The organism is Mesobacillus selenatarsenatis SF-1 (assembly GCF_000813125.1).
Taxonomy (GTDB): Bacteria; Bacillota; Bacilli; order Bacillales; family Cytobacillaceae; genus Mesobacillus; species Mesobacillus selenatarsenatis.
Genome location: NZ_BASE01000043.1, coordinates 1 through 57,671, shown reverse-complemented (window position 1 = coordinate 57,671; position 57,671 = coordinate 1). Strand labels below are relative to the sequence as shown.

63 protein-coding genes, 1 pseudogene and 1 riboswitch (1 of these 65 running past the window's edge) are annotated in these 57,671 nt (G+C 42.1%); of the genes and pseudogenes, 56 read left to right on the top strand and 8 right to left on the bottom strand.

All coding sequences use genetic code 11. The features are described from left to right. Together TY49_RS09675 and TY49_RS09670 are read left to right on the top strand one after the other, a co-directional pair. Positions 1–37, top strand: the 3' portion of a protein-coding gene (locus tag TY49_RS09675; protein WP_041965706.1) for a peptidoglycan DD-metalloendopeptidase family protein. The gene continues 926 nt to the left of window position 1, outside the view; only the last 37 of its 963 coding nucleotides appear in the window; its start codon lies beyond the left edge, outside the window; its stop codon occupies positions 35–37. Positions 38–104: 67 nt separating this feature from the next. Beyond that, positions 105–917, top strand: coding sequence for a histidinol-phosphatase (locus tag TY49_RS09670; RefSeq protein ID WP_041965705.1), 813 nt, complete (start codon positions 105–107; stop codon positions 915–917). 37 nt (positions 918–954) lie between these two features. On the opposite strand, the gene serA is transcribed toward TY49_RS09670, so the two are convergent. Continuing rightward, entirely contained in the window at positions 955–2,529 is a 1,575-nt protein-coding gene (gene serA / locus TY49_RS09665) for a phosphoglycerate dehydrogenase (protein WP_041965704.1), read from the bottom strand. Between the two features lie 291 nt (positions 2,530–2,820). Continuing rightward, a riboswitch (FMN riboswitch) is annotated at positions 2,821–2,953 on the top strand. 162 nt (positions 2,954–3,115) lie between these two features. Here serA and TY49_RS09655 point away from each other — a divergent pair. Next, positions 3,116–3,697 carry an ECF transporter S component gene (locus tag TY49_RS09655; RefSeq protein WP_041965702.1) on the top strand — a complete coding sequence of 194 codons (582 nt, stop codon included), beginning with the start codon at positions 3,116–3,118 and terminating at the stop codon, positions 3,695–3,697. 380 nt (positions 3,698–4,077) lie between these two features. Here TY49_RS09655 and TY49_RS09650 read toward each other — a convergent pair whose 3' ends face one another. Beyond that, on the bottom strand, positions 4,078–4,326 hold the full coding sequence (locus TY49_RS09650; RefSeq protein ID WP_041965701.1) for a ferredoxin: 249 nt from the start codon (positions 4,324–4,326) through the stop codon (positions 4,078–4,080). Positions 4,327–4,634: 308 nt separating this feature from the next. Between TY49_RS09650 and TY49_RS09645 the strand changes: the two genes are divergently transcribed. From TY49_RS09645 to TY49_RS09625, 5 genes are all read left to right on the top strand, one after another. After that, positions 4,635–5,666 carry a YpbB family protein gene (locus TY49_RS09645; RefSeq protein WP_232310425.1) on the top strand — a complete coding sequence of 344 codons (1,032 nt, stop codon included), beginning with the start codon at positions 4,635–4,637 and terminating at the stop codon, positions 5,664–5,666. After that, on the top strand, positions 5,657–7,156 hold the full coding sequence (locus TY49_RS09640; RefSeq protein WP_041965699.1) for a RecQ family ATP-dependent DNA helicase: 1,500 nt from the start codon (positions 5,657–5,659) through the stop codon (positions 7,154–7,156). The genes TY49_RS09645 and TY49_RS09640 overlap by 10 nt, the downstream gene beginning before the upstream one ends. Further along, positions 7,156–7,758: a CPBP family intramembrane glutamic endopeptidase gene (locus TY49_RS09635; RefSeq protein ID WP_041965698.1), complete on the top strand. Its 603-nt coding sequence runs from the start codon at positions 7,156–7,158 to the stop codon at positions 7,756–7,758. The genes TY49_RS09640 and TY49_RS09635 overlap by 1 nt, the downstream gene beginning before the upstream one ends. Then, positions 7,751–8,476 carry a LysM peptidoglycan-binding domain-containing protein gene (locus TY49_RS09630; protein WP_041965697.1) on the top strand — a complete coding sequence of 242 codons (726 nt, stop codon included), beginning with the start codon at positions 7,751–7,753 and terminating at the stop codon, positions 8,474–8,476. Before TY49_RS09635 ends, TY49_RS09630 begins: the two co-directional genes overlap by 8 nt. A gap of 784 nt (positions 8,477–9,260) precedes the next feature. Next, positions 9,261–9,719, top strand: coding sequence for a YpbF family protein (locus TY49_RS09625; RefSeq protein ID WP_041965696.1), 459 nt, complete (start codon positions 9,261–9,263; stop codon positions 9,717–9,719). A 34-nt stretch (positions 9,720–9,753) separates the two neighbouring features. Here the strand turns inward: TY49_RS09625 and TY49_RS09620 are convergent, their stop codons facing one another. The 3 genes from TY49_RS09620 to TY49_RS09610 are packed head-to-tail and all read right to left on the bottom strand — an operon-like array spanning position 9,754 to position 10,837. After that, positions 9,754–10,323 (bottom strand): manganese catalase family protein, encoded by a 570-nt coding sequence (locus TY49_RS09620; RefSeq protein ID WP_041965695.1) that lies wholly within the window; start codon positions 10,321–10,323, stop codon positions 9,754–9,756. A 26-nt stretch (positions 10,324–10,349) separates the two neighbouring features. Beyond that, positions 10,350–10,610, bottom strand: coding sequence for a spore coat protein CotJB (locus TY49_RS09615; protein WP_041965694.1), 261 nt, complete (start codon positions 10,608–10,610; stop codon positions 10,350–10,352). Further along, on the bottom strand, positions 10,607–10,837 hold the full coding sequence (locus TY49_RS09610) for a spore coat associated protein CotJA (RefSeq protein ID WP_023627506.1): 231 nt from the start codon (positions 10,835–10,837) through the stop codon (positions 10,607–10,609). The genes TY49_RS09615 and TY49_RS09610 overlap by 4 nt, the downstream gene beginning before the upstream one ends. 142 nt (positions 10,838–10,979) lie before the next feature. Here TY49_RS09610 and TY49_RS09605 point away from each other — a divergent pair, with 142 nt between their 5' ends. From TY49_RS09605 to TY49_RS09575, 7 genes are all read left to right on the top strand, one after another. Further along, complete coding sequence (locus tag TY49_RS09605; protein ID WP_041965693.1) at positions 10,980–11,612, top strand: CBS domain-containing protein; 633 nt, start codon at positions 10,980–10,982, stop codon at positions 11,610–11,612. A 275-nt stretch (positions 11,613–11,887) separates the two neighbouring features. Further along, complete coding sequence (locus TY49_RS09600) at positions 11,888–12,274, top strand: hypothetical protein (protein ID WP_041965692.1); 387 nt, start codon at positions 11,888–11,890, stop codon at positions 12,272–12,274. Between the two features lie 29 nt (positions 12,275–12,303). Continuing rightward, a complete protein-coding gene (locus TY49_RS09595; RefSeq protein ID WP_041965712.1) occupies positions 12,304–13,086 on the top strand; it encodes a metallophosphoesterase in 783 nt (260 codons plus the stop codon). A gap of 64 nt (positions 13,087–13,150) precedes the next feature. After that, the gene (locus TY49_RS09590; protein ID WP_041965691.1) at positions 13,151–14,062 is read left to right on the top strand and encodes a MerR family transcriptional regulator; all 912 of its coding nucleotides are present in this window, start codon (positions 13,151–13,153) and stop codon (positions 14,060–14,062) included. Between the two features lie 65 nt (positions 14,063–14,127). After that, the gene (locus tag TY49_RS09585; RefSeq protein ID WP_041965690.1) at positions 14,128–14,712 is read left to right on the top strand and encodes a genetic competence negative regulator; all 585 of its coding nucleotides are present in this window, start codon (positions 14,128–14,130) and stop codon (positions 14,710–14,712) included. 352 nt (positions 14,713–15,064) lie between these two features. Then, positions 15,065–16,342 carry a Glu/Leu/Phe/Val family dehydrogenase gene (locus TY49_RS09580; protein ID WP_041965689.1) on the top strand — a complete coding sequence of 426 codons (1,278 nt, stop codon included), beginning with the start codon at positions 15,065–15,067 and terminating at the stop codon, positions 16,340–16,342. 118 nt (positions 16,343–16,460) lie between these two features. Continuing rightward, entirely contained in the window at positions 16,461–17,426 is a 966-nt protein-coding gene (locus TY49_RS09575; RefSeq protein ID WP_041965688.1) for a YpdA family putative bacillithiol disulfide reductase, read from the top strand. 350 nt (positions 17,427–17,776) lie between these two features. Here the strand turns inward: TY49_RS09575 and TY49_RS09570 are convergent, their stop codons facing one another. Next, positions 17,777–18,748, bottom strand: coding sequence for an asparaginase (locus TY49_RS09570; RefSeq protein ID WP_198135604.1), 972 nt, complete (start codon positions 18,746–18,748; stop codon positions 17,777–17,779). 102 nt (positions 18,749–18,850) lie between these two features. Between TY49_RS09570 and prsW the strand changes: the two genes are divergently transcribed. The 9 genes and pseudogenes from prsW (at position 18,851) to fni (ending at position 26,911) form a co-directional block, all read left to right on the top strand. After that, on the top strand, positions 18,851–19,522 hold the full coding sequence (gene prsW, locus TY49_RS09565) for a glutamic-type intramembrane protease PrsW (RefSeq protein ID WP_041965687.1): 672 nt from the start codon (positions 18,851–18,853) through the stop codon (positions 19,520–19,522). Positions 19,523–19,726: 204 nt separating this feature from the next. Beyond that, positions 19,727–20,416 (top strand): annotated as a pseudogene (gene sleB / locus TY49_RS09560) (spore cortex-lytic enzyme); the annotation flags it as partial. Between the two features lie 12 nt (positions 20,417–20,428). Further along, positions 20,429–21,778 (top strand): germination protein YpeB, encoded by a 1,350-nt coding sequence (ypeB, locus tag TY49_RS09555; RefSeq protein ID WP_041965685.1) that lies wholly within the window; start codon positions 20,429–20,431, stop codon positions 21,776–21,778. 197 nt (positions 21,779–21,975) lie between these two features. Next, the gene (locus tag TY49_RS09550; RefSeq protein WP_041965684.1) at positions 21,976–22,635 is read left to right on the top strand and encodes a flagellar brake protein; all 660 of its coding nucleotides are present in this window, start codon (positions 21,976–21,978) and stop codon (positions 22,633–22,635) included. Positions 22,636–22,697: 62 nt separating this feature from the next. Next, the gene (locus tag TY49_RS09545; protein ID WP_041965683.1) at positions 22,698–22,880 is read left to right on the top strand and encodes a YpfB family protein; all 183 of its coding nucleotides are present in this window, start codon (positions 22,698–22,700) and stop codon (positions 22,878–22,880) included. Positions 22,881–23,287: 407 nt separating this feature from the next. Then, complete coding sequence (gene cmk, locus TY49_RS09540) at positions 23,288–23,962, top strand: (d)CMP kinase (protein WP_041965682.1); 675 nt, start codon at positions 23,288–23,290, stop codon at positions 23,960–23,962. A gap of 2 nt (positions 23,963–23,964) precedes the next feature. Then, positions 23,965–24,546, top strand: a complete 582-nt coding sequence (locus TY49_RS09535) for a lysophospholipid acyltransferase family protein (RefSeq protein ID WP_041965710.1) — start codon at positions 23,965–23,967, stop codon at positions 24,544–24,546. 154 nt (positions 24,547–24,700) lie between these two features. Beyond that, positions 24,701–25,840 carry a 30S ribosomal protein S1 gene (rpsA, locus tag TY49_RS09530; RefSeq protein ID WP_041965681.1) on the top strand — a complete coding sequence of 380 codons (1,140 nt, stop codon included), beginning with the start codon at positions 24,701–24,703 and terminating at the stop codon, positions 25,838–25,840. A gap of 12 nt (positions 25,841–25,852) precedes the next feature. Further along, a complete protein-coding gene (gene fni / locus TY49_RS09525) occupies positions 25,853–26,911 on the top strand; it encodes a type 2 isopentenyl-diphosphate Delta-isomerase (RefSeq protein WP_041965680.1) in 1,059 nt (352 codons plus the stop codon). 113 nt (positions 26,912–27,024) lie between these two features. On the opposite strand, the gene TY49_RS24230 is transcribed toward fni, so the two are convergent. Next, complete coding sequence (locus tag TY49_RS24230) at positions 27,025–27,168, bottom strand: YpzI family protein (protein WP_084135440.1); 144 nt, start codon at positions 27,166–27,168, stop codon at positions 27,025–27,027. A gap of 211 nt (positions 27,169–27,379) precedes the next feature. On the opposite strand from TY49_RS24230, the gene TY49_RS09520 reads away from it, so the two are divergent. The 9 genes from TY49_RS09520 (at position 27,380) to hbs (ending at position 35,410) form a co-directional block, all read left to right on the top strand. After that, a complete protein-coding gene (locus tag TY49_RS09520) occupies positions 27,380–27,991 on the top strand; it encodes a YphA family membrane protein (protein ID WP_052442144.1) in 612 nt (203 codons plus the stop codon). Then, the gene (locus tag TY49_RS09515) at positions 27,988–28,881 is read left to right on the top strand and encodes a YIEGIA family protein (RefSeq protein ID WP_041965679.1); all 894 of its coding nucleotides are present in this window, start codon (positions 27,988–27,990) and stop codon (positions 28,879–28,881) included. Before TY49_RS09520 ends, TY49_RS09515 begins: the two co-directional genes overlap by 4 nt. Continuing rightward, a complete protein-coding gene (locus TY49_RS09510) occupies positions 28,878–29,063 on the top strand; it encodes a capping complex subunit for YIEGIA (RefSeq protein WP_041965678.1) in 186 nt (61 codons plus the stop codon). Before TY49_RS09515 ends, TY49_RS09510 begins: the two co-directional genes overlap by 4 nt. A 201-nt stretch (positions 29,064–29,264) precedes the next feature. Beyond that, on the top strand, positions 29,265–30,575 hold the full coding sequence (der, locus tag TY49_RS09505) for a ribosome biogenesis GTPase Der (RefSeq protein ID WP_041965677.1): 1,311 nt from the start codon (positions 29,265–29,267) through the stop codon (positions 30,573–30,575). A 19-nt stretch (positions 30,576–30,594) separates the two neighbouring features. Next, a complete protein-coding gene (locus TY49_RS09500; RefSeq protein ID WP_041965676.1) occupies positions 30,595–31,641 on the top strand; it encodes an NAD(P)H-dependent glycerol-3-phosphate dehydrogenase in 1,047 nt (348 codons plus the stop codon). A 254-nt stretch (positions 31,642–31,895) separates the two neighbouring features. Further along, entirely contained in the window at positions 31,896–32,096 is a 201-nt protein-coding gene (locus tag TY49_RS09495; RefSeq protein WP_023627530.1) for a DUF2768 domain-containing protein, read from the top strand. A 28-nt stretch (positions 32,097–32,124) separates the two neighbouring features. Further along, complete coding sequence (locus tag TY49_RS09490; protein ID WP_041965675.1) at positions 32,125–32,838, top strand: YphF family lipoprotein; 714 nt, start codon at positions 32,125–32,127, stop codon at positions 32,836–32,838. 304 nt (positions 32,839–33,142) lie between these two features. Then, a complete protein-coding gene (gene spoIVA / locus TY49_RS09485) occupies positions 33,143–34,621 on the top strand; it encodes a stage IV sporulation protein A (RefSeq protein ID WP_041965674.1) in 1,479 nt (492 codons plus the stop codon). A gap of 516 nt (positions 34,622–35,137) precedes the next feature. Continuing rightward, on the top strand, positions 35,138–35,410 hold the full coding sequence (gene hbs / locus TY49_RS09480) for a non-specific DNA-binding protein Hbs (protein WP_023627533.1): 273 nt from the start codon (positions 35,138–35,140) through the stop codon (positions 35,408–35,410). Positions 35,411–35,693: 283 nt separating this feature from the next. Here hbs and TY49_RS09475 read toward each other — a convergent pair whose 3' ends face one another. Next, positions 35,694–35,876, bottom strand: a complete 183-nt coding sequence (locus TY49_RS09475; RefSeq protein WP_041965673.1) for a hypothetical protein — start codon at positions 35,874–35,876, stop codon at positions 35,694–35,696. Positions 35,877–36,109: 233 nt separating this feature from the next. Between TY49_RS09475 and folE the strand changes: the two genes are divergently transcribed. The 23 genes from folE to TY49_RS09360 all read left to right on the top strand — a co-directional run bounded on the left by folE (position 36,110) and on the right by TY49_RS09360 (position 57,669). Beyond that, complete coding sequence (folE, locus tag TY49_RS09470) at positions 36,110–36,676, top strand: GTP cyclohydrolase I FolE (RefSeq protein ID WP_041965672.1); 567 nt, start codon at positions 36,110–36,112, stop codon at positions 36,674–36,676. A gap of 160 nt (positions 36,677–36,836) precedes the next feature. Beyond that, the gene (mtrB, locus tag TY49_RS09465; protein ID WP_041965671.1) at positions 36,837–37,070 is read left to right on the top strand and encodes a trp RNA-binding attenuation protein MtrB; all 234 of its coding nucleotides are present in this window, start codon (positions 36,837–36,839) and stop codon (positions 37,068–37,070) included. Positions 37,071–37,340: 270 nt separating this feature from the next. Continuing rightward, positions 37,341–38,177: a heptaprenyl diphosphate synthase component 1 gene (locus tag TY49_RS09460; protein ID WP_041965670.1), complete on the top strand. Its 837-nt coding sequence runs from the start codon at positions 37,341–37,343 to the stop codon at positions 38,175–38,177. Between the two features lie 4 nt (positions 38,178–38,181). After that, positions 38,182–38,883 carry a demethylmenaquinone methyltransferase gene (locus TY49_RS09455; protein ID WP_041965669.1) on the top strand — a complete coding sequence of 234 codons (702 nt, stop codon included), beginning with the start codon at positions 38,182–38,184 and terminating at the stop codon, positions 38,881–38,883. A gap of 355 nt (positions 38,884–39,238) precedes the next feature. Then, positions 39,239–40,201, top strand: a complete 963-nt coding sequence (gene hepT / locus TY49_RS09450) for a heptaprenyl diphosphate synthase component II (RefSeq protein ID WP_041965668.1) — start codon at positions 39,239–39,241, stop codon at positions 40,199–40,201. A gap of 91 nt (positions 40,202–40,292) precedes the next feature. Further along, positions 40,293–40,739, top strand: coding sequence for a nucleoside-diphosphate kinase (gene ndk / locus TY49_RS09445; protein ID WP_041965667.1), 447 nt, complete (start codon positions 40,293–40,295; stop codon positions 40,737–40,739). Between the two features lie 366 nt (positions 40,740–41,105). Then, positions 41,106–41,879 (top strand): CheR family methyltransferase, encoded by a 774-nt coding sequence (locus tag TY49_RS09440; protein ID WP_041965666.1) that lies wholly within the window; start codon positions 41,106–41,108, stop codon positions 41,877–41,879. 246 nt (positions 41,880–42,125) lie between these two features. Next, on the top strand, positions 42,126–43,298 hold the full coding sequence (aroC, locus tag TY49_RS09435) for a chorismate synthase (RefSeq protein ID WP_041965665.1): 1,173 nt from the start codon (positions 42,126–42,128) through the stop codon (positions 43,296–43,298). A 1-nt stretch (position 43,299) separates the two neighbouring features. Continuing rightward, on the top strand, positions 43,300–44,385 hold the full coding sequence (aroB, locus tag TY49_RS09430) for a 3-dehydroquinate synthase (RefSeq protein ID WP_041965664.1): 1,086 nt from the start codon (positions 43,300–43,302) through the stop codon (positions 44,383–44,385). Between the two features lies 1 nt (position 44,386). Continuing rightward, positions 44,387–44,743, top strand: a complete 357-nt coding sequence (aroH, locus tag TY49_RS09425; RefSeq protein WP_041965663.1) for a chorismate mutase — start codon at positions 44,387–44,389, stop codon at positions 44,741–44,743. Between the two features lie 104 nt (positions 44,744–44,847). After that, entirely contained in the window at positions 44,848–45,951 is a 1,104-nt protein-coding gene (hisC, locus tag TY49_RS09420) for a histidinol-phosphate transaminase (protein ID WP_041965662.1), read from the top strand. A gap of 13 nt (positions 45,952–45,964) precedes the next feature. After that, positions 45,965–47,071 carry a prephenate dehydrogenase gene (locus TY49_RS09415; RefSeq protein ID WP_041965661.1) on the top strand — a complete coding sequence of 369 codons (1,107 nt, stop codon included), beginning with the start codon at positions 45,965–45,967 and terminating at the stop codon, positions 47,069–47,071. A 17-nt stretch (positions 47,072–47,088) separates the two neighbouring features. Then, positions 47,089–48,381, top strand: a complete 1,293-nt coding sequence (aroA, locus tag TY49_RS09410) for a 3-phosphoshikimate 1-carboxyvinyltransferase (RefSeq protein WP_041965660.1) — start codon at positions 47,089–47,091, stop codon at positions 48,379–48,381. 338 nt (positions 48,382–48,719) lie between these two features. Next, the gene (locus TY49_RS09405; protein WP_041965659.1) at positions 48,720–49,625 is read left to right on the top strand and encodes a hypothetical protein; all 906 of its coding nucleotides are present in this window, start codon (positions 48,720–48,722) and stop codon (positions 49,623–49,625) included. Between the two features lie 84 nt (positions 49,626–49,709). After that, positions 49,710–50,975, top strand: a complete 1,266-nt coding sequence (locus TY49_RS09400; protein WP_041965658.1) for a tetratricopeptide repeat protein — start codon at positions 49,710–49,712, stop codon at positions 50,973–50,975. Positions 50,976–51,017: 42 nt separating this feature from the next. After that, positions 51,018–51,572: a ReoY family proteolytic degradation factor gene (locus tag TY49_RS09395; protein ID WP_041965657.1), complete on the top strand. Its 555-nt coding sequence runs from the start codon at positions 51,018–51,020 to the stop codon at positions 51,570–51,572. A gap of 779 nt (positions 51,573–52,351) precedes the next feature. Continuing rightward, positions 52,352–52,807 (top strand): YpiF family protein, encoded by a 456-nt coding sequence (locus TY49_RS09390; protein WP_041965656.1) that lies wholly within the window; start codon positions 52,352–52,354, stop codon positions 52,805–52,807. A 156-nt stretch (positions 52,808–52,963) separates the two neighbouring features. Further along, positions 52,964–53,470, top strand: coding sequence for a QcrA and Rieske domain-containing protein (locus TY49_RS09385; RefSeq protein ID WP_041965655.1), 507 nt, complete (start codon positions 52,964–52,966; stop codon positions 53,468–53,470). A 3-nt stretch (positions 53,471–53,473) separates the two neighbouring features. After that, positions 53,474–54,148, top strand: a complete 675-nt coding sequence (gene qcrB, locus TY49_RS09380) for a menaquinol-cytochrome c reductase cytochrome b subunit (RefSeq protein WP_023627553.1) — start codon at positions 53,474–53,476, stop codon at positions 54,146–54,148. 67 nt (positions 54,149–54,215) lie between these two features. After that, positions 54,216–54,974 carry a menaquinol-cytochrome c reductase cytochrome b/c subunit gene (locus tag TY49_RS09375; protein ID WP_041965654.1) on the top strand — a complete coding sequence of 253 codons (759 nt, stop codon included), beginning with the start codon at positions 54,216–54,218 and terminating at the stop codon, positions 54,972–54,974. Positions 54,975–55,454: 480 nt separating this feature from the next. Next, positions 55,455–56,060 carry a lipoprotein heptaprenylglyceryl N-acetyltransferase LhaT gene (gene lhaT / locus TY49_RS09370; protein WP_041965653.1) on the top strand — a complete coding sequence of 202 codons (606 nt, stop codon included), beginning with the start codon at positions 55,455–55,457 and terminating at the stop codon, positions 56,058–56,060. A 69-nt stretch (positions 56,061–56,129) separates the two neighbouring features. Beyond that, positions 56,130–56,927 carry a sporulation protein YpjB gene (ypjB, locus tag TY49_RS09365; protein WP_041965652.1) on the top strand — a complete coding sequence of 266 codons (798 nt, stop codon included), beginning with the start codon at positions 56,130–56,132 and terminating at the stop codon, positions 56,925–56,927. A 61-nt stretch (positions 56,928–56,988) separates the two neighbouring features. Then, complete coding sequence (locus tag TY49_RS09360) at positions 56,989–57,669, top strand: zinc metallopeptidase (protein WP_041965651.1); 681 nt, start codon at positions 56,989–56,991, stop codon at positions 57,667–57,669. Positions 57,670–57,671 lie beyond the last annotated feature (2 nt).

The following is a 57,671-nucleotide window of genomic DNA, read 5'->3' as shown; positions in this document are numbered from 1 at the left end:
CACAATAAGACCTCAGCAAATATTAATTACCCGATAATCTATCCTTGTACCGGTTATTATCTGAAAGTATAATAGGTAAAACGGTTACAAAGGGGATGGCTACTATGCTGACGGATTACCACAACCATCTGGAAAGAGGCACATTGACGCTGGATTATTTAAAACAGTTTACTGATACAGCCAATGAAAAGGGAATCCAGCATTTCGGGATTTCTGAGCATGCATATCACTTCTATCAGACTGCAGATATTTTACGCAACAGCTGGGTGGATGAACGAAGATACTATGATATGGCTGATTATGTCCATCTTTTTGAGGAAGCCTGGAGAAACGAAATTGACGTGAAAATGTCGATCGAGATGGACTACACTCCTGGCAAGCATAAGGAGATGGAACAGTTCATCAAAAGCTATGACTTTGATTATGTAATTGGATCGATCCATTGGATTGGTGATTTCGGCATCGACCTTGCCGAGTATCGCAAAGAATGGGACAGAAGAGATGTTTATGAAGTTTATCGAAGATATTTTGACCAGGTAGTAACACTGGCGCAATCAAATCTGTTTGATATAATCGGGCATATTGATCTTGTGAAGATTTTTAAATATGTCCCTGAGGATGAAAGTTTCCTATTGGAACAGTATGATAGGGCAACAACAGCATTGACACAATCCAAGACCTGTGTGGAAATAAGCACAGCAGGCTTGAGGAAGCCTACTCAGACATTATATCCCGATAAAAGGCTATTGCAGATGTGCTTTGATAAGCATATACCAATTGTCTTGTCATCGGATGCCCATGTACCTGAACATGTCGGTGCTGATTTTGATCAGGCTCTGACCCTTGCCAGGCAGGTGGGTTACGAAGAAATTATCACCTTCTCCAAAGGGGAACGAAAATCATATCCTTTGGGTTAAAAAAATAACAGGCCTCACTGTAAGGAGGCCTGTTTGTTTAGAGTATAATACTGTTGATTGTAACGATGTCCTGCAGCGATTTCAGCTTATCGACCATTTCATCTGGCAGTGGTCTGTCAAAAGAAAGGACCATGATGGCCTCGCCGCCAGCCTCTTTTCTGCCGACCTGCATTGTCGCGATGTTCACTTCGTGGTCACCCAGGACTTTTCCTACATGCCCGATTACACCGGGACGGTCCATATGCTGGATGTACAGAAGGTTCCCTGATGGATGGAAATCAATGTTAAAGCCGTCCAGGCTGACAATTCTTGGCCCGTAATGCTCAATGTAAGTTCCTCTTGCTGTAAAAGTTTCTCCGTCCCCGCTGGCTTTTACAGTAATGGTATTTGCGTAACCAAATGAATTCCCGGTCACTTTTTCCCCAACCATGATGCCGCGTTCTTTTGCAATGTGGATTGCATTCACTTCGTTTACTTTCACATCAATGCGGTTTTCGAAGAACCCTGCAAGCAGTGCCTTTGTTAAAAAGGACGTTTCAAGTTCCGCCGCAGTACCTGAATAGGTGGCGGTCAGCTCACTGATTCCTTTATTGTGACATTCTGAGACAATCTTGCCCATTTCTTTCGCAAGCTGGTGATAAGGCTGGATTTTTTCATAGATTTCTTTAGACATTGCTGGGAGATTGATTGAATTGGCAACGGGTTTATTTTCAAAGAAAGTACTGATTTCTCTGGCGACCTGGGTGGCAACATTCAATTGCGCTTCTTTTGTTGAGGCTCCTAGGTGTGGGGTGGTGATGACAGAATCAAGTTTCAGTAAAGGGTGGTCCCCTGGGGGTTCAACTTCAAATACATCCAGGGCAGCACCGGCGACATGGCCCTTTTCAATGTAATGGGCAAGAGCGATCTCATCAATTATTCCACCTCTCGCACAATTGAGGAGGTAAACTCCTTTTTTAGTTTGACTCAATGTCTTTTCATTAAGAAGTCCTTTCGTTTCTTTCGTCAAAGGTGTGTGGACCGAGATGATATCCGTTTCAGCGAGGACCTCGTCGAAAGAGGATAATTGGACGCCTAAAACCTCTGCTCGCTCCATCGTCAGGAACGGGTCGTACACCTTAACTGACATCCCAAAAGCCCTGGCCCTTTTTGCGAGCTCAGAACCAATCCTTCCCAAACCAACGATTCCTAATGTTTTTCCATATAGCTCATTACCAATATATTTATTTCTTTTCCATTCTCCATTTTTTACAGAGGCGTGCGCCTGGGGGATATTTCTCATTAATGCGGACATCATCGCAAAGGTATGTTCTGCGGTTGAAATGGTATTTCCATCTGGTGCATTGACGATGATAATTCCTCTTTTTGTCGCTTCAGCAATATCGATATTATCGACTCCGACTCCTGCCCGTCCGACGATCTTTAACGATGGCATTCTGTCGAGCAGTTCTGAGGTGACTTTTGTTGCGCTCCTGACGATAAGGGCATCGATTTTTTGTAGATCTATACTCGCAGAGTCAACACTCCCGATATGTACCTGGATACCATCCTGTTCTAATAATGGCTGTAAGCCTTCTTCCTTTATTGAATCTGCCGCTAGAACCTGGAACATCCATTCTCACTCCCTTTATTAAAGTATTAATTTTCTGATTATTTTACAAGACGAATATTCTTTTGTCAAACTGTATAATTGTTCACAAATAGAATGAAAGCGGTATCAAAATCTATTGATTAATACTAAATATATTCTGTTATTCCGAATTTAGCAGAAGTTTAATATTAAAATCATAAACGTGTCACGAACAGAATGGATTTAACTCATCTCTGTCAAAAAATCGTCACAAGCAGACACCTTCACAAAATATCTTTTTTTCAGTATAATAAACTTGTTAAATTAAATATGGTCTATCTTCGGGGCAGGGTGAAATTCCCGATCGGCGGTAATGAGATTTTTTCTCTAAGCCCGCGAGCCTGTAAGGGCAGGATTTGGTGCGATTCCAAAGCCGACAGTATAGTCTGGATGGGAGAAGATGGAGGTTCTGCAGACGTTCAAAAAATGCAGGTTTTGGACGTTTATTAAGCATGCCCTTCACAAAACTCCCTCAAGCATAGAACTTGAGGGTTTTATTTGTTACGGTATGTGATTGCTGAACCTTTCTTCTTTATGTGAGATGGATCTCTATAAGGAGAGAGGAAAAATGAAAAAATTTAGTGTCAAAGCAATGGTTTCAATTGGTATGCTGAGCAGTATCTCTTATGTATTGATGCTGCTGAATTTCCCACTGCCGCCGTTTCCAAAATTCTTAATGGTCGATTTCAGCGATATTCCTGCATTGATTGCTGCGTTGATCTTTGGTCCGGTAGCTGGTATTTTAGTAGAATTCTTGAAGAATACGCTTGATTATTTCATGACAGGCAGTGATACTGGTGTACCAGTAGGCCATGCTGCCAACTTTGTTGCAGGAGTTTTATTCATTCTGCCAACTTACTATATTTATCAACGGATGAAATCCAATAGGGGAATGACGTTTGCCTTAGTGGCTGGGACAGCAAGTATGGCTATCCTGATGAGTGTCCTTAACTATTACGTTTTCCTTCCTGCCTACACATTGTTCTTGAACATGCCAGCAATGTCTGGACCGGAAGCTCGGGCCATGATTGTTGCCGGGATTCTGCCATTCAATTTTGTTAAAGGCATACTGATGTCTGTTATATTCATGCTGATGTTCACAAGGATGAAAACTTGGATTGAGAGACAGCAAACATTTAAAAGTGCATAAACTCATATGAGATTTTATACAAAAGCAACGGCCTGCACCGTTGCTTTTTAATTTATGGCTGGTATCTCCTGAGTAAAACCTGACCAATCTACCCAATTGTTGTAGTTCGTGGCAGATAAAAAGCAAACATTTCGATAATCTTTAGCAAAGGCTGTTTTCGTAAAAAATGTTGTTAAAATCCTAAAGCCGATTTTAACGTAAGATAGAGCCATTTTGCAGGTCGTAATTAAGTTTGCATGCTATTTTCTCAAAAAAAGTCAACTTTGCGAAGAAACATAGGCCATTTAATCCTATTTGTTAGTCAATAGCAACAAAGTTTGAGAAAAGAGCCTAAACAAAACAAAAAAATTCCCGCTTATAAGCGGGAATTATGTATTTCTTTATTCGAACTTAGTAGCATCTCCGTTGAATGGCTCATCTGCAACTTTGATTGAGTCAGTTGGGCAGCCTTCGAATGCGTCCATCATGTCGTCAACTAATACATCAGGAATCTCAACGATACCTTCATTTTCATCAAGTGTTACGAATGCGATGCCTTCATCGTCGTAATCGTAGATATCTGGAGCAGCAGCACCGCAAGCTCCGCATGCAATACAAGTTTCTTTGTCAACAATTGTGTACTTAGCCATGATATAATTCCTCCCAAGTGTTTAACAATAATATGCTGTTTCCACCAAAATAGTGAAAACGTATTCCTCATATCTATTGTAAAACTGTATCGCCAACATTTCAATAAAAAAAGTATTGAGAATGCTTATCACACAAGGCGTTGAATGGTTTTTTCGTTGAAAATAAAACATTTCACTAGATATTTTCATGTTAAAATAATGTTATATTATTTTTCTGCTATAGTGGGCGCCGAATATTATCGTGCCCTTTGTTTAATTTTTCATTCAAAGGTGATGTTATGGGGATAACGTATTTGGAGACAGTTATTTTGTCAATATTGAAAAGAATCAATGGTGAAAGAACCATCTATTCGTTATTTCATCTTTTACAGGGAAAGCGTTCCTCTCAGACGATTCAGGACGCTCATTTATATAAGATCACCCCATATTTTCATACATATCCCTCAGTTACTCGAGAGGGACTAGAAAAAATGATTAACCGGTTGCAGCATAGAGGGCTGGTAGAGGAAATTGCAGATACGAAGGTAATATTAACAGGAAAGGGCGAAGCCACCCTGGAACAGAAGTTGTCTGAATACAGGCTTCCTGACTATCTAAATGGCTGGAAATATCACCAGGTGACTGATTCTTTTTGGGAGAGGCTAACGCTGCTTATTCAGGTGAGTTCAAATCTGATTAACCATGAGCGCTCCTTTATACCTGTCAGGAATAAGCGAGAAACCCTTACCTGGGTAAAACAATACATTAAGCAACAAAATGAAGACCGATGTAAGCTGGCAGAAAGGCTATATGGTGAGCTTACATCTGCACTGGATAATGAAAAGACGAAGCCCGAGCTTGTTGTTATAAGGTTGACAGGCTACAGGAAAATTGGATTGACGACTATGCAGGCTGCCGAATGGATTGGACTGGAACCTGCTCACTATCATTTCGAATTCCTGAATTGCTTGCATGCAATGTTTGATAAGGTTCTGGAGAATTCACATGCCTATCCATTACTTAATGGATTGATCAAGAAGGCAGAGCGTAACGTTCCTTTGACGATTTCGACAGATAAGACATATAAATTAATGCAGAAGGGTTATACCTTGGAAGAGATAGCCGCTGTCCGCAATCTAAAACAAAGCACTATTGAAGATCATGTTGTTGAAATTGCTCTTTCTATCAAGGAATTCAATATAGACCACTATGTTCCGCTGAATAAAAGGGAAAGCATTCTTCAGGCGGCACAGCGGAATTCCGCTAAAAAGTTAAAGCAAATCAAGGAACAAGTGACTGATGCTTCTTATTTTGAAATCAGGCTTGTTCTGGCTAAATATGGTGATGTGGAATGGAGTTAAAAAGATATTTAAAAAAGCATTTTAAGTTCGAGGAGTTCCGTCCAGGGCAGGAAGAAACGATTGAATCCGTTTTAAAGGGAAAACATACGATCTCTATGTTGCCAACTGGAACGGGAAAGTCCCTGTGCTACCAACTTCCAGGCTATCTAGTGGACGGGCCGGTCTTGATTGTTTCACCGCTGCTGTCACTAATGCAGGATCAGGTAGAGCAAATGATGGCAATGGGCGAAAAGAGAGTAATTGCCTTGAATTCCTTTTTGTCACCACAGCAAAAGGCTAAAGCCCTGGAAGAACTCGAAAGGTTTCGGTTTATTTTCATATCTCCAGAAATGCTGGGGATTGAATCAGTATTAAATCGGATCAGGAAAGTGTCTGTATCACTGTTTGTTGTAGATGAGGCACACTGTATCTCTCAATGGGGATACGATTTTAGGCCGGACTACCTCAAGCTTGGAGAATTCAGGGAGAAGCTTGGACAACCATTGACGCTTGCGCTAACAGCCACAGCGTCAAAGGAAGTTCGAAAGGATATTGCCGAAAAGCTCCATTTAGGAGATTGGAATGAGGTTGTCTATTCTGTAGACCGCCCTGCTATTTCACTAGCTTTGGAATTTGCTTCTACCTTTCAGGATAAGCTGGACCGGACAGTTGAGCTGGTGAAGTATTTAAAGGGGCCCGGGATCATCTATTTTTCCAGCAAAAAAGTCGCCGAGCAAACTGCAGTGCATATGAGAGAAAAAGGAATCAAGAATGCCATGGCATATCATGGGGGACTGGATTCAGAAAGCCGGGTCCTCATACAGCAGCAATTCATCAATGGTCAACTTGACGTCGTATGTGCTACTAGCGCTTTTGGAATGGGAATTAATAAAGAAAATGTCCGATATGTGATTCATTTCCACATGCCTATGCAAATTGAGTCCTACCTTCAGGAGATAGGACGAGCAGCAAGAGATGGCCGCGATTCAATTGCCATCCTGATATACTCGCCAGGGGACGAACAACTGGCCTATCAGCTCGCTGAAGGTGAGCTCCCTGATCAATATCAGATTGAGAGACTGTTTGCATTTATAATCGATAACCAAATTGTTTATAAAGATCTTGCCGACCGCGCCGAAGAGTTATCAATAATATGCGGCTTCACCGAGATTCAATGGAGGATTGTTGAAGATTACCTGTCTAATCTAGAAGCGTTGGATTATAAGATAGATAAACAAAGCCTCCTCCAATTAATTGAAAATCGCTTGGAGGTTAAAAATACGAAAATTAAGAAGATGCTTGGTTGGGTTCATACAAAGGAATGTAAGAGGAAAGTTATTTTGGAAATGTTCGGCGAAGAATTGCAGGAACGCCCACGGAATTGCTGCATCAGCTGTGGAATAGATATTGACCATTATAAAGAAACCGAACCATCCAGTGAACAATCGCTAGCTGCGGTGGACTGGAAGCAGGAATTGGCTTCAATCTTATTGATGAGAGAGCGGATATAATGAAAGATGAATATAGGGAAACAGTGGCAAGACTTACTGAAAAAGAACTGCTTTTCCACTTAGTTGCTACGCAAATTTTACTATTAACGATTTCGACTATATTAGGTATGATATTGTTTGATAGCTTGACTGAATTCCAAGGATTATTTATTTGGGCCGATTGGAACATTTTATCGATCGGGTTAGTTGCTGGCCTGACAGTCGTGGCTTTGGACTTCACCCTTATGAAATATCTGCCAAAGTCGTACTACGACGATGGCGGCTTGAACGAAAGAATATTCAGAAATAGAAGTGTATTGCAAATCATGCTTATTGCTGCGATGGTAGCAATAAGTGAGGAAATCCTTTTTAGGGGAGTCATTCAGACAAACACTGGGTTAATCATATCTAGCCTGATTTTCGCAGTTGTTCATTACCGCTATCTGTTTAATTGGTTTTTGTTTACTAATATTATTTTTTTGAGCTTCTTGATTGGCTATATTTATATGATGACAAATAATCTTGTTGTAACCATCGTGATGCATTTTATCATTGATTTTATTTTAGGTTTGATCATTAAATTCAGGACTCAAGCAACAATTGGGGGTACAGACAGTGAATAAGGAAAAACCTATCAGGGACCAGGCGGAGCGGCTGAGAAAAAGGGTAGAGCGCAAATCTGAGGATACTGTTGAAAAAAAGGAATCCCTTCCTCCAAGAAGTGAGATGCACAGGCAAAAACAGAAAAAAACCAAAGTCAAAGTAAAATACCCTGTCATCAGGTTGATGACGCTGTTTTTCATCTTGCTGCCTATTTCTTTTTTCAGCATTATCTCTTATTTGGATGGCACAAAGATGCCTTTGAATAAGTCGCTGGAACGTGCCGGAGTGGAAATGATCAATGTTGAAAGTCGGGATGATGGAAAAGTGGTGGACCAGGTAGAAGACCAAGAGGCACCATCCTACGAAGAAATTGCTGATCCAGAGGAAATCGATGTTGTGGCAGCCGGGCCTGCTCCATCAAGCAGCGGAGACAAAAACACTGCCGAAGCTCCGGGTGACAGTGAAGATAAAGAAAGCGGAAAAATCACAGTTCCAGCTTCTGCCGAGTCTGAGAATGAGCCAGCAGACACAGAAGGCAGCAAAGCTACAGGTGAAGGCGAATCCGCAACCAGTGAAAAGGTCCTTTATCATACAGTCAAACCGAATGAAACATTATTCAGAGTAGCGATGACATATTATAAATCCCAGGAAGGCATCCCAATCATCAAAAAAGCAAACAACATCCAGGGAAATGAAATTCAGGCAGGACAAGTACTAAAGATACCCATTAAAAATTAGCCTGAGAGAAAACGAGGCTTATTAATATTTACAGTTTCTGTAGATTTTAGAGGTCCTAACGAAAAAACCAGTTTGATTTCATTTACGGAATCATTCCGGTTTTTTTTCTTATCTTCAGCTTTTTTTACATCATTTTTCCTCAGCAATTTAGAGTTCTTTAAAGATAATCTTAAAATGCATCCATGCTCTAAATCTGAGAATGTAGCTTTAGTAGTACATATAGTTTTATGAACACTAGGTTGATTGGAACGGAAGGTGCGAGACTCCTCCGAAAATGCTACCGCATTTCCATCGTGCGTGGGATGGTTCGGGGAAGCCAATCAATGTCCTGCGGGATCAGCGGGACAGGTGAGACCCCGCAGGCGCTTTAGCGCTGAGGAGGCTCATCGCACGCCCCAAGGAAGAATTCGCTCTTTGAAAAAGCCGGCATTAGGGCTTTTTCATAATTCTTCCCGCGGAAAGCGAAGCATCCTGGAGTGGAAATCAACCGGCCATTTTAACAAAGGGCATCTTTTAAGTTCTTTTTCTTTTTTGAATCACAATATCATAACTCCATGGACAAGTTCATAAAAATATAAAAGGCTGTTTTCGTAAAGATTGTTGTAAAATCCTAAAGCCGATTTCAACGTGATAAAAAGCATTTGAAGTTCGGTATTAAGTCTGCAAGCTCTTTTCTCATAATAAGCTTTAATTTTTTGTGAAGAAACATAGGTCATCAATGCTATTTTGTTGTCAATAGCAACAAAGTTTGAGAAAAGAGCTTTATAAAAAGGGAGGGCTTGCCATGGAACTGGAAATCGAGAACCTGGATGATCGAACGGATCCAGCAACTAAAAGGATGCTTCAGAATGTAATTGACCGAAAGAAAAAGTTTGACAGGTATAAATCCCGGCATCTTATGTCGGTATGGGTGACGATTGGGTTGATATCTGTCTATTTCTACTATCTTTATATTACGGTGTTAAAGCCGTATTCATATTCTTTCGCTGAGATTTTTTCTGTGTATGTCCAGAATTCCGCGAATTTATATTTCCTCATCTTGACGGTCGGGACATATGGGTTGATGATCCTTTTTAAGGAGAAGCGTGAAAAGGCAGAGAAAGAATACCAGGCGCTTCGGTGTGAAATAGTAGACCGAAGTAAGGATTTATGGAAAAAAGAAGAAGAGTGGAAGAACCGCCATATAGTGTTTGATATGATGAAGAAAAAGTTTGATATCAACTTGTTTCACGAAAATAAATAGAAGCATCCAAAACGGATGCTTCAGTATACTTTAGTTAGAATACTCTCTTCTTCCCTTGTTCGTCTTTGAGAATCTCAACTGCTTCACGGAAGCGCTGGGAGTGGATGATTTCGCGTTCCCTGAGGTATCGTAATCCATCATTCAGGTCAGGGTCATCACTCATGTTGATGATCCATTGATAAGTGGCCCTTGCTTTTTCTTCCGCAGCGATATCTTCATATAAGTCTGCTATCGGGTCACCTTTAGCTGCGATATAGGATGCAGTCCATGGCACACCTGCGGCATTATGATAGAAAAGAGCACTATCATGGTTAGCGTAGTGCGCGTCAAGTCCTGCCTGCTTCATTTGCTCAGGTGTTGCGTCCTTAGTCAATTTGTATATCATTGTGGCGATCATTTCCAAATGAGCGAATTCTTCTGTCCCAATATCAGTCAATAACCCGATTACCTTATCAGGAATAGTATAACGCTGGTTTAAGTATCGCAGGGCTGCAGCAAGCTCCCCATCAGCTCCGCCATATTGCTCCACCAGGAATTTAGCGAGCATGGGGTTACAGGTGCTTACTTTTACGGGATACTGTAATTTTTTTTCATAAAGCCACATGTTCCTTACCCCCTCCTAATTGGAATTTAGATTTGCCATGGCCAGGGACCGTCATCCCAATTCCAGGGATAACCTGAATAGCTGTTGCCGAATTGCTGGAGAGGTCCATACATGCTTTCGACGACCTTTTTTAGCCGTCGTCTTTCTTTAGCAAACTGATTGAATTGGTTTATGGCATCATAATCCTCTGGATGTGTATCTAAGTACAGTGTGAGGTCAACGAGAACAAAATCTACAGCTTGGAGTTCTTCCATGGCAGCATAAAATTCCTTTGGCAACTGCTTCATGAGTGATCATCCTCCCTTGGAGCTTCGTATGGCGAATACCAAGGATCATAAAAAACCTTCCACAGTGTCCCTGTTCTTAATGCTTGCATTGGAGTGAACTGTTCTAGATTGGGCGGCTGAAAGCCCAGAAATAAATTTGGCGGTGTAGAGTACGTTTTTGCCTTAATAGGCGGACAAGGGTCGAAGGGACTGGCGTACGGATACCATACTCTTCTGTGTGTAGACAAACTAAGCCCTCCTCTGAATGAACTTCATTTCATTTTATGAGTAAAATTTCATTTCATGTTAAATTTATCTGGCAGGCAGGGATTTTTATAAATCTGTAGAATTATATATATATGGCAGTACTTTAAATTTGAGGTGAGTTGAATGTTTGTTAAAAGTATTATGATACCGAAGTACAAATGCATTACTGTACAACAGGATGAGACATTGCAAAGTGTGTTAGAAAAGTTGGATGGTAATGAGATTGATGGAGTTCCAGTATTGGATGGTGACAAGTATGTAGGTGTTGTCACGAGACATGGAATTTATCAGGAATTCTTCAATACCGGCGGACAGAAGGATGAATTTCTGCAAAGCAAATATGCGAAGGACATTTTGACTCTACAGGATCAAATCCTGCATGGCATTGAGGTTTTCGAAACAACATTAGTGAAATTGAAAGATATTCCGTTAATGGCGGTAATTGATGAGAATGGAAAATTCCAGGGAGCTGTAACCCGCTCAGATGCTCTGGACCAGTTCCAGAGTGCTTTTGGTGTCCATAGAGAGGGTGTAAGGATTGCGTTTACTTCTGTAGAAACGGAAGGCCGTATCGCAAGACTGGCTGATATTGCTCACCAGTTCCATGAACATATTATCTCGTTGGTTACTTTTGATGAGACAGACAAGCTCGTCCGAAGGATTGTCATGAAAATAGAAAAGAAAGACAACATTGACAAGTTTGTCAAGAAGCTGGAAGAGTCAGGATTCCGCATTCTTGATATTCATGAAGTTTGATTTTTTCAAAGATAGAAAGGATAATCTTGTACTTCGAGAAATGTCCAGCTCCAGCGCCTAGCCAGTTTTCTTCCCTGATTTTGCTGCTTCGAGTATCTTGCGATAAGCGTTAGCTTTGAGCAGCTCGAGATGTTTCGGTCCGCCCAATGAAGTCAAAGAGCGACTTCACTGGTCTGCCCTCCAACGCTTGTCGGGGCTGACCAAGGCGCTTCCGCTTTTCTAATACGGAAATAAAGACAAGGGCCTTTCATACATTGTGTATGGGAGGTTTTTGTATGCTTTGGAAAGTTTTAAGGATGGTCATTGGACTGCTTTGCGGTTACCTATTTGTCATTTCGCTCTCCGCTATAATTCCGTTCCACTCTGAGGAGGTCCTCAGTGAGTTTATTTTAAATCCAGTTGAGTTCCTTGCCGGAGCAGTGGCTCTTGTATTCGGAATGTATGCAATCGGAGGATTGATCAGGGATGGGGGAGTTGCTGTCATAAGTGCATATCAAGGAAATAAAAATCTAGTACCTGATATAATTTTAGCAATTACCTGTCTAGGCTCATTTTTTCTGCTATCACCCTTAGGAGCTTGGCAGACAGCAGTTTTTTTCGTTTTCTGCTTGCTTTATGGTATGATGTCATTTAGCTCGCCAGAGGACACAAATGAAAGCTAGATAAAGTATTGCGGGAGGCAGAAATGGATTTGATTTATTTTATACTTGGAATGCTGCTGATCGGCAGCTTCCTTCTACTATATATGTATCGCCAGGCCTTTACAGACAAAGTGCTGAATCAGGAAATCCGGTTGAAGGAATTTCCGGAGAGCTTTGGGTCTGTCAAAATCTTTTTTATATCAGATATCCATAAGCGGATTATTCAAGATGCAATAATCAACGAGGTGAAAGGAAAGGCCGACCTTGTGGTTATTGGAGGCGATCTCGCGGAAAAAGGCGTTCCTTTGGAGAGGGTGTCTGCCAATATAGAAAAATTAAAAACGATTGCCCCAGTATTCTTCGTCTGGGGAAACAATGATTATGAATTCAACTCACACGAACTAGACTCATTGCTTTACCACTTGGGTGTTAAAGTACTAGACAACACAGCAGTGAAATTTGAATCGAGTACTGGAGATGTATTGCATATTTTAGGCATTGATGATTTAAGTCTTGGAAAAAGCAGGCTGGACCTGGCAATGCGTGATGCGGATGAAGAAGGATTCCGGATTCTTGTAAGCCATAACCCCGCCATCGTCAACAGCCTCAAGCCAGAACACAATATTAGCCTCGTTTTAAGTGGGCATACACACGGGGGGCAGATCAGGATATTCGGGTTCGGTCCTTATGAATTAGGCGGTATTACAATGAAGAATGGCGCAACGGTACTTACCAGCAATGGATATGGCACAACGGGTGTGCCTCTTAGACTTGGAGCCAGAGCTGAGACCCATCTACTTACATTGGTTGCGGATTTCAAAACAGCAGATTGAGGTTTTACACAGGTGCAGCAGCACGGCTATAATCGGTAGTACAGGTAATAACGGAGGTTTTAGGATGGGGAACGGTGCAGGAAAATATAATATTAAAGCAGTATCCAAAATGCTTGGTATTCAGCCCGGGACGCTTAGGGCTTGGGAGAGAAGATATCAGATGATTGCCCCTGTCAGAAATGAATCCGGTCATCGATTGTATACCGAGGAGCATGTAGAAATTTTGCGGTGGTTAATCTCAAAAATAAATCAAGGTTTCACCATAAGCCAGGCTGTGTCTTTGCTTGAAAACTCAGCAGTGTCAATGGAAAAGGCTGAAGTGCCTAGAAGGGACATGGTTGATGAGATTGGAGACAAGCTGTTGAGTGCACTTCTTGAGTTCAATAGTTCCAAAGCTCATGAATTGATTAACCAGGCCTTCAGTTTGTTTACAATTGATAAAACTGTTATTGATTTATTAGGCCCGATTTTGATTAAGGTGGGCGATTTATGGGAAGAGGGAAGTATAACGACTGCACATGAGCATTTTGCTTCGTCATTTATACGTTCGAGAATTGAAGGATTATCAAATTCATTTCCGCACAATTCCTTCCTGCCAAAGGCAATTGCTGTATGCGGGCCTGGAGAAAGACATGAACTAGGTTTATTAATCTATACATTGTACCTAAGGCGAAAAGGATTTGAGGTAGTCTTCCTGGGAACTAGCCTTGCTGAGAATGATCTTGAGGTAGTGGTGGAGAAGGTGAAACCCAAGTTCCTCTTCTTGTCCTGCACTCTTGATGAAAATAGAGAGAGAACTTTGAGTCTTGCCGAGGAGATTAATAAAACTTATCCAGATCTTATTATTGGGCTAGGTGGTATAGCAATTGATTCCATGCCGTTAGAGCAGCAGGAAGAATATCAAGAGAACATTGTAGGCATGACAAGAGCGGAATGGGAAAAATGGTTGAAAAAGCGCATTGATCAATTTAAATAACTCACCAACCTGCGATATTTTCATAAACTAAAATAAGAGCTTTGTCGATGGCAGGGGGCATGAATATGCGCTTGGAACGATTAACCAACAATAAAATTAAGATATTCCTTACGATAGATGATTTATCCGACCGGGGATTGACCAAAGAGGATATATGGAAGGATTCGTTGAAGTGGCATCAGCTTTTTCACGATATGCTCGAGGAAGCCAGCGAAGAATTCGATTTGGATATCATCGGTTCAGTTGCAGTGGAAATTTTTTCATTGCATGCCCAGGGGATGGTCATGATCGTCACAATGATCGAGCAGGATGAAGATGAGGAGCAGTTTGATGATGGGATTATAGAAATGCAGGTAACGGTCGATGGAAGCGAAGACATTTTGTTTGAATTCGAAAATGTCGAGGACGTGATCCAGCTGGCAAAAAGACTCTTGGACGCCGGAATTGACGGAGGCAGCCTGCATTTTATGAATGACCATTATTATTTGCTCATGAATGGAATATTGCCTGATGAGACCAATAAGACAGTGTCATTAATGGCAGAATACGGAGTTCCATCAATATTGAGCATCCACAGACTGCTCGAATATGGGAACGAGATTATGGAAGAACGTGCAGTCGAAAGCCTTGTCCATTATTTTATGAAATAATGGATGGGCTTCGGCTTTTTTTATGGAAGATATTGTGTTGTACAGTGGCAATTGGAATTAGATCTTTTAGGCAAAAATATGCCTGCTTGCTAAGGTAGGATTTATAGAGAATTTTTATTAAGTTATCTTCGAATCTGAACCTTAAAATACAGTCTTGTCACCTAAGAATGTCTTATTATTCAGTCAATTTATTATCAAGTCAATAATAATAAGGGCTCGAATGGTAGCGTTTTCATCTAATAATCAAAAAATGCGGAAAACTGTTTTTTTCTTCTTGCATAAAATAACCAAAGGTGTATACTAATCCATGAAAGCAGACAACATCCGCAAAAGTGATTTAGGAGGTTTATCAATGGTAGCCGCAAACGGTAATGAAAATCCAAATAAAGAAGACAAACATGACGTCTTACGATCTACACAAACTGTTATTCACAAGGCTTTGGAAAAACTCGGATACCCAGATGAGGTTTTTGAGCTTTTAAAGGAGCCGCTCAGGATGATGACAGTGAAAATTCCTGTCAGAATGGATGACGGATCTGTTAAAGTCTTTACTGGCTACCGGGCGCAGCACAATGATGCAGTGGGTCCAACAAAGGGAGGAATACGTTTCCATCCAAACGTAACGGAGAAAGAGGTAAAAGCCTTATCAATCTGGATGAGCTTGAAATGTGGCATTGTCGATCTGCCGTACGGCGGCGGAAAAGGCGGGATTGTTTGTGATCCTCGCGACATGTCGTTCAGGGAACTGGAAAGATTAAGCCGAGGATATGTTCGTGCGATCAGCCAGATCGTAGGACCAACAAAAGACATCCCGGCACCTGATGTTTTCACGAACTCGCAGATTATGGCTTGGATGATGGATGAATATAGCCGTATAGATGAATTTAACTCTCCAGGATTCATTACAGGCAAGCCGCTGGTACTCGGTGGTTCACATGGTCGTGAATCAGCAACAGCAAAAGGGGTTACGATTTGTATCCGCGAAGCTGCAAAGAAAAAGGGAATCGAGCTTGAAGGCGCAAGAGTGGTTGTCCAAGGATTTGGAAATGCAGGAAGCTACTTGGCAAAATTCATGCATGATGCTGGTGCTAAAATTACCGGTATTTCAGATGCATACGGGGCACTTCATGATCCAGACGGATTAGATATCGATTACTTGCTTGACCGTCGTGACAGTTTTGGTACAGTAACCAAACTATTCAATAATACAATTACAAATAAAGAATTGTTGGAACTCGATTGTGATATTCTTGTTCCAGCTGCAATAGAAAATCAGATTACCGAAGAAAATGCCCACAATATCAGGGCTAGTATCGTCGTAGAGGCTGCTAATGGGCCAACGACTTTGGAAGCAACAGAAATTCTGACAGAACGTGGGATCCTGCTTGTACCGGATGTACTTGCATCCGCTGGCGGTGTAACTGTTTCGTACTTTGAGTGGGTGCAGAACAACCAGGGTTATTATTGGACTGAAGAAGAAGTCGAAGACAAGCTTGAAAAGGTCATGGTGAAATCCTTTGACAGCATCTATGATACAGCCCAGACACGCAGAGTAGACATGCGACTTGCTGCTTATATGGTCGGTGTCCGCAAAATGGCTGAAGCTAGCCGCTTCAGAGGCTGGATTTAACATTAGAAAAGGGTTCTTCATTGAATCTTATGATGAAATCTCCTATCATTTAATGATGGGAGATTTTTTATATCTGCTTTTACGGTTTATATAGATCCATAAGGAGTGATTTTGCAACATGAACAAGGAAGATGTCATTATTGTAGGGGGCGGTCCCTGCGGTCTGGCCGCCGCGATTGCTTTGAAGAAACAGGGCTTGAATCCGCTCATCATCGAAAAAGGAAATATCGTGAATGCGATTTATAATTATCCAACCCACCAGACATTTTTTAGCAGCAGTGAAAAGCTTGCCATTGGTGATGTACCCTTCATAACCGAAAATCTTAAACCAAAACGGAATCAGGCATTGGTTTATTACCGGGAAGTAGTCAAGCGGGAAAAGCTTAGAATCAATAAATATGAAAAGGTGACGGGAGTTGAAAAAGAGTGTGATGCTGTTTTTAAGGTTTCCACGGATAAACAGCAATACACTGCAAAAAACATAATCATAGCGACTGGTTACTATGATCATCCTAATCTCATGGGTATACCGGGTGAAGAGTTACCCAAGGTTTCCCACTATTTCAAAGAAGCTCATCCTTACTTCGATATGGACGTCGCAGTCATTGGCGGGAAAAACTCCAGTGTGGATGCAGCGATTGAGCTGGAGAAGGCAGGGGCGAGAGTGACTGTATTGTACAGGGGAGCTGAATATTCGCCCAGCATCAAACCGTGGGTTCTGCCGGAGTTCGAAGCGCTTGTAAGGGCAGGTTCGGTAAAAATGGTATTCAGTGCAGAAGTAAAAGCAATCGAAGAAGGTTATGTGGTCTACGAGCATGAAGGAGAACAGGTTAAATTAAAGAATGATCATGTTTTTGCGATGACAGGATACCGACCCGACCATGCCTTCCTTCAAAAGATGGGGGTTAAAATCGAGGCAGAAACAGGCAGGCCCCACTTTGATTCCGAAACAATGGAAACCAATGTGCCAGGCATTTTCATTGCAGGAGTAATCGCAGCCGGGAACAATGCAAATGAAATCTTTATAGAGAACGGTCGATTCCATGGCGGCCAGATTGCAGAAGCGATCACAAGCCGATCTTAGAGTGAAAGTTGGAATCAATGAAAGAAAGCGGTGCCTGAATGGCATCGCTTTGTTTACGCACAAAATGGATAGGCTGTTTAATCCTTTTAAGGGCACCAATAGGGGCCTTTTTATGCCCTTTTACAGTGATTCGGGATCCTAAATGAAGAAAACACTTAGGAGAAAATCGTACCCTTATGGAGAGCTTTCGCTTGGTATAAGGATACATTTAGGAGTTAGATGTGCCCTTATGTATTTTATCCGATGTCCATAAGGGAATATTTCCTTTTTGAACACTGATAAGAAACCAACGATGCCTGCACACATACAGGCACCGCTTTTTTCATATAGTATCCTGATTGCTTCATTTTTTAGAACATGAACATCTCATTAATTTCATCTATATTTTCTGTCTTGGCAAGAGCAACTAGCAGTTTGATCCTTGCTTTCTGTCCATTCAGGCCGTTTGAGAAGATGACACCCAATTCCTTTAGGTGCTTGCCTCCGCCTTCATAGCCATACACATCCTGGACAATGCCGGCAAAGCTCCTGGAAACAATGACGACAGGAATATTGTTTTTAATGAAGTCTTTTACACCCTCAAGCGCTGCGGGTGGGAGATTGCCTTGTCCAAGAGCTTCGATCACCACTCCATCAACTTTTAATTCTAGTAACGCTTTGAGTAGGGATGAGTCCATTCCCGCGTGCGCTTTTATCAGTGACACTTTCTTTTTGATGTCCTGAACAGGATAGTTTTCATGTTTAGTTGGAGTGTGATGGAAAAGAACACCCCTTTTTGTCACAATGCCAATCGGTCCGTATTGCGGGCTTTGAAAGGTTGAGATATTGCTAGTATGCGTTTTGGTGACGTTCACTGCCGTATGGATCTCGTCATTAAGGACAACAAGGACACCCTTACCATTTGCATCTGGGCTGGAAGCAACGCTTATGGACGAAATTAAATTATAGAGTCCATCAGATCCGATTTCATTGCTTGACCGCATGGCGCCGGTAACGACGACCGGGAAGCTGGCCTGGCAGGTGAGGTCCAGGAAATATGCTGTCTCTTCAAGTGTATCTGTTCCATGGGTGATTACGGCTCCGTCGATGTTGCCTTTTTTATCATAGTCCTCCAGGATGTATTTTAACTCCATCATCTCTTTTGGTGTAATATGTGGAGAGGGCAAATTGAAGGGCTCTTCAACAAAAAGGTCAGCCAAACTGGATAAATGATCGGTTCCCTGTGTCAAAGGGTTATTCGTCCCTGGTTTTACTGCTCCACTTGTATCCTCGCTCATGGAAATGGTACCGCCAGTATGAATCAATAAAATATTCTTCTTCAAAACTATTACCTCCGAAAGACCAGTGAGAAAGAATAATAATCCATTTTCTTTCTTCTAATTACATGATACGATTAAAAAAACAAATTGAAAAGAGGACAGCATATGCTGGGAATAGTTACTGCCGGGGTAGCTCCGGGTCTGGCGCTGTTAAGTTATTTTTATTTAAGGGACCAATATGGGTCAGAGCCGCTATCCCTGGTGTTTAAAATGTTTATATTCGGTGCATTGCTTGTATTTCCGCTTATGTTCATTCAATATGTACTCTCTGCCGAGGGATTGTTCCAGGATGACTTTATAAAAGCATTCGGGACGGTTGGCCTTTTAGAAGAATTCTTTAAATGGTTTATCCTTTATTACACGATTTTCCAGCATATTTCCTTTGATGAACCTTATGATGGTGTCATCTACAGTGTGGCTGTGTCCCTGGGCTTCGCATCGGCTGAAAATATTTTTTATCTGCTCGCCAATGGTCTTCAGGACGCACTGGGCAGGGCGCTGTTGCCTGTTTCGAGCCATGCTCTCTTTGGAGTCATAATGGGTTACTATATAGGTAAGGCGAAGTTTTCACCGGTGGTGCAAAAGAAGTGGATCATGCTTTCGTTAACAGTGCCTGTCCTTCTGCACGGGATGTATGATTTCATCCTGATGACCAGGGAAGACTGGCTCGTGTTGATAGTTCCATTTATGATATTCCTTTGGTGGCTTGGTCTGCGAAAAGTAAAAAAAGCGAGAACATTGACTCTGCAGCATATTGAGAAGCAATATCCAATCTGAAAAACTCTTCATTCTTAAAAAATGGAGGGTTTTTTTGTTTTGTGGAATAAAAGTCAACTCTTAACAAAAAATAAAAGCAATCTTTTAAGTTCACATCTTTGGGGGTTGCATTCAATGAAGAATTATCGGTCTATCTTGAAAGTGATGGCCGCGTTGGCTTTGATCATGTCTTTTGTACAATTTAGCGAAGTCGATCAAAGGGCGGAAGCCTTTACGAGCCAGGTGCTGCAGCAGGGATCGACAGGAGAGGATGTAATAGAACTCCAGTCACGTCTCAAGCATATTGGCTTCTATAATGGCAAAATCGATGGGGTATTTGGATGGGGTACCTACTGGGCTCTAAGGAATTTCCAATACGAATTCGGTCTGGAAATCGATGGAGTTGCAGGATGGAAAACAAAACTTAAGCTTGCGAAGGCGACGCCAAATGCGAAAATTGCCTGGGGCGGCGAAAAAACAGGCGGGGGCACGGCTGGTGGTGGCACTCAAACCCAGTCCGCACCAAAACCAGCAGCTGCAACAAATACACCAAATGGGTTCTCGCAGAATGATATTCAGCTTATGGCGAATGCTGTCTATGGAGAAGCCAGGGGTGAACCGTATACCGGCCAGGTAGCAGTTGCGGCGGTAATCTTGAACCGCTTGGATAGTGCCACTTTCCCGAATACAATATCAGGGGTAATATTCGAACCGAGGGCATTCACAGCAGTGGCTGATGGCCAAATCTGGCTAACACCAAATGAGACTGCAAAAAAAGCTGTCCTTGATGCCATCAATGGCTGGGACCCTACTGGCAATGCTATGTACTATTTTAATCCCGATACAGCAACCAGCGCCTGGATTTGGTCACGACCGCAAATCAAAAAGATTGGAAAACATATTTTTTGTAAATAGGGGTGAGTTGAATTGCTAAGAGGAATAGCCATAGCAGTCCTGGTTGTTGGAATTGCCGGAACAGCATTCTGGGGTTATCAGGAGCACAGGGAAAAAACAGCAGTATTGATCAATGCGGAAAACAATTATCAAAGGGCTTTTCATGACTTGACATATCAAATTGATTTACTGAACGATAAAATTGGTACAACACTTGCGATGAACTCAAGAAGTTCATTATCGCCTCAACTTGCGGAAGTATGGAAGATCACTTCACAGGCCCATAATGATGTCGGCCAGCTTCCATTGACACTTTTACCTTTCAATAAAACGGAAGAGTTTTTAGCGAATATAGGGAATTTTAGTTACAAAGCAGCGATTCGTGATCTGGATAAAGAACCATTAACAGAAAAAGAATATTCGACCCTTAAGACCCTGTATGAGCAATCAGGTGAAATTCAGCAGGATTTAAGGCAAGTCCAGCATATGGTTCTGGAAAATAATCTTCGCTGGATGGATGTAGAGCTAGCCCTTGCGACTGAAAAGGGACAAACTGACAATACCATCATTGATGGGTTCAAGACTGTTGAAAAAACAGTAGAAGGCTATTCGGAAACAGATTTCGGGCCAGCACAGATCAATCTTCAGAAAAAGGATGAAAACTTTAAAAAGCTGCCTGGCGAAAAGATATCAAAAGAAAAAGCGGTCCAGATTACTAAACAATATACCCCGATCAAAAACGGCGGTAAAGTAAAAGTAACTGAAAACGGCAAAGGATCGGATTATGGTTTTTTCAGTGTTTCGATCCAAAATCCCGAAACAAATCTGGAAGCGAGTATGGATATAACCAAAAAGGGTGGCTATCCAATCTGGTTCCTGCTTGATCGGGATGTGAAGAATCAAAAGCTTAGTCTCAATGACGCTTCTAATAAGGCAATTGCCTTTTTAAAGGATCACAATTTTGAAAACCTTGATCTCTTCGAAAGCGCTCAATATGATAACATTGGAGTTTTTACATTCGTAGGTACACAGGACGGCGTAAGAGTTTATCCAGATGCAATCAATATGAAGGTCGCATTAGATAACGGCGATGTGATCGGCTTCTCAGCTGAGGATTATTTGAAATCCCATAAAGCAAGGGAGATCCCGCAAGCAGGCATTGAAATAGAAGAGGCAAAAAAGAAAGTCAATCCAAATCTCAAGGTGATGGATGAGAAAAAAGCAATAATCCTGAACGACCTGAATGAAGAGGTGTTATGCTATGAATTCACCGGAGTTCTCGGCAATGATACCTTCAGGATTTATATCAATGCAGAAGACGGTACAGAAGAAAAAGTAGAAAAACTTCATAACGCTGAACAAGTATATGAAGACGTCGTTTAAGGGGAAGCCAAGCGCTTTCCCTGTTTTTTTATATAAAGGCAAAAACACATTGGTTAATATATTTATTTGTAAAAATAATCCATTAAAGGACTATTGCACCAGCTTAGTCCGACATGTCATAATAAATATGATATATATAGAGAACAGTTTACCAATAAAACAAACAGCATAGACAGAAGTGGGGAAGTGGATTAGCTATGATAAAAATCGGTGATAACATAATCCTTGAACATAAGTATTCCGACAGTTTTGAACAATATAAGTGTAAACTGGTTGAGCGTAAAGGAAATGATCTGTATATTGATTATCCTGTAAATTTGAATACTAACAGAACAGTGTTCTTGCTTGAGGGTACACCTTTGAAAGCTAATTTTGTAACCGAATCAGGTTCTCATTATTATTTTGACACGGAGGTTAAAGGAAGAATCAAGCTTAATATTCCGATGGTGATTCTTTCGTATCCAGGAAAGGAGCGCCTTATCAAGATTCAGAGAAGGCAATTTGTCCGGGTGGAAACCTCAGTAGATGTTGCTGTTTACTCTGGCAAGGGGGAGTTCGCTCCATTTACCACAGTTACCGATGATGTCAGTGCAGGTGGGGCTGCATTGTTGATTGGTAAAAACAGCAGTTTGAAGCAGGGGATGGAGATTGAGTGCTGGTTTGTCCTTCCAATGCAAAATGGAGAATTTGAATACAGGAAGTTCCGTGGTAGGGTTGTCCGGATCATCGATGGTCAAGGACATATGAACAAAGCTTCTGTTCAATTTTTTGACTCATCGGGCACCGACAGGCAGGTGCTTCTTAGGTTCTGCTTCGAAAGACAGCTTGAAATGAAGAAAAAAGGACTTCCTGTCTAAAAGGAATAAATACCTGGAAATGCTCCAATACTAGAATAAAAGTTTTAACAGGAGCAATAAAGATGAAAACATTTGAAAGAATCTTAATCAAGATCGCTATCATTCAATTTATTTTTTTGGTTATTGCCCAAGTATTTTTCCATGAATTCAATGCTTTCCCTGAACTTAAACAAATTACTCAATACGAGGGTGTTACGGACAATAATCATTCAGAAGTCCTGAATTCATTCAGGAGCAAAGAGTAAGCAGGTGCTAAGCCTGCTTACTCTTTATTTTAAGCCTTTTTTTAGGCTCTTTTCTCAAACTTTGTTGCTATTGACTACAAAATAGGATTGAATGACCTATTTTTCTTCACAAAATTAAAGCTTATTCTGAGAAAAGAGCTTGCCACACTTAATACCGACCAACAAAATAGCCTTATATTACGTTAAAATCGGCTTTAGGATTTTAACAACAATTTTTACGAAACAGCCTTTTTTAAAAAGGAGGACTTAAAATACCAAAAGCCTGGAATATTCCTCTAATAATAGGGGTACAGGACAAGTTTCGAAAAGTAGCTTAAAAAAAGTATTGAATGACGAGGATTAAAAGATTTTTGTGTTAAAATATAAGAGTATATCTAGGAACAACAAGGAGTGTACCAGGAGGAAATATGAGTAGACGAATTTCAATTGCCATAGACGGTCCTGCAGCAGCAGGAAAAAGTACGGTTGCCAAAATTGCAGCCGAAAAACTGACTTATATTTACATCGATACAGGTGCGATGTACAGAGCACTTACATACAAGGCTTTGAACAAAGGAGCCAGCCTGGACAACGAAGCAGAGTTGATTGAGATCTTAAACAATACATCAATCGAGCTAATGCCTGGAGAATCAGGCCAAAAGGTTTTGCTTGATGGTATCGAGGTCACCAATGAGATTAGGAGTGCGGAAGTTACTAATCAAGTATCATATGTAGCTGTGCATGAACTTGTCAGGAAAGAGATGGTCAAACGCCAGCAGCAGTTTGCAGTTGATGGCGGTGTGGTGATGGATGGAAGGGATATCGGCACCCATGTATTGCCGAATGCCGAGGTGAAGGTCTTTTTACTTGCAAGTGTTGAGGAAAGGGCACAGCGCCGACATGCAGAAAATATCCAGAAAGGATTCCCGTCTGATCTGGAAAAGCTGAAAGAAGAAATTGCCGCGCGTGACAAGATTGATTCGGAGCGGGTAGTAGCCCCTTTGAAAAAGGCAGATGATGCAATTGAAATTGATACAACTTCTTTGTCGATTACAGATGTGGTAGACAAAATCATGGGTTTGGCGCTTGAAAGGATCGGATGAAATTGACGGTTTATTCGTTTGCAAGGTCTTTAGTAAATACAGTATTAAAACCAATTTATCGGATTGAGGTGATTGGCAGAGAAAATATGCCTGCCGATGGCGGCGTGTTGTTATGTGCCAATCATATTGATAATCTAGATCCCCCGGTAGTCGGGATTACTGCACCCCGTCCCGTCCATTTCATGGCGAAGGAAGAGCTTTTCGCTGTCCCTGTACTTGGGAAAATTGTTCCTCACCTAAATGCTTTCCCTGTCAAAAGAGGTATGAGTGACAGGGAAGCTTTAAGGAAAGGCCTCGGAATTTTAAAGGATGGAAAGGTTTTAGGATTGTTTCCAGAGGGAACAAGAAGCAAGACAGGTGAAATGGGTAAGGGACTTGCAGGAGCAGGCTTCTTTGCGCTCCGCTCTGATGCTCATGTCGTTCCATGCGCAATCATCGGTCCATACAAAGCATTCAAGAAATTGAAGGTGGTATATGGAAAGCCTATCGATATGGTATCAATCAAGGAAAAAAAGTTAAATGCAGAACAGACAACTGACTTGATCATGAGTGAAATCCAAGAACTTATTAACAATTTTAAGTAATGTTTCTTGCTTGACAAAAATGTCTGTTTGTAAGAAGTTATTAAGAAGAGATATTTTTAGAATTTTCACTTAGTGACTAATTAATGTGTTTTTTAAGTGGCTTTTCGCCACAAAGCATATATTTGCAGCAGTCATGGATTAAGGAGGAGTACATATGTCAGAAGATATGAATCAAATCGAGGTAAAAAACTTTGAGGCTGGCGACCGTGTCAAAGGCCAGGTAACGAAAGTGGAAGAAAAGCAAGTTTTAGTAGATATCGAAGGAAGCAAGCTCGATGGCATCATCCCGATTAGTGAACTATCAAGCCTTCATGTTGAAAAAGCTGAAGATGCAGTATCTGTCGGTGATGAGTTGGAGCTCGAAGTTCAAAAAGTTGAGGAAGAAGCTTTAATTCTCTCAAAGAGAAAAGTAGATGCTGAGAAAGCCTGGGAAGAACTTAAAGGCAAGTTTGAAAGTGGAGAAGTTTTCGAGGCAGAAGTAAAAGATGTCGTTAAGGGCGGTCTGGTAGTTGACCTTGGCGTACGCGGCTTTGTTCCGGCATCTCTTGTGGAATCCCACTTTGTGGAAGATTTCTCTGATTACAAAGGAAAAACGCTCAGCTTTAAAATCGTAGAGCTTGACCAGGAGAAGAACCGCCTGATCCTTTCTCACCGCGCTGTTGTGGAAGAAGAGCAAGGCAAGAAGAAACAGGACTTGCTTGCGGCCATCCAGTCTGGACAGGTTATTGAGGGTACAGTACAAAGAATCACCGATTTTGGTGCGTTTGTGGATATCGGTGGAGTTGATGGTCTTGTCCATATTTCACAGCTGTCTCATGAGCATGTTGAAAAGCCATCTGATGTTGTTCAGGAAGGCCAGCAGGTTCAAGTTAAAGTATTGAGCGTTGATCGTGACAATGAGCGTATATCGCTTTCAATCAAAGAAACACTACCTGGACCATGGGCAGACATTGATGAGAAAGCTCCTAAGGGCAGCACTCTGGAAGGCACTGTGAAACGTCTAGTTTCTTATGGTGCATTTGTTGAAGTATTCCCTGGGGTTGAAGGCCTTGTCCATATTTCGCAAATTTCTCATAAGCATATCGGCACACCGCATGAAGTCCTTCAAGAAGGGCAGACTGTAAAAGTAAAGGTACTTGACGTAAACAAGCAAGACCAAAGACTATCACTTAGCATGAAGGAGTTCGAGGAAAGAGAAAGCAATGAAGCTTTTGACTATGAGCTTCCTGAAGAAACAAAAGGTTTCAGCTTAGGTGATATGATCGGAGACAAGCTAAAGAATCTTAAACAGTAATGGTGATAAATAGTGTCAAGATCAAAACGTAAATGGGACCATATACAATATGCCCTCGAAACAGGCCAGAAGCGGCTAACCGGTTTTGACGATATTAAGTTTGTAAACCAAAGCTTGCCTGGATCAAATCTTGATTCAGTAAAAATTGAAACTAAAATTGGCGAACTTTCTTTAAGTTCGCCAATTTTTATAAATGCAATGACAGGCGGCGGCGGGGAGAGAACTTACCGTATCAACCGAGAATTGGCTGTAGCGGCAAGAGAGACAGGATCTGCGATTGCAGTTGGATCGCAAATGGCTGCATTGAAGGATCCGGACGAACGAAGAAGCTATGAAGTAGTCAGGGAAATGCACCCTGACGGTATTATTCTTGCCAATCTGGGCAGTGAGGCAACTGTTGGGCAGGCAAAAGCCGCAATCGATATGCTCCAGGCAGATGCACTGCAAATTCATTTGAATGTAGTACAGGAATTGACCATGCCTGAGGGAGACAGAAACTTTGAGGGTGCGTTAACGAGGATTAGTGAAATCCAACAGAGTGTAGGAATTCCGGTAATCGTGAAAGAAGTGGGTTTTGGCATAAGTGCCGAGACAGCAGCCGGACTTTATTCCTCAGGAATACGCTATGTTGATGTTGGCGGATTTGGAGGTACAAATTTTGCGGAAATTGAAAATAAGCGGAGGAACCGTTTGTTGACGTTTTTCGAGGATTGGGGAATTCCGACTGCGGCCTCCATAATTGAAACAAAATCTACATCACCAGAACTTTCCGTTATCGCTTCAGGAGGAATACAGACTAGCCTTGATATTGTTAAAGCGCTTGCATTAGGTGCGAATGGTGCTGCAATGGCTGGCTACTTGCTAAAAACCTTGATGGAGAATGGAAGGGAAGATCTAATCAAGGAAATCCATCTGTTAAAAGAAGAAATCACTGTCATTATGACAGCACTAGGTGTACATACCATTGAGGAACTAAAAAACGTGCCTTTAGTCATATCAGGAGAAACACATCACTGGCTTGAACAAAGAGGAATTGATACAAAAGCTTTTGCAAGAAGGAAAAAAAATTGATCGAAGAATAAAAACAGAAGGGCCCTCTGCATTTGCAGGGGGCTCTTCTGTTTGTTGGTTGATTAAAACGTAACATAAGGTCAGCAAGTCATAACCTGTCCATCGGTCGCGTTTTAGCTATACTTGCCGTCATTTAAGGAACGAGCTTCTTCAGGGCTTTGCATTTTAGCAGCTCCTGGGTAGTGTAGTGCCTGGTCACGGTCAGACTCGACTCGCCCGCTCTTTTTAAGTTTCTTTTCCTGTCTATCTTTGCCCATATCATTACCTCCTGGTCATTAATATAAAAGCCTTACAGAGATTTGTCCTGATAAACAGACCTACTCCTGTTATTTGTCCATTAATCCAGAACAGTTTTCCAGCTGTTATAAATGTACTGCTTTTCTTAACATGGAACAGGTGAAAAACTTTATGCAAAAAAGATTAAATTACATAAGTGATTACCATAATGGAAATGATAGGAGGGGTTGAATGGAAGGGTTGTACTTTTATTGGCTGGCATGGATAGGTTGGATTTGGACTACTTTCTTCATGAATAAAGATAATCCACTTCGGTTGAAATGGACTGTTATGTTGCTTGCCGTCATTTTTGCGGCGCCACTTACAGTTGATGTCCTTATATTTGAGCTTCACCTCTCTGCTTTTGCGATTGCCTTTTTTATTTTTTTGGAAACCAGGCGAAAAAAGACAGGCTCATTATTATATTTATTTTTATCTTCATTTATTATCATGCTTGCCTATACGAGTTTTTTAATGTTCGAATTATTCGACCCGATCTGGGTGTTATTCGATCGGAAAATTATGCTTGGAGCAGCAGGTTTTTATCTGGCAGTCCTGTTACATACAGATAGACATGATCGTTTATTGGCTTTGATTTCAGGCTTTTTGCAGGGTGATATATTATTTTCTGCGATTCTGTGGAAGTTTAATTTTCCATATGCTGCTGCATCCATGGTTTTTATGGACATATTGTTCATATCTCTAGGATTGCTTCTTGCCTGGTCAGCTATTGAATCAATAATTGCGGTCATGTCAGGAAGTACAATAAACCAAGTTGAAGGGGAGGAACAAAAGACTTCATGAATGAATACACGTTACCAATTGTATTCGGAATTGCTATAGGAACGTTATCGAGACTTTTTATGCTGAGGACCGATTATCGTCAGTATCCAACGTATTTGCATGGGAAAATCATTCATGTAGCTCTCGGATTCATTGCAGCGGGACTTGGCACGGTTGCAGGTCCTGCAATCATGGAGGAGGAATTCACGGCGATTACCTTCTTGACCCTGGCAGCGTCACAATTCAGGGAAGTCAGGAATATGGAGCGAAATACGCTTACCGAACTTGATAGCTATGAACTCGTTTCCCGGGGTAAGACCTATATCGAGGGAATTGCAATTGCTTTTGAGAGCCGCAATTACCTGGTGATTTTCACCTCGCTTGTCAGCACACTCGCATACCTGATTTTTAACATTTGGGCTGGAATCATTGCCGCGATCATTGCGGTGCTTATCTCCCATAAGCTGATGTCAGGCGGAAAGCTAAAGGATATCGTTGAAATTGAATACATGGAACCACGGTTTGATGGCGCCGGCCTTTATGTTGATAATATTTATATTATGAATATCGGACTTCCTGAAAGGCAGAAAGAAGTACTTCGTTATGGTATGGGTTTTATTTTAAAGCCCAAAAACATGAATGCCCGTTCCACAATTGCGAACCTTGGACAGAGACAGGCGGTGCTGCACGATTTGTCAACTGCGCTTGGAGTTTATCGTGATTCAGGAACACCTGCACTCGTACCGCTGGCTAAAAGAGATCTGGACGATGGCAGAGTAGGAGTGTTCGTGCTGCCACAGGAACGGGATATCGAACGTGCGATAACGGTGATTGGTGATGTGCCAACACTGGAGAACGCAATCAGGATGCCTTCTGAAAAAAATAGCAATGAAGGGAGTGGGGCTCAATGATGCTTGAGAAATTCGTCCTTGCCGCCATCACAACGAACCCTAAAAAAATACCATCCGGAACCGCTGTTTTTCATTGCGATTCAAAGGAAGAAATGGAGAAGGTGGCGGCAAACCTCGAAGCAATCCTGGATGGAATTGCTCATGCCCTGACGGAGGAACTTTATATTATCGTAAAACACTGACAAGAAATGTTTTCATTGCCTGTTTAAGGCATCTTTTGATAAACTGATTAAGCCAGACCCTTCCTGTATATCAAGAAGGGTTTATTTTATAAGTGTCGTGAAGGCATTAAATTAATAATGAGAACTATAGAATTTTGAGTTTGAAATTGTTATGGCTCAGGTCATTGACCTGCACAATAGAATTTTGAAAGGGTGATGTTCATGACGAAACCAGTGGTGGCTATCGTTGGGCGTCCGAATGTCGGCAAGTCTACGATTTTTAACCGAATCGTTGGTGAACGTATTTCGATCGTTGAAGATATTCCTGGAGTAACGAGGGATCGTATATACAGTTCAGCTGAATGGCTGACACATGATTTTAACATTATTGATACTGGCGGGATAGATTTAGGAGATGAACCGTTTTTGGATCAAATCCGCCAGCAGGCTGAAATTGCGATTGACGAGGCAGATGTAATCATTTTTCTTGTAAACGGCAGAGAGGGAGTAACATCTGCAGATGAAGAAGTGGCAAAAATCCTCTATCGATCCAACAAGCCAGTAGTCCTCGCAGTCAATAAAATTGACAACCCAGAAATGAGAGACATGATTTACGACTTTTATGCTTTGGGATTTGGGGAACCTTTCCCGATTTCTGGCTCCCATGGGCTAGGTTTGGGTGATTTGCTGGATGAAGCGGCAAAGCATTTTCCGAAGGATAAGAAAGATGAGTATGATAAAGATGCGATCAAATTTTCATTGATTGGCCGGCCAAATGTTGGGAAGTCTTCTTTGGTCAATGCGATTCTAGGAGAAGAACGTGTAATTGTAAGTGATATAGCGGGTACAACTAGAGACGCGATTGACTCGCAAGTAACCTACAACGGTCAAAAATATGTCATTATTGATACTGCTGGAATGCGCAAAAAAGGAAAAGTGTACGAAACGACTGAAAAATACAGTGTTTTAAGGGCATTAAGGGCTATCGAGCGTACAGATGTTGTCCTTGTAGTGATTAATGCGGAAGAAGGCATTATTGAGCAGGACAAGCACATTGCCGGATACGCTGAAGAAGCAGGCCGGGCAGTCATCATTGTTGTTAATAAATGGGATGCAATTGAAAAAGACGAAAAGACAATGAAGGAGTTTGAGGAGCAAATCCGTGCTCACTTCCAATTCCTGAGCTATGCACCAATTGTTTTCTTATCGGCAAAAACAAAGAAACGAATCCACACATTGATGCCGATGATTGATATGGCTAGTGAAAATCATGCGATGAGGGTACAGACCAATATCTTGAATGAAGTCATCATGGACGCTATTGCGATGAATCCGACGCCAACAGACAAAGGAAAGAGGCTTAAGATTTATTACGCTACACAGGTATCGGTAAAGCCGCCTACCTTTGTTGTCTTTGTCAACGAACCTGAGTTAATGCATTTTTCTTATGAGCGATTCCTTGAAAACAGGATCAGGGATGCCTTTGATTTCACAGGCACTCCTATCAAGATTTTTGCGAGACAAAGAAAATAAGATAAAGGTTGTGGTTTAAATGGAAAGGAAGAGTGAGAAAATAGCTGTTCTTGGTGCTGGAAGCTGGGGGACGGCTTTGGCTATGGTCCTCGCCGACAATGGCCATGAGGTTCGTCTTTGGGGGCACAATCCAGTGCAAATTGATGAAATCAATCATCACCATACCAACAAGAAATATCTTCCTGAAATTACTCTGCCTGCAACCATCATTGGGTATTCATCACTTCAGGAGGCGCTGGCAGGGATCAAAACAGTTATTATGGCTGTTCCTACTAAAGCAATCCGTGAAGTAATCCGAAAAATGACTGAGGTTACTTCTGAACCCTTGGAAATTGTCCACGTCAGCAAGGGAATCGAACCGGACTCCTTGCTTCGTATTTCTGAAATGATTGAAGAAGAAATGCCTGAGGGCTTATTAGAGAGCGTTGTGGTTTTATCGGGTCCAAGCCATGCCGAAGAGGTGAGCCTGCGCCATCCCACTACGGTCACTGTATCCTCGAAAAATATGGGAGCGGCCGAAAAAATTCAGGATTTGTTTATCAACAATAACTTTAGAGTATACACAAATCCGGATTTAATCGGTGTGGAAATTGGCGGGGCACTTAAGAATATTATTGCTCTTGCTGCCGGGATTTCAGATGGGTTAGGTTATGGGGATAACGCTAAGGCTGCTTTGATTACCAGGGGGCTTGCTGAAATAGCCCGGCTTGGTGTCAAAATGGGCGCCAGCCCGTTGACTTTTTCAGGATTGACAGGGATCGGGGATTTGATTGTCACTTGTACGAGCGTCCATTCAAGGAACTGGCGGGCTGGAAATCTGCTTGGCAAGGGCCAGAACCTTGAGGAGGTCCTTGAGAACATGGGGATGGTCGTAGAAGGCGTAAGGACGACGAAGGCGGCATATCAGCTTGCTGAAAAATATGGAGTCAATATGCCGATCACTAATGCGTTATATAATATCCTTTTTAATGAAGTCAACCCGAAGGACGCTGTTGATGGGTTGATGTCCCGAGAGAAAACTCACGAGATGGAAGACCTGGCCGATATCCTCGGGGGTAAAATCTGAGATAGAAAAATTTTCTAATGAATAATATTGCCAATATAGGCATTCGAGGATGCGATTTCTTCTATGCTTGCATAAAATGCAACGAAGCAAACTGGTGGTTTGAACTGGGTGTTAGGGTATTTAGTCATGTAGGCTGAGGTAAAGTTGTCCGCCCCTTCTTTACTTCAGCTTTTTTTTGCCTTCATAAGGTTTTTTCCTGCTTGCATATTTGCTGCATATGATATAATACTTCTCGGAAAAGGGAGGGGTTTATTTTGTCACCCGCATTATTGAAAATGTACATTTCTTTTGTTGGCATGGGCAGTATGATTCTGTCCTTGTTTGCCATCTATTTAAGCCGTTATAAGTTAAAAGGTTTCTTCAAAATTGCAACGGCGATCATAGCCTATGTGCTGATGATCTTAGCAGGGCTGATAATCTTTTTTGTTGTTTTCAGCGGTCCGACGAGCGAATAAAATACATAGGATTAAAGGGTTGGGATCAATGAACAAAATCCGTATTTTTATGCCAGTCATCCTGGTATTACTCACATTGACTGGGTGTATGTATCCGGAAGAAAAACTTGTACAGAATCAGGTTCCCTATAAGGACCAGCTTGATAGTGTCCAGTCTGCTGTTGACCAGTACAAGGAGGCAAATGGCGGCTTGCTGCCTATCAAGACAAAGGATTTAGAGACACCGATTTATCAAAAGTATCCAATTGATTTTAAAAAAATCGTTCCAAGATTTATTGCTGAGGCTCCAGGCAATGCATATGAAAATGGAGGCCTGTTTCAATATGTCCTTGTAGATGCTGAAACAGACCCAACAGTGAAGCTGCTCGATTTAAGAATGGCAGAGACAATCCGTGAGATAAAAATGAGAATCAATGCATCTGGATATCCACCTTTTAAGGAACGGATCGCAGACAATGTGTATACTCTTGATTTTAAAAAGATTGGCTATAAAGAAGAGCCTTTCGTTATAAGCCCATTCACAAACCAAAACCTGCATTTTATCATTTCGACTGATGGCGAAATTTATGTTGATTACCGGAGTGACCTCTACCAGGCTATTAAATCGTCAAAGAAAGAGTTTGCAGAGGGCGAGGATATCCGAGACATTCTCGTAGATAATTCCATGTTCGTGCCAGCATATTCTTTGCCATATACCATCGATAATGAGACCAATGAACCGGTCTTTTTAGTAAAGGAATAAAATAGAAAGTTCACAAGTCGATGCTTTTATGGGCGAACAATGAGCTTCTGCATTTCTAATAAATTAGTCATAACCCTGTTTCTGCAAAATATATTGTAGAAGTAGGGTTTTTTTGTCTTTAAAAAGATAACGATTGTTCTCATAAATGGGAATTGAAGGAGTCTTTTTTGAAATTAAAATTAAGGGGGTAAAAAAATAAAAAATTGTCATATTGATATAGGACAACATCATAAATATATACTGTCCCAGATTACTAATTTGGATGAATTTATTCCCACTAACTCTATGATCGGGAGGGGATCACTTGGAAAAGGTAGATATTTTTAAGGATATTGCCGAGAGGACTGGCGGCGATATTTACCTGGGGGTTGTAGGTGCGGTCCGCACTGGAAAATCCACTTTTATCAAAAAATTCATGGAACTGGTGGTTTTACCTAATATCAATAACGAGGCTGAAAGGGCCAGAGCGCTTGATGAGCTGCCGCAGAGCGCAGCAGGTAAAACAATCATGACCACTGAACCGAAATTCGTGCCTAACCAGGCAGCATCCGTGCACGTTGATGATGGTCTGGATGTAAATATCAGGCTCGTAGATTGCGTAGGATATACAGTTCCGGGAGCAAAGGGTTATGAGGATGAGAATGGGCCAAGGATGATCAATACGCCTTGGTATGAAGAACCAATCCCTTTCCATGAAGCAGCAGAAATTGGAACAAGGAAGGTTATTCAGGAACACTCTACACTCGGTGTCGTCATTACGACGGATGGGACAATTGGGGAAATCCCAAGACAAGATTATATTGAGGCAGAGGAAAGAGTAATTGAGGAACTAAAGGAAGTCGGCAAGCCGTTCATTATGGTGATCAACAGCGCCCAGCCGTATCACCCAAATACGGAAACACTCCGTTCCCAATTGGCTGATAAATATGATATTCCTGTGCTTGCAATGAGTGTTGAAAGCATGCGGGAATCAGATGTTCTCAGTGTCATGAGGGAAGCACTTTACGAATTCCCTGTCCTAGAAGTGAACGTCAATCTGCCAAGCTGGGTAATGGTGCTCCGCGAAAACCACTGGTTGCGTGAGAGCTATCAGGAAGCTGTCAAGGAGACTGTGAAGGACATTAAGAGGCTGCGTGATGTTGACAGGGTCGTACATCAATTCAGCGATTTTGAGTACATCGACAGGGCTGGACTGGCGGGTATCGAAATGGGCCAGGGTATAGCGGAGATCGACCTGTTTGCTCCAGATGACCTTTATGACGAGATTCTTAAAGAAATCGTAGGAGTAGAGATCCGCGGCAAGGATCACTTGCTTGAGTTGATGCAGGAGTTTGCCTATGCCAAAACAGAGTTTGACCAGATTTCTGATGCGCTTAAAATGGTTAAACAGACAGGTTATGGCATCGCTTCACCTTCACTGACGGACATGAGCCTGGAAGAGCCAGAAATCATTCGCCAGGGGGCGCGTTTCGGTGTTCGTTTAAGAGCAGTAGCCCCTTCAATCCATATGATCAAGGTGGACGTAGAATCTGAATTCTCGCCAATTATTGGGACCGAGAAACAAAGTGAAGAGCTCGTTCGCTACTTGATGCAGGATTTTGAAGATGATCCGCTGTCAATTTGGAATTCTGATATCTTTGGAAGAAGCTTAAGCTCAATCGTCAGAGAAGGAATTTCAGCAAAATTGAGCCTGATGCCAGAAAATGCTCGTTATAAATTAAAAGAGACGCTGGAAAGAATCATCAACGAAGGTTCCGGTGGATTAATAGCAATCATATTATAATTTGGACTCCTTTTGGGAGTCTTTTTGTTTTGCCTGCGAGAAAATCCTTGTTCTTCACTCTATCTTGTGTATTTACCAGTATTTGGACCCGAATTAATCTATTAATATAACTTCATTTCAGTGAATTATGAGTAAAGACCTTGTTGAATGCTTGCGTAATCAGGAGAAAAGGCATAAAATTCATTATTGTATGTTTGATACTGCCTGTTACGGGTAATAAATTAGGGTCAACATATTACAATTATGTTTCAAAGAAGAAAAGATTCCCATTATTTCTTGAAATTATCTTGATAAGAGTAAAACATTATGATAATCTTTTAACAGAATTAGCGTTGTAGCTTACAAACCCTTATATAATAGGGTTTCAGGCGATTTAGGGTTTCTTTATCAAAGTTTTTTTAAAACTATGATAATAAAATCTTCCAGCAACGTATAGAATTCATATGTTTTGTTTAGAAATGTAGTAAGATGCTTAATTTCTGAGCAATGGGATCTCTTTGGGAGGAGGTGAATGGCATGAACAAAACAGAACTTATCAATGCAGTTGCAGAAGCTAGCGAGCTTTCTAAGAAAGATGCAACAAAAGCAGTTGACGCTGTTTTTGATTCAATCTTAAATGCATTAAAAGATGGGGACAAAGTACAATTAATCGGTTTTGGTAACTTCGAAGTTCGTGAGCGCGCTGCCCGTAAAGGACGCAACCCACAAACTGGTGATGAAATCGAAATCTCTGCAAGCAAGGTGCCTGCTTTCAAACCTGGCAAAGCGCTTAAGGATGCAGTGAAATAATTACATACGACGCACTGAGCGTATGCTAAACCCTAAAGGCCGCGACCCGTTCGCGGCCTTTTTCTATCTGTTTTAAGGAATTTATTAATTTATTGAGTTGTGGATAACTCCATGAAGTTTTCTTAATCCAGCTCCAGCGCCTAGCCACTCAAGTCGCAAGTCTAGCTGAGGCTCCTAACTCCTCGAGACGCTTCGGTCCTGTCAATGAAGTCAAAGAACGACTTCACTGTCAGGCCCTCCGAGGCACAGGACGGGCTAGACCCGCCAGCCACAGGATGTGGCGTTATAGGCGGGCAGCGCTTGTCGGAGTTGGGCAGTCGCCTCCGCTTTTCGAATTTGTCCAGTGTCGCCTCCTAGAAACTTCAACGCCGCCGGCAGGGTCGGAGTCTCCAGTTTCTTCGTTTCTGGACAGTCGGCTATACATTTCGATTTCGGTCCAGCCAATGAAGTCAAAGAGCGACTTCACTGTCAGACCCTCCAAGGCACAGGACGTGCTAGACCCGCCAGCCACAGGATGTGGCGTTATAGGCGGGCAACGCTTGTCGGAGCTGAACGAGTCGCTTGCGCTTTTTGTTCTTTTAGAATATTAAGTTTTGCCTGCTTAGAATTGGTTATGCTAAGATGAAAATATTATAATCAATTAGTTGCTTAACTATACAAGATTATAATGAGATTGTCGGATCATAGGAGGAAACGCAGATGTCAAACGTCAATCGTGCCCAAATCGAAGAAGCGGTGCGTTTAATATTAGAGGCAGTCGGTGAAGACCCAAACAGGGAAGGTTTGCTTGATACTCCAAAGCGGGTCGCGAAGATGTATGAGGAAGTTTTCTCAGGATTGAACCAGGATCCTAAAGAATATTTTGAAACCATTTTCGGTGAGGACCATGAGGAGCTCGTTTTGGTCAAGGATATTCCTTTCTACTCAATGTGTGAACATCACCTGGTTCCTTTCTTCGGCAAGGCACATGTCGCATACATTCCACGTGGAGGCAAGGTAACCGGACTCAGCAAGCTTGCGAGAGCTGTGGAAGCAGTAGCGAAAAGACCTCAGTTACAGGAAAGGATCACTTCTACGATTGCGAATTCCATAATGGAAAAGCTTGATCCCCATGGTGTCATGGTAGTGGTTGAGGCGGAACATATGTGCATGACAATGAGAGGGGTAAAGAAACCCGGCTCTAAAACAGTTACTTCTGCTGTAAGGGGAACTCTAGCAGAGGATGTAAACGCAAGGGCTGAAATTCTCTCATTGATTAAAGGCTAAAGGCCTTTGGCAATAAAGTTTTTTCGTAAAGTAACATTCAAAAGTTTTCGAAGGCTGAAAGGAATTCTTTTAGCCTTTTGTTATATCATTAGCAAACATAACTGCTACTCAACGGGTACGTCCCGGGCTCGACATAATCTTTTCAGTAAGGGGGATAATAATGGATAAGAAACAAGGTGTTAACACGGACTATGTTGTCATTAAGGCTATTGAGGATGGTGTGAACGTGATTGGTCTTACTAGAGGAACAGACACTCGATTCCACCACTCAGAGAAGCTTGATCAGGGAGAAGTTATGATTGCCCAGTTCACAGAACATACCTCAGCCATTAAAATCAGGGGACATGCAAGAATTGTCACTCCATTCGGTGAAATAGTAAGTGAGAAGAAGTAATTAAGGCCAAAATCAACTATTTTGTTACAAAATCAAGTTCAATTCATCGCAAATAGTGTTTAATTTATAATATCTCCTTCATGTTTTCACTATTTGTGATATAATTGTCACTGCCTTGGAATGTTCGGTACAACTGCAAACTAGTGATTTAGGCGCTTTTTTTTATGTCTGTTTTAAATGTAGACCAGCGTTTCATATACGGCTGGCTTTCCTGATTAAAACATTGTTGTGCCCGTCGCCGGCAATCCAACATAAATAAGGGGAACAAGGGTGATTTATTTGCTAGATTTACAAAACAAATTAGACGGCACCAGAGAACTTCTTCTCGATAAACTTTCACATCCTTATTTGCTGGAGCATATAGAATCTCCTTTTATAGATGATGACCGGCTCTTGTTGCTTACTTCATTGCTAGAACAGCAGGAAGTAAATCAGGAAAGAGCAAAGAATTACACTGTGACCGCAATGCTCCTGCAAATTGCCCTTGATACCCATGAGCAGGTCCGTAACTCACAACCCGGTGAAGATGATGAAAAACATAAGCGCCAACAGCTGACGGTTCTCGCTGGGACTTATTTCAGCGGCCTGTATTACAAGTTGCTGGCTGATATGGATGATATTGAAATGATCAAGCGATTGGCTTCAGGTGTAAAAGAGGTCAATGAACATAAAATTTTGTTGTATCAAAAAGAAGCTGAAGCGATCGATAAATTAATGGAAAGCGTGAAGTTAATTGAGTCGGCTCTTTTAGGCAAAGTCGCTGACCATTTCGATGCGGCTGAATGGTTTGAATTCGCTTCTAATTGGCTTTTTGTCAAGAGAATGCTATCTGAAGAAAGCAAGTTCATTAAGTCCGGAAGTTCATTTGTTTTCAATGCACTGAAAAAGCTTGCTCTGCCAAAAATGGACCAGAATACTTCTGAACTTTCTTCGGAACAGCAAAAATACCTCCTTACGATTTGTACAAAATATATTGAATTTTCGATGGCGAAAATTAATACATCGTTAAAGAAGCTGCCAGGGATGAACAGCTTGCTGATCGAACGGTTAGATCTGATTGCAGGGCAGCATCAGACCATGTCTAAAAAATTCGCGGAAGAAGGGTAATGCCATGCAGCAATCGAAGGAACAACGTGTTCATGGAGTCTTTGAAAAAATCTATGAGAATTACGACCAAATGAATTCTGTCATCAGTTTTCAGCAGCATGTTAAATGGCGCAATGACACAATGAAGAAGATGAATGTCCAAAAGGGAGCGAAGGCACTCGATGTTTGTTGCGGTACCGCTGATTGGACGATTGCGCTTGCGGAAGCTGCCGGGAAAGATGGCGAAGTGGTCGGGCTTGATTTCAGCAAAAATATGCTGAAGATCGGCGAGGAGAAATTGCAGGCCCGTAACCTGGACCAGGCAACTTTAATCCATGGTAATGCAATGGAGCTCCCGTTTGAGGACAATACCTTTGACTATGTAACCATTGGTTTTGGATTGAGAAATGTCCCTGACTACAATCAGGTGCTGCGTGAAATGTATAGAGTACTAAAACCGGGTGGGATGGCAGTTTGCCTCGAAACGTCCCAGCCTACAATGCCAGGTTTTAAACAAGCATACAGGGTATATTTCAGGTTTGTCATGCCGATGTTCGGTAAACTGTTCGCTAAAAGCTATAAGGAGTATTCGTGGCTCCAGGAATCCGCTAAAGATTTTCCGGGCATGAAAGAACTTGCCAAAATGTTTTCGGAGGCAGGATTCGGCAATGTAGAATACAAACCATACAGTGCCGGGGTAGCAGCTGTGCATATTGGCAAGAAATAGCCAGGTTGCTTTACAGAGTTAAGCAGATATGCCTTTAGTGATTTTTCTAAAGTTAAACTCTAGCCCGAAGACAGGCTAAGCGCTTTAACTGGGCCGTTCTGCAGGTGAATAAACCATCTGATATTATTATAAAATAGACCACGGCTGTCCTTTTCTTATTCGCTTGGCAAGGAAGGTCAGCCTGTTTTAATTCAGTATTAGCGTGATGTTGATGATGAGCGAAGCAGCTCAATATGGTTCAGGATATGAAGTAAACCAATAGCTTGGCCGATGGCAAAGCTCAAAGCATAAAAGAATTCTCCTGATTGCATTGTTTCATCAATGGATATCGAGGATGTAAAAGCTGGTGGATTATATGAAAATGAAGTTATTATATACATATTTAAATGCTGATTTGACATTGATAGAAAGAGAACTCGAAGAAGCAATCCAGGCGGAATCCCAGCTGCTCAGACAGGCAAGCCTGCACTTGCTGAAAGCTGGAGGGAAACGGATCAGGCCCGTTTTTGTTCTACTAGGCGGAAAATTTGGTAATTACGATATTGAGGTTATCAAGGATGTCGCTGTCTCGCTTGAGCTCATCCATATGGCTTCCCTTGTTCATGATGACGTTATCGATGATGCTGAATTGCGTCGGGGACAGCTGACTATCAAAGCTAAATGGGATAATAAGATCGCCATGTATACAGGGGATTATATCTTTGCTCGCGCATTGGAGCTTTTGACTGACATTGAAAATCCGACTGCGCATCAGATCCTCTCTGATACAATAGTGGAATTGAGTATTGGTGAAATTGAACAGATTAAAGATAAATATAATTTCGACCAGAATCTGCGTAATTATTTGCTGCGAATCAAGCGGAAGACTGCTCTTCTTATTGCTGCAAGCTGCCAGCTTGGTGCCGTGGTGTCAGGAGTTCCTGAACAGGACCATCGTAAATTGTATAAGTTTGGCTACTATGTCGGTATGTCCTTCCAGATTACTGATGATGTATTGGATTTCACGGGTACAGAAAAGGAACTTGGAAAACCGGCTGGTGGAGATCTTCTCCAGGGGAATGTCACTCTTCCTGTTCTGTATGCAATGCAGGATGAGTATATTAAAAGCCGGATCAGGACTGTCCATGAAGGTATGCCAAGAGAAGAACTAAATGAAATTCTGAAGCTTGTACAGGAGTCAGGAGCGATTGAAAAATCACTGGCGATCAGTGACCGCTATCTGGATAAAGCTCTTGAAATCCTTGAGGAGCTTCCGTCCAATAAGGCAAAGAAGTCATTGCGTGATATCGCGAAATTCATTGGAAAACGGAAGTATTAGCAAGTTGCGAATTTTTCAAAAAAATGATACTATTTCTAAGGATTGCTTTTGTAAGCGGTTCACATACATATAAGAAATAGGAGTGGAACTCATGGAAAAGACTTATTTGATGGTCAAGCCTGACGGAGTACAACGCAACCTGATCGGTGAAGTTGTAGCTCGTTTCGAAAAGAAAGGCTTCCAGCTAGTTGGCGCAAAACTTATGAACATCCCAAGAGAACTTGCTGAAGAGCATTATGGCGAACATAAAGAGCGTCCATTCTTCGGCGAATTAGTAGACTTCATCACTTCAGGACCAGTTTTCGCTATGGTATGGCAGGGCGAGAATGTAATTGCAACTGCACGCCAGATGATGGGTGCTACAAACCCTAAGGATGCAGCTCCTGGAACTATCCGTGGAGAATTCGGTGTGACTGTAGGCAAGAACGTAATTCACGGATCTGACTCACCAGAAAGCGCTGAGCGTGAAATCGGACTATTCTTCAAACAAGAAGAGCTAGCTGAATACAGCAAATTAATCAACGAGTGGGTTTACTAAGAAAAGCGTAAGCGGCTAATCTTTTAAATAAACTCCGGACACTTGTGAAAAGCAAGTGTCCTTTTTCTTTTGGCTTTGTTAGAGCTAAATGTTGTTTTTAACTCCTGTTGATTGTAGTGGAAGGCGCGAAGACTCCTGCGGGATGGGGAGACCCCACAGGCGCTTGAAGCGCCGAGGAGGCTCCCGGACTGCCCGCGGAAAGCGAAGCGCCTGGAACGAAAATCAACAGACCTTTTTAACTAAGCCATCCTTTTAAAGATGACAGGCGAGCTTTTTAGAGATGTAAAAAAATATATCACCCAAGATCCTATTTTTCGATATAATGAAAATGTCCAACTTTTTCTAGTAAAAATAAGGAGCAAAATGATGCCGCAAGACTATGAACACTTTATCTCGAGAATCCACCAGAAGACAGGTATAAACCTTGCTCTATACAAAGAAGCACAGATGAAAAGAAGGTTGACTTCACTATATCAAAAGAAAGGCTACTCATCTTTCAAGGAATTCTTTCAGGTACTTGATAAAGACCAGCAGCTCATGAACGAATTTCTGGATCGAATGACAATCAATGTATCCGAGTTTTATAGAAACGCGAAAAGGTGGGAAGTCCTCGATAAATCGATAATTCCTGAGTTATTAAGCAGAAACCCGAACCCGAAAATCTGGAGTGCAGCTTGTTCCACTGGAGAAGAGCCTTATACATTGGCGATGGTGCTGTCAAAACATATGCCATTATCGAGAATCCAGGTCCTTGCAACTGATATTGATGACAACGTCCTAGCCAAAGCGAGGCGCGGAGTTTATGCAGAAAGATCGCTGAATGAAGCCCCCAGGGAAATGGTGAAAAAATTTTTCCGGCAAGATGGTTCCTATTATACGGTGGAAGATGACATTAAGAAGACTGTTACGTTTAAAAAGCAAAATTTGCTTGCTGACCGTTTCGGCGGTCCGTTTGACTTGATTGTCTGCAGGAATGTCCTCATTTATTTTACCGAAGAGGCCAAGGAAAGTATTTACCATAAATTCAGCGCTGCGTTAAGGCCGGGGGGAATTCTGTTTGTTGGAAGCACTGAACAGATCTTCAATCCAGGTACATATGATTTTGAAACTGCAGATACTTTCTTTTACAGGAAAAAATAAGTGGAGGAGCCGGGATTCCGTGCTCCTTCTTGCTTTTTCCCCGAATGTTTGGGATTCAATGTCTGCATGTGAAGTGTTAAGACTGGAGTAAAGGAAGATTGTTTTTTTGCGAGTCAACAGGCTTCATGATAAAATGACTTCATTCTTGAAAAGGAATAATACATATTTCAAAATTTTTAATTTATTTCTGTTGAACTGTATGATATAGTAAAACAAATCCTTTAGCGAGTTGAAGGGGGAAAGTGTATGAGATATTTAACAGCGGGAGAATCACATGGACCGCAGCTAACAACAATTATAGAGGGGATGCCAGCAGGCATGCCGCTAGTAGAAGAAGATATAAACAAAGAGCTTGCGCGCCGGCAGAAAGGCTATGGCCGCGGAAGAAGAATGCAAATCGAAAAGGATCAGGTGCAGATCACTTCAGGAATACGGCATGGTCTGACATTAGGTTCGCCGATAGCCTTGGTTGTTGAAAATAATGATTGGAAGCATTGGACCGGGATTATGGGTCAGGAACCGCTCGATGAACAATCCGCTGATGAAGTGAAAAGGATAATTTCCCGTCCCCGTCCTGGTCACGCAGACTTAAACGGCGCGATTAAATATGGACATCGAGATATGAGAAATGTTCTTGAACGTTCATCTGCCCGTGAAACGACTGTCAGGGTCGCAGCGGGTGCTGCCGCAAAGAAACTACTGTCACTGCTGGGTATCGATTTAGTTGCCCATGTTGTTGAAATCGGGGGAGTAAAAGCTGAGAAGCAAGACTTCACATCACTGGAACAGCTTAAAGAAATAACAGAAGCTTCTCCAGTCAGATGCTTCGATTCAGATGCAGGAACGAAAATGATGGCAGCAATTGATGACGCTAAGCAAAATGGAGACTCTATTGGCGGTGTTGTTGAGGTGATTGCAGAGGGAATGCCTGCTGGAGTGGGCAGCTATGTTCATTATGACCGCAAGCTTGATGGAAAGCTTGCTGGTGCCATTATGAGCATCAATGCTTTCAAAGGAGTTGAGATTGGGATCGGTTTTGAAGCTGCCAGCAGGCCTGGCAGCCAAGTCCATGATGAGATAGCCTGGGAAGAGGGACGCGGTTACTACCGGAAAACGAACCGGCTTGGAGGGCTTGAAGGCGGGATGACAACGGGCATGCCAATTGTTGTCCGTGGGGTAATGAAACCAATCCCGACTCTTTACAAGCCATTGATGAGTGTCGATATCGAGTCAAAGGAACCTTTTGCCGCGAGCATTGAACGCTCTGATGCATGTGCTGTCCCTGCAGCAGCAGTGGTTGCGGAAAGCGTTGTTGCCTGGGAGCTTGCCTCTGCTATCGTAGACCAATTTTATGCGGATCGATTTGACACACTGAAGGCATCAATCGAAGAGCAAAGAAGGACTGCGAGGGATTTTTAAGATGCTGCAAGTGAATATCCAAACAAGTACAAAATCCTATCCAGTACACATCGGAAAAGGTGCAATTCAGCAATTACGCGATATTATTCATGGTGCTGAAGACAGTTACACATCTATCATGGTCATTACTGATGAAACAGTGGCACAACATCATCTTGATTCATTCCACGAACATACTGCTCTGGAAGGGATTATTGAGAAAATCGTCCCATCAGGAGAACAGGCGAAAACTTTCGATGTATATAAAGATTGCCTTTCATCAGCGCTTGAAAATAAACTTGACAGGAAATCGCTGATCATCTCTTTTGGCGGAGGGGCAGTAGGAGATTTAGCAGGATTTGTCGCCGCTACTTATATGAGGGGAATTCGCTTCATACAAGTCCCGACCACTATTCTTGCACATGACAGTGCGGTGGGAGGAAAAGTAGCGGTCAACCATCCTTTAGGCAAGAACATGGTTGGAGCATTCCATCAACCCGATGCAGTTGTTTACGATCTCGATTATCTGAAGACTCTCCCTGAACATGAAGTACGATCCGGCTTTGCTGAAGTAATCAAGCACTCATTAATAAGCGATGAAAACTTCTATTACTGGCTTAGGGAAGAAATTCAGTCTTTGGATAAAATGAATGACTCACAGTTGCTTGAGTTTTTGACAAAAGGCATCCAAGTAAAAGGTTCTGTTGTCGCAGAGGATGAAAGAGAAACCGGAATCCGTGCATTTCTGAATTTTGGGCACACACTAGGCCACGCAATTGAAGCTGAAGCAGGTTATGGAAAAGTGACACACGGTGAAGCAGTAGCCATTGGTATGCTATTTTCCCTTCAGTTGAGTTCACAATTGCTTGGGCTTGATTTTAATAGAGAAGCATTCAAAATCTGGCTTAAGAATCTTGGGTACGAAACTTCAATCCCAGCCGGACTTGCTAATGAGCAGCTGATCGAAAGAATGAAACAGGATAAAAAAGCTGTAAACAATACGATTCGTTTCGTTTTACTAGAGAAGATTGGAGTTCCTGCACTCATTGAAATAGAGGAAAAAGTATTGATGATGAACCTGAAGAAGTTTGTAGAAGAGGGGGAGTAAGATGATTAGGGGAGTAAGAGGAGCTATTACAGTAAACGAGAATGATGAGCAGGAAATCATTTCTGCGACTGAAAGGCTTTTAAAAGAAGCTATCGTTTCTAATAATATAGCTCCGGATCAAGTTGCTTCAATTTTCATTTCAGCAACTGATGATGTTGATGGAGCCTTTCCGGCAAGGGCCTTAAGGAATTTGGCCGGCTGGACGTATGTTCCAGTTATGTGCATGCAAGAATTATCCGTCCCCGGCTCGCTACAGAAGTGTATCAGAGTCATGATCCATTTCAACACTGAAAAAACACAGGAAGAGGTCAAGCACATTTATCTTGAGGGAGCTTCTGGACTAAGACCTGATCTTTAAATTTATACTTTTTCCTGAGCGCCAAACAGTGTATGATAAATACATGTTCTTTATCGCTTTAATTAGATAGTGGATTAAAGAGTAGAATAGTCGAGGTGGATAAGATGAGATGGAAAGAGCAGCTTTTAAAGCTAAAACCATACCAGCCTGGTAAATCGATTTCTGAAGTGAAAAGGCAGTATGGTTTATCAGAGATTGTAAAATTGGCTTCAAATGAGAATCCGTTTGGATCTTCAGAAAAAGTAAAAAAAGAAATCGCAGGCTTTGCTGGTAAATTTTCAGTATATCCAGATGGGTATGCTACCGAACTTCGTACACATCTGGCAGGCCATCTGGGTGTAAAAGAAGGAGAGGTCATTCTTGGCAACGGATCAGATGAAATTATCCAGATGATTGCCCGGGGTCTGCTCACATCTGAGACGAAAACTGTGATGGCTGCACCAACATTTCCTCAGTATAAACATAATGGTGTTATCGAGGGCTGTGAAATAACAGAAATCCCTTTGGTAAATGGTGCACACGATTTGGATGGGATGGCTGCTGCTATTGATGATCGGACCACAGTTGTCTGGTTATGCTCTCCGAATAATCCAACAGGGGTTTATATAACTGAAGAAGAATTGACAGCTTTTATGGCACGTGTGCCAAGTCATGTGCTTGTCGTGCTGGATGAAGCCTACTTCGAATATGTGACTGCGGAAGATTATCATGATTCTTTGAAATTGCTTAGACAATATCAAAATTTAATTATCTTAAGGACTTTTTCGAAAATATACGGACTTGCCAGCTTTAGGGTTGGTTATGGAATTGCCCATGAGGACACAATTTCAGCACTTGAGCCTGTCAGGGAGCCATTCAATGTAAACTCATTGGCACAAGCTGCGGCCATTGCTGCACTTGATGATCAGGATTTTGTAGAAGAATGCAAAAGAGAAAACCGGGCTGGCTTAGAGCAATTTTACCAATTCTGTGATAACGCTGGATTGAGTTATTATCTTTCACAGGGGAATTTCATTTTGATTAATTTTGAAAGGGACGGTCAGGAGGTATTTCAATACCTGCTTGAAAGAGGTTACATCGTTCGTTCCGGGACAGCACTCGGATTCCCTACTTGCGTAAGGATTACTATTGGCTCGAAGGAACAAAATCAAGGCGTTATTGATGTTATCAAACAATATTTGAGTGTTGATACTGTAATATCTAAATAAGGGTGTGAGTCTTATGGAAGGCCGCGTATTGATCATTGGTCTTGGTTTGATTGGCGGCTCTCTGGCGATGTGTATTAAAGCTCAGCATCCGGGGGCAGAGCTCATCGGATTTGATGCGGACGGAGATCAAATGGACCTGGCCATGATGCTGGGTGTCATTGACCGGGTAGCTGGAAGTATTGAAATGGAAGCTCCGAAGGCGGATTTAATCATTATAGCGACTCCGGTATTGACCACTGGAAGTATTATTGAATCTTTAGCTTCATTGCAATTGAAAGATGAAGTCATTGTTACCGACACCGGGAGTACGAAGGGATTCATCTCATTGATGGCATCCAGCTTAAGAGAAAAAGGAATTGCATTCATTGGCGGTCATCCTATGGCTGGTTCTCATAAAAGTGGTGTAGCTGCAGCGAAGAAAATCCTGTTTGAAAATGCATTCTATCTTCTTACAACTGATACAATGGTCAGAAGTGAGACAGTGGATCGACTAAAAGAATGGCTTTCTGGCACGAGGGCCAAGTTCCTCGAGGTATCCCCAGAAGAGCATGATTATCTTACAGGGGTGGTCAGCCATTTTCCGCATATCATAGCTGCTTCCCTTGTCCACCAGGCGTCAAGGGCGGAGCAAGGAAATCCTCTTGTCAACCGCCTGGCGGCTGGCGGATTCAGGGATATCACACGGATCGCTTCAAGCAGTCCGCGGATGTGGAGAGATATTCTTCTTCAGAACCGTGAAGTCCTTATTTATCTGTTAAATGACTGGCAGGATGAAATGGGAAGGGTAAAAGAATTATTGGTTACTAATGATAGAGACAGCATTTATGATTTCTTTGATTCAGCAAAAACATACCGGGATGGCCTTCCTGTAAGCGACAAAGGAGCTATTCCCAGTTTTTATGACCTATTCGTAGATGTTCCCGACTATCCAGGGGTGATTTCTGAAATCACAGGGTACCTGGCAGTTGAAAATATCAGTATAACGAATATAAGAATCATAGAAACTCGTGAAGATATATACGGCGTCCTGGCAATCAGCTTCCAGACACCTGAAGACCGTGCCAGGGCCAAGGAATGCATCGAAAAAAATACAGACTATGATATGTCTCTTGGAAAGTAGACTGAAGGAGCAGAAATATGTCCGTAAAAACACTTTTGACAAATAGAACCACTTTGGAAGGTCAGGTTAAAGTACCTGGCGATAAATCAATTTCGCATAGAGCAGTCATGTTCGGCTCCATTGCCAATGGAATTACCTGTATCGAAAACTTCCTGCCCGGAGAAGACTGTTTAAGCACGATTTCCTGCTTCCGTCAGCTTGGTGTTGATATTGTCCAGAATGGGAGCGATGTAACAGTCACCGGAAAAGGTGCGGACGGGTTGAATCATCCTGAGGATACGCTGTATGTCGGGAATTCTGGAACAACCATCAGGCTGATGATGGGAATCCTTTCGGGATTGCCTTTCACATCAACCCTTGAAGGTGATGATTCGATTGCCAGAAGGCCGATGACTAGAGTGACTCTTCCTCTCGGCAAAATGGGTGCAAGTATTACGGGAAGGAATAATGGCGAATTCACTCCGCTGACGGTGGAAGGCCAAAAATTACACGGAATTACATATGAACTGCCAGTAGCAAGCGCGCAGGTGAAGTCGGCGATCCTCCTTGCCGGGTTACAGGCTGAAGGTGATACAATTGTTATTGAGCCAGTGAAAACAAGGGATCATACGGAGCGCATGATCAATCAGTTTGGCGGCAAAGTAGAGCGTGATGGTGAAGTTGTTAAGGTAACTGGCGGACAAATGCTAAAGGGTACACATATAAATGTACCTGGTGATATTTCATCTGCCGCCTTTTTTCTGGTGGCGGCCGCAATCATGCCTGGGAGTGATATCATACTCCGGAATGTTGGTTTGAACCCTACAAGAACGGGTATAATCGATGTGCTTAGCGCAATGGGAGCAGATTTCATTATCGAACCATACGAAAGTGAAGCAGCTGAACCTGCTGGGGATATAAGAATTAAGCATTCTAAACTCAAAGGTACAATAGTCGAAGGTGATCTGATTCCTCGATTAATCGATGAAATACCGGTCATTGCTTTGCTGGCAACGCAGGCAGAGGGAAAGACAGTCATTAAGGATGCAGGGGAATTAAAGGTTAAGGAAACAAATCGAATTGATACTGTTGTGAATGAACTCAAGAAACTAGGAGCAGACATTGAGGCTACAGAGGATGGCATGATTATACAGGGAAATCAAAGCCTTGATGGCGGGACTGTATCAGCACATGGGGACCACCGGATCGGAATGATGCTGTCCATCGCTGCCCTGCTCTGCAAAAGGGATGTCAGACTTGAGCAAAGTGAAGCGGTCGCTGTTTCTTATCCTGGTTTTTTTGATGACTTGTATTCACTGGTGCGGAAATAAACAATATATGTCTTGAAGGCCAATCATGATAAATGGATGGCCTTCTGTCTTTTAAAAAGGCTGTTCTCGTAAAGATTGTTGTTAAAAACCTAAAGCCGATTTTAACGTAATATATACCCATTTTGCAGGTCGGTATTAAGTTTGCATGCTCTTTTCTCAAAAGAAGCGTCAATTTTACAAGGAATATAGGTAATTCACTCCAATTTAGTATTCAATAGCAACAAAGTTTGAGAAAAGAGCCTTTAAAAAAGGCTGCCTTTGCTATAAAAAGGACTGCTGTCGTTATATTCCCGGAATTTCTGCATAGTTTGTCATAAGACCGATAAAGGAGTGGTTTTATGGCTTACATTATAGATAATGTCCATCTCTTGAAGGGACAAGCTTTCACAGATACAAGTATGCTGGTGGAGGACCAGCGAATCATATCGACAACATCCAAATTTGAACGTTATAACTATATGAGGATGGATGCTGACAACTATATAATGACCCCAACCCATGTCCTCTTTGATACGAACCTCCCTATAAAAGAATCTTTTAAAGAGAGAAAAGAGTATTACCTGAATAATTTTATACTAAAGGGCAGCACAGTTGTATTTACAACAGTAAAAATCCAATTTGAACGGCAGCTCGAAGAAAAGCTTAAGCAGGCGAAATGTGATTTGTTAGACAGTCCTATCGATTTTGTTCTGGGGGTCAGCATTCCGCCTCGGTTACTGAATCCCGGATTTATCCGGAAGTGTAAGAAGATGAAAGTCCCTGCGATTTTTCTGGAGATCGACGAGATGAACACTCTGAATACGATGCCATGGGGATGGATCAAGGAAGCGCTGTTTCCCTATAACTGTCCAATCATTCCAATCTTTCCTGAAAGTAAGCATAAAAAAGGGAGGCAGCTGCAGCTCAATGTCTGGAGCGATTTGATGAAAAAAGAGAAGGTTCCCGCTGTGTATGAAGACTTAGCGAATCCAGGCCCTGTGTCAAGGTCGATTTTAAAGAAGACAGGAATCTTCCCTGAAAAATCAAATCTGCATAGTGGCGGAGAACTCAGCTATAATCTCTATACTATAAACCCGGAAACAAAATACCGTGATGAGCACGGGTTGTTTTTTCAATCGAAGCATCTTGCGGTGACTGTGGACAAGGGAAAAGTCATTCGAGCGGGTGCCGAGGTTTATTATCGGCCAGGAAAGGGAGAGAATGTTATAATTAAGACACCAGGATTTTTTACAGACAATTACTAAAAACTCTTCAGGCATTGCTGGTTAGACAGCTGTATGCAAACTGGCAAATATAGATTAGCCTAAAGTAAGGATAGGATGATAGAGATGGTCGCAGTAGAAGAAATTACAAATTATATCGAAAATGGACAGCTTGAAAAAGCAATGGCTGCTTATCAAAGAATTCTCGAAAATGGCAGCGACGAAGAAAAATTCCTCCTATCAGAGGAGTTATTCCGCTTTGGTTTCATGGAAGAAACGGAGGCCTTAATCGAGAGTTTATTGAAGAATTATCCGGATGAGGGTGAACTCCATGTTTTGCTCGCTGAAACCCGGATTGAAATGGGCAAAGAGGAAGAGGCAATGCTTTCGCTTGAAAAAGTTGACGAAGAGGACCCTTCTTTTCCTCAAGCGCTGCTTCTATTGGCTGACCTGTATCAGATGGAAGGTCTGTTTGAAGTGAGTGAAAAGAAGCTGCTTCAAGCTAAAAGGCTTTTACCGGAGGAGCCAGTCATTGATTTTGCTCTTGGTGAGCTGTACGCTTCCCAGGGGAAACTTGTTGAAGCCATCCAGTATTACGAAACGGTGCTTAAGTCACATGAAGAGATTGGCGGAGTGAACATCAACCAGCGAATGGCCGAAGCGTTAAGTGCAGGCGGATCGTTTGAGGACGCACTCCATTATTATGAAAAAGCGCTAGAGCAAAAACTGGAAATTAATACATTGTTCGGCTTTGCTTTTACAGCCTTGCAGGCAGGCTATAATAAAACAGCGATCGATAAGTTTGAGGAACTCAAAGCTCTTGATCCTGAATACCATTCCCTATACCTCTATCTTGCCAAAGCTTATGAGCGAGAAGAAATGGTCCAAGAGGCATTCGATGCAGTGAAGCAGGGAATCGAGCAGGATGAGTTCAATAAGGATTTATACTTTTATGGTGGCAAATTAGCACTCAAAATTCCCGATGAAGAATCTGCAGAAAAATTCCTTCGTGAATCAATCGCTCTAGATCCAGGATTCATGGAAGGAGTCCTTGTCCTGAACAAACTGCTGCTTAAGCAGGAACGCTATGAAGATGTACTTGAGCTTGTGCGGGCAGCTGACATACACGAAGAAGAAGAGGAACCACAAATTCTTTGGGATGAGGCAGTTGCTTACCAGCAAATTGAAGATTTTTCACAGTCATTAAACAAATACCAACTAGCATATACTTTCTTTAAAGACAACAAAGAATTTTTGACAGACTACGGATATTTTTTAATTGAAGAAGGAAAAATGGCCGACGCCGCCGAAATTTTTAGTAAGTTAGTTGAAAAAGAACCTGGCAATGAAGAATTCCGTGAATTGTTGGAACGCATGACGGAGAATCAGTAACCTTAACAAAAAATTTGAGTTATGCAGAGGAGGGATTCAAAAATGACAACCCCTGTATCTGTCAACGAGAAAAAGGATTTTATCCGCTGGTTTTTAAACCATTACCAGCTGAAGAGGCGGGAATGCGTTTGGATCCTTAACTACTTGATGAGCCATGACCAGCTGATGGAAAAAGTGCACTTTGTGGAAAATGCACAATATTGTCCAAGGGGATTAGTGATGTCGACCCATTGCGTGGATGAAGTACCATTCCGATTCTTCAAAGAAAACGTGATGACGACTGATGCTGAAAAGTCTTTCCATGACATTCGTTTGAACAGGGAAGAAGAAATTTACATCCAATTGAATTTCCACGCTTCAAACAAAGCCCACCAGTTTGCGGCCGTGCTGGAAGAAAACCCTTATGTTCCAGGCCAGCTCCAAATCAGTGAAAGTGACAAGATGGTAGCAGAGAGATTTCTTGAGGAGAGTATTCAAAAATTCCAAAAAGACAAACTGCTCACCATGATCGACGAAGCACTGGACAGCCAGGACCAGGAAGCCTTCGAACATCTCACAGAACAATTAAAAAGATTGGGCGCAGTCAATTCGTTATAGCTTGCTTTTGATAGCAGGCTTTTTATTTTGTCTGGTATTAGCACTTGAGTCGCTGATTTGGGCAAAATCATTTTCTTTTGGACAAGAACTTAACGGGCTGGTGTGAAAATGCCCAAACCTGTTCCTACTTCGGACAAAACAAAAGGGAAGGTCTGTTGAAATGTCCGAACCTGATCCAACTTCGGACAAAACTCAAGGGAAGGTCCGTTGAAATGTCCGAACCCGGTCCTACTTCGGACAAAACACAAGGAAGATGCCGTTGAAATGTCCGAACTTGATCCTACTTCAGACAAAACTCAAGGGAGAGGCTGTTGAAATGTCCGAACTTAATCCTACTTCGGACAAAACTCAATGAAGAGGCCGTTGAAATGTCCGAACTTGATCCTACTTGGGACAAAACTCAATGAAGAGGCCGTTGAAATGTCCGAACCTGATCCTACTTGGGACAAAACTCAATGAAGAGGCCGTTGAAATGTCCGAACTTGATCCTACTTCGGACAAAATTACAAGAAAGAATCGCGGAAGTGTCTGAACTTGCCCTCACTTCGGACAAAACCACAAAGGAGTGACCATGGAAATGTCCGAACCAACCCTCACTTCAGACAAAACGCAATGGAGGAGCCGCGGAAAAGTCCAAACCTGACAAACCATTCGAAAACGAGTTTTAATCGTGATATTATAGGTATGGATTTAATAGCAGGCTTTTCGTCGTAGAGTATCTTATGTAACTCATTTAAGTAGAAACGACAGCGGCCTAATAGAATGATGGAGTTGGTTTTATGAGATGGGTGGCAGCAGATGTTGAGATGTACCAGAAAGCTGCGGAATATGTTGACACGGCGATCGTGCCGCTATTGCCAGTTTCTTTCGGGGATGACATGAAACAAAATGCCTCGATGGCAGAGTTCATAGGAATCCTTACTACACAGCTGGAAAAGCAGTTTAAGGGACGTATCTTCCTATTTCCTGATTTTGTATACATAAAAGGACATGAAGCAAGCATAAAAGCCCTGAAGGAATGGGAGAACACTTTATTGGACAAGCAGTTCAAGCATGTGTTTTATGTTACCTCTGACAGTAGCTGGAGGCAGCAAGAGAAGGAGTTAACTGGTAACCTGCTATGGCTGCCGTCATTGTCTTTGGAGCATATGCAGGAGCAGCAAAAGGTGTCCATTGTGGAAGACCAGGTAAAACAGCTATTATCCTTGTTCACTGAGAAATGGCAAGAGGATTAATCTTGATGTTATTTTTATCACTGCAAAAAATGTTTTCAACATAGTATTATATTGATTTTGTAATGAGATTGATATATCATGGTTATGTCCTAGTTTTAAAATGTGTTTAAATTATGTCCGTTGGGGACTTAACTTGGGAATAGAGGGGGGAATAGCGTGAGTAAGCATCGTGTTTCAAGACGTCAATTCTTAAACTATACTCTAACAGGTGTAGGCGGTTTCATGGCTGCAGGGATGCTGATGCCAATGGTTCGTTTTGCCGTTGATCCTGTACTTAAGGGTGAAGATGCGGGAGATTTTATCGCGACTCCATTGAAGATCGCAGATATTACAAATGAACCGCAAAAAGTAAACTTTAGCTTCACACAAAAAGATGCGTGGTATGAATCTGAAGAAACTGGAACTGCTTGGGTATTCAAGAACGAAGGCGGGGAGATTGTTGCCCTGTCACCAGTATGTAAACACCTCGGTTGTGTTGTGGACTGGAATACGGATAAGAAAAATCCAAACATGTTCTTCTGTCCTTGCCATTACGGCCTTTACGAAAAGGATGGAATGAACGTGAAAGGCACACCGCCGTTGGCACCATTGGATGTTTATCCAACCAAAGAAAAAGACGGGTTCCTTTATGTAGGAAAAGCCGAACCACGAAAGGGGGCGTAATCTTTGTTAAACAAAATTTACGATTGGGTAGATGAGCGTTTAGATATTACGCCTTTGTGGCGCGATATCGCAGACCATGAGGTTCCTGAGCACGTTAACCCGGCGCACCACTTTTCTGCGTTCGTGTATTGCTTTGGCGGTCTGACGTTTTTCATCACTGTCATTCAGATTCTTTCCGGAATGTTCCTGACAATGTATTATGTGCCGGACATCAAGAATGCATGGGAATCTGTCTATTATCTTCAAAACCAGGTAGCGTTTGGACAAATTGTCCGCGGAATGCATCACTGGGGTGCGAGCCTTGTCATCGTTATGATGTTTTTACATACGCTTCGCGTGTTCTTCCAGGGCGCTTATAAGAAACCTCGTGAATTGAACTGGGTTGTCGGAGTTTTAATTTTCTTCGTAATGTTAGCTCTTGGCTTGACAGGATACTTGCTTCCATGGGATATGAAAGCATTATTCGCAACAAAAGTTACATTGCAGATTGCAGAAGCTGTCCCATTGATTGGGCCATATATTAAAACATTACTTTCCGGACATTCAACGATCGTTGGTGCACAAACCTTGACTCGTTTCTTCGCGATCCACGTATTCTTCCTGCCTGCTGCACTATTAGGCTTAATGGGAGCGCACTTCTTGATGATTCGTAAGCAAGGTATTTCTGGTCCATTGTAAAATTCGAATGAAATAGTTGTGCGAATAGAGATTCGCCAATGATACGGAAAAAGGAGGGGATTGCTCGATGCATCGTGGTAAAGGTATGAAGTTCGTAGGAGACTCACGTGTCCCTGCAGAACGAAAGCCTAATATTCCGAAAGATTACTCGGAATACCCTGGCAAAACGGAAGCGTTTTGGCCTAACTTCCTGTTGAAGGAATGGATGGTTGGTGCTGTTTTCCTAATTGGATTCTTGAGCCTGACAATTGCTCATCAGCCTCCGCTTGAGAGGATTGCCGATCCTACGGATACAGCATATATCCCGCTGCCAGACTGGTATTTCTTATTCTTATATCAATTGCTTAAGTATTCTTACGCTTCTGGTCCATTTACTGTAATTGGGGCTTTAGTTATCCCGGGTCTTGCATTTGGAGCGTTATTGCTGGCTCCATTTATTGACCTCGGACCTGAGCGCCGCCCGTCAAAGCGTCCGCTTGCGACAGGCTTTATGCTGTTGTCAATCGCTGCTGTTTTCTATCTTACTTGGGAATCAGTTGATCACCATGACTGGGAAGCCGCAAAGAAGCAAGGGCAGATTGTCGATGTCGAAATTGACAAGAACTCTGATGGTTACAAAATTGCACAGGCTCAGACATGTACTTCTTGCCATGGAGGCGAACTTGCCGGTGGTGCTGCAGCGCCTAGTCTGTTAGATTCAAAAATGAGTGCAGAAGAAATTGCTGATGTTGCCAAGAATGGTAAAGGAAGCATGCCTGCAGTCTTCAAAGGATCGGACGAAGAACTTCAGACGCTTGCTGAATTCATCGACGGTCTTAGCGAATAATATGTCAAAGAACCTGCAAGGAAACTTGCAGGTTCTTTTTTATAGTTAAGGAATTTATAAAATTATTGAGTTGTGACTAACTCCATGAAGTTTTCTTAATCCAGCTCCAGCGCCTAGCTTCTGGAGTCGCTTCCGTCCGCCCTATGAAGTCAAAGAATAACTTCACTGTCAGGCCCTCCGAGGCACAGGACGTGCTAGACCCTCCAGCCACACGATGTGGCGTTTTAGGTGGGCAGCGCTTGTCGGGGCTGAACTAGGCGATTGCGCTTTTTGTTCTGCTTACTTATCTAGCAGTTTACACGCTGGACCTGTAACGTACATATGCAAATGTGTTTTTGACAGATAAACACTCCACAGGGTAGGGAATTGAAAATCATTTAAGTGAAAAACTTTTGAAGTAAAATCAGACAAGGAAAACTTGGCTTATTTTCTATAAACTGTAATAATAGTGATAGAAAACTTGGATTGGAGATCGTCAAAATGTTTAAAAGAATATACCCTTTACTAGGGAATAGATCTGTATTATGGCTGTTATTTTGGGTGAATGTTTTGGGGACAGCTTACGGGTACTATTGGTACAAGTGGCAGCTTGTCGATACGCCACCGCAATTTCTTCTTTTCGTACCGGATAGCCCGACTGCAAGCTTGTTCTTTGTCTTCGTGTTAGGGGCATTCCTGAAGGGGAAAAACTGGCCGCTTATGGAAGCATTGGCTATCGTTAGCCTAGTCAAGTATGGCCTTTGGGCGGTAGTGATGAATTTAATGGTATTCTTCGTTTCTGGTCAGCTTGATTGGATTGGGCTTATGCTGATGGCATCCCATTTTGCGATGGCAGTGGAAGGTGTCTTATATGCTCCTTTTTATCGAATAAAACCATGGCATTTGATTGTAGCTGCAGTTGTACTTCTTCATAATGAAATCATTGATTATGTTTTTGAAATGATGCCAAGGTACCATACACTAGATTTGTATATGGACCAGATCGGGTACTTTACATTCTGGTTAAGTATTTTCTCAATCGCCGTTGGGTATTACTTCGCGCTGCGGCCAGATCGATTCACACTTTCACTAAAAAGATCAAGATAACCCCTGAATTTTGGTCTAACCTTGTCCACCCTCTCATACATTTTAATAGTATTTAGAGGGGGGACAGGAATGAGAGCAAAATATTTTATATTCATTTCGGTGCTTTTGTTATTGATTGCGCCGTTTGCAGCATACGCAGAACCACAGTCGCCTGTTGAAGAACTGGATAATATATCAGACCAAGCACTGCAAATGGTGAAACTGCACCGTTATGACGATGCTAACAGATTGTTGAATCATTTTTCAGAAGAATTCTTGCTAGTAACAGGAGATGGACGGCCATTTACTATGGATGAACTTAGGATTATTACTGTGGCACATGATGAAGCCGTTGAGGCGGTAGCAAACGCTGATTTGGGACATGCTGAAAGGATGAACAGAGTTACAAAATTCAGGCTTGTAATTGACGCAATTGCTTCCACTCACCAGCCATTATGGACAGAGATGGAAGGGCCCATCATGACGGTTTTCAATGATATGAAGACTGCTGCATATGAGGGTGACAATGACCAATTTCATGCGAACCTTAATTCATTCCTGTCATTATACAATGTGATTTATCCGAGCTTGAAGATTGACATCAATCCGGAAAGAATCCAGAAAGTTGATGCTAAAGTCAGCTTTATCGATCAGTACCGGCCTCAAGTATTGCAAGAAGCTTCAAGCCAGGAAGAACTTGAATTGCTCGAATCGGATTTGCAGAATATCTTTGATGATATGACGGAGGATGAAGCAGACCCATCGCTGTGGTGGGTAATGATTTCAACTGGAAGCATCATAATCCTTACCTTGTCCTATGTAGGCTGGAGAAAATATAAAGGCGACCATGATAAAAAGAAAAATGTCCAAAAGGAACATAGGAATTGACATCGTATTCTACTATTAATAAAATAGTGATAACATCATGAGGTGTAAGGGGAGGTACTAGATGTCTATAATAATCTATTTTGCGCTTATTATTTTGATCCCATTATGGGCTCAATTCAAGGTAAAAGGAGCATACAAGAAATACTCAAAGATGGCTTCTTCGTCCCAAATGACTGGAGCGGAGGTAGCTCGTAAAATTCTGGATGATAATGGTTTATACAATGTTGGCATTGAGGAAACCAGGGGTTATTTAAGTGATCACTATGACCCGCGTTCAAAGGTTGTCCGTTTATCTTCAGATAACTTTTTCGGCCATTCAGTAGCAGCTGCTGCTATTGCTGCTCACGAAGTAGGGCATGCGATGCAGGATGCTGAGGACTATTCGTTCCTCAGGTTCCGCCATGCGCTTGTTCCTGTGGCAAGCCTGGGTTCAAACTTTTCCTGGATCCTGATCCTGATTGGGATTTTTGCTGAATTAAGCGGACTGCTTTTGCTTGGTATCCTTTTCATGGCAGCGGCCGTTGTGTTCCAGGTCGTTACTTTGCCCGTTGAATTCAATGCTTCAAACCGCGCAATGGAGCAAGTGGTTTCAGCTGGAATCATCAGGAATGATGAAGAGAGAGAAACCAAGAAAGTACTAAATGCCGCAGCATTGACATATGTAGCTGCAGCAGCTGTTGCAGTACTTGAACTTGTTCGTTTAGTAATGATTTACACAGGTATGACTAGTAGTGAAGAATAAAA

Bases quoted from the DNA above. Each gene is read 5' to 3' on its own strand.
- TY49_RS09670 (WP_041965705.1), top strand. From the start codon at position 105: ATGCTGACGGATTACCACAACCATCTGGAAAGAGGCACATTGACGCTG.
- serA (WP_041965704.1), bottom strand. From the start codon at position 2,529: ATGTTCCAGGTTCTAGCGGCAGATTCAATAAAGGAAGAAGGCTTACAG.
- TY49_RS09655 (WP_041965702.1), top strand. From the start codon at position 3,116: ATGAAAAAATTTAGTGTCAAAGCAATGGTTTCAATTGGTATGCTGAGC.
- TY49_RS09650 (WP_041965701.1), bottom strand. From the start codon at position 4,326: ATGGCTAAGTACACAATTGTTGACAAAGAAACTTGTATTGCATGCGGA.
- TY49_RS09640 (WP_041965699.1), top strand. From the start codon at position 5,657: ATGGAGTTAAAAAGATATTTAAAAAAGCATTTTAAGTTCGAGGAGTTC.
- TY49_RS09635 (WP_041965698.1), top strand. From the start codon at position 7,156: ATGAAAGATGAATATAGGGAAACAGTGGCAAGACTTACTGAAAAAGAA.
- TY49_RS09625 (WP_041965696.1), top strand. From the start codon at position 9,261: ATGGAACTGGAAATCGAGAACCTGGATGATCGAACGGATCCAGCAACT.
- TY49_RS09620 (WP_041965695.1), bottom strand. From the start codon at position 10,323: ATGTGGCTTTATGAAAAAAAATTACAGTATCCCGTAAAAGTAAGCACC.
- TY49_RS09615 (WP_041965694.1), bottom strand. From the start codon at position 10,610: ATGAAGCAGTTGCCAAAGGAATTTTATGCTGCCATGGAAGAACTCCAA.
- TY49_RS09605 (WP_041965693.1), top strand. From the start codon at position 10,980: ATGTTTGTTAAAAGTATTATGATACCGAAGTACAAATGCATTACTGTA.
- TY49_RS09600 (WP_041965692.1), top strand. From the start codon at position 11,888: ATGCTTTGGAAAGTTTTAAGGATGGTCATTGGACTGCTTTGCGGTTAC.
- TY49_RS09590 (WP_041965691.1), top strand. From the start codon at position 13,151: ATGGGGAACGGTGCAGGAAAATATAATATTAAAGCAGTATCCAAAATG.
- TY49_RS09585 (WP_041965690.1), top strand. From the start codon at position 14,128: ATGCGCTTGGAACGATTAACCAACAATAAAATTAAGATATTCCTTACG.
- TY49_RS09580 (WP_041965689.1), top strand. From the start codon at position 15,065: ATGGTAGCCGCAAACGGTAATGAAAATCCAAATAAAGAAGACAAACAT.
- TY49_RS09575 (WP_041965688.1), top strand. From the start codon at position 16,461: ATGAACAAGGAAGATGTCATTATTGTAGGGGGCGGTCCCTGCGGTCTG.
- prsW (WP_041965687.1), top strand. From the start codon at position 18,851: ATGCTGGGAATAGTTACTGCCGGGGTAGCTCCGGGTCTGGCGCTGTTA.
- TY49_RS09550 (WP_041965684.1), top strand. From the start codon at position 21,976: ATGATAAAAATCGGTGATAACATAATCCTTGAACATAAGTATTCCGAC.
- TY49_RS09545 (WP_041965683.1), top strand. From the start codon at position 22,698: ATGAAAACATTTGAAAGAATCTTAATCAAGATCGCTATCATTCAATTT.
- cmk (WP_041965682.1), top strand. From the start codon at position 23,288: ATGAGTAGACGAATTTCAATTGCCATAGACGGTCCTGCAGCAGCAGGA.
- rpsA (WP_041965681.1), top strand. From the start codon at position 24,701: ATGTCAGAAGATATGAATCAAATCGAGGTAAAAAACTTTGAGGCTGGC.
- TY49_RS24230 (WP_084135440.1), bottom strand. From the start codon at position 27,168: ATGGGCAAAGATAGACAGGAAAAGAAACTTAAAAAGAGCGGGCGAGTC.
- TY49_RS09520 (WP_052442144.1), top strand. From the start codon at position 27,380: ATGGAAGGGTTGTACTTTTATTGGCTGGCATGGATAGGTTGGATTTGG.
- TY49_RS09515 (WP_041965679.1), top strand. From the start codon at position 27,988: ATGAATGAATACACGTTACCAATTGTATTCGGAATTGCTATAGGAACG.
- TY49_RS09510 (WP_041965678.1), top strand. From the start codon at position 28,878: ATGATGCTTGAGAAATTCGTCCTTGCCGCCATCACAACGAACCCTAAA.
- der (WP_041965677.1), top strand. From the start codon at position 29,265: ATGACGAAACCAGTGGTGGCTATCGTTGGGCGTCCGAATGTCGGCAAG.
- TY49_RS09500 (WP_041965676.1), top strand. From the start codon at position 30,595: ATGGAAAGGAAGAGTGAGAAAATAGCTGTTCTTGGTGCTGGAAGCTGG.
- TY49_RS09490 (WP_041965675.1), top strand. From the start codon at position 32,125: ATGAACAAAATCCGTATTTTTATGCCAGTCATCCTGGTATTACTCACA.
- hbs (WP_023627533.1), top strand. From the start codon at position 35,138: ATGAACAAAACAGAACTTATCAATGCAGTTGCAGAAGCTAGCGAGCTT.
- folE (WP_041965672.1), top strand. From the start codon at position 36,110: ATGTCAAACGTCAATCGTGCCCAAATCGAAGAAGCGGTGCGTTTAATA.
- mtrB (WP_041965671.1), top strand. From the start codon at position 36,837: ATGGATAAGAAACAAGGTGTTAACACGGACTATGTTGTCATTAAGGCT.
- TY49_RS09455 (WP_041965669.1), top strand. From the start codon at position 38,182: ATGCAGCAATCGAAGGAACAACGTGTTCATGGAGTCTTTGAAAAAATC.
- hepT (WP_041965668.1), top strand. From the start codon at position 39,239: ATGAAAATGAAGTTATTATATACATATTTAAATGCTGATTTGACATTG.
- ndk (WP_041965667.1), top strand. From the start codon at position 40,293: ATGGAAAAGACTTATTTGATGGTCAAGCCTGACGGAGTACAACGCAAC.
- TY49_RS09440 (WP_041965666.1), top strand. From the start codon at position 41,106: ATGCCGCAAGACTATGAACACTTTATCTCGAGAATCCACCAGAAGACA.
- aroC (WP_041965665.1), top strand. From the start codon at position 42,126: ATGAGATATTTAACAGCGGGAGAATCACATGGACCGCAGCTAACAACA.
- aroB (WP_041965664.1), top strand. From the start codon at position 43,300: ATGCTGCAAGTGAATATCCAAACAAGTACAAAATCCTATCCAGTACAC.
- aroH (WP_041965663.1), top strand. From the start codon at position 44,387: ATGATTAGGGGAGTAAGAGGAGCTATTACAGTAAACGAGAATGATGAG.
- hisC (WP_041965662.1), top strand. From the start codon at position 44,848: ATGAGATGGAAAGAGCAGCTTTTAAAGCTAAAACCATACCAGCCTGGT.
- TY49_RS09415 (WP_041965661.1), top strand. From the start codon at position 45,965: ATGGAAGGCCGCGTATTGATCATTGGTCTTGGTTTGATTGGCGGCTCT.
- aroA (WP_041965660.1), top strand. From the start codon at position 47,089: ATGTCCGTAAAAACACTTTTGACAAATAGAACCACTTTGGAAGGTCAG.
- TY49_RS09405 (WP_041965659.1), top strand. From the start codon at position 48,720: ATGGCTTACATTATAGATAATGTCCATCTCTTGAAGGGACAAGCTTTC.
- TY49_RS09400 (WP_041965658.1), top strand. From the start codon at position 49,710: ATGGTCGCAGTAGAAGAAATTACAAATTATATCGAAAATGGACAGCTT.
- TY49_RS09395 (WP_041965657.1), top strand. From the start codon at position 51,018: ATGACAACCCCTGTATCTGTCAACGAGAAAAAGGATTTTATCCGCTGG.
- TY49_RS09390 (WP_041965656.1), top strand. From the start codon at position 52,352: ATGAGATGGGTGGCAGCAGATGTTGAGATGTACCAGAAAGCTGCGGAA.
- TY49_RS09375 (WP_041965654.1), top strand. From the start codon at position 54,216: ATGCATCGTGGTAAAGGTATGAAGTTCGTAGGAGACTCACGTGTCCCT.
- lhaT (WP_041965653.1), top strand. From the start codon at position 55,455: ATGTTTAAAAGAATATACCCTTTACTAGGGAATAGATCTGTATTATGG.
- ypjB (WP_041965652.1), top strand. From the start codon at position 56,130: ATGAGAGCAAAATATTTTATATTCATTTCGGTGCTTTTGTTATTGATT.
- TY49_RS09360 (WP_041965651.1), top strand. From the start codon at position 56,989: ATGTCTATAATAATCTATTTTGCGCTTATTATTTTGATCCCATTATGG.